This window comes from uncultured Dokdonia sp. (assembly GCF_947492815.1).
In the GTDB taxonomy this organism is placed as follows: domain Bacteria; phylum Bacteroidota; class Bacteroidia; order Flavobacteriales; family Flavobacteriaceae; genus Dokdonia.
The window spans coordinates 1-57,671 of sequence record NZ_CANLOB010000010.1; the positions used below are offsets into that span (position 1 = coordinate 1).

57 protein-coding genes (1 of these 57 running past the window's edge) are annotated in these 57,671 nt (G+C 34.3%); 40 read left to right on the forward strand and 17 right to left on the reverse strand.

Annotated elements, in window-relative coordinates; genetic code table 11:
- Positions 1 to 390: 390 nt before the first annotated feature.
- From leuC to Q1A01_RS11065, 5 genes are all read left to right on the forward strand, one after another.
- A complete protein-coding gene (gene leuC / locus Q1A01_RS11045; protein WP_299680680.1) occupies positions 391 to 1,803 on the forward strand; it encodes a 3-isopropylmalate dehydratase large subunit in 1,413 nt (470 codons plus the stop codon).
- A complete protein-coding gene (gene leuD, locus Q1A01_RS11050) occupies positions 1,803 to 2,393 on the forward strand; it encodes a 3-isopropylmalate dehydratase small subunit (RefSeq protein WP_299680347.1) in 591 nt (196 codons plus the stop codon). The genes leuC and leuD overlap by 1 nt, the downstream gene beginning before the upstream one ends.
- Positions 2,394 to 2,871: 478 nt before the next feature.
- Positions 2,872 to 3,987, forward strand: a complete 1,116-nt coding sequence (leuB, locus tag Q1A01_RS11055) for a 3-isopropylmalate dehydrogenase (protein WP_299680350.1) — start codon at positions 2,872 to 2,874, stop codon at positions 3,985 to 3,987.
- Positions 3,988 to 4,165: 178 nt separating this feature from the next.
- Positions 4,166 to 4,861, forward strand: a complete 696-nt coding sequence (locus Q1A01_RS11060) for a hypothetical protein (protein ID WP_299680353.1) — start codon at positions 4,166 to 4,168, stop codon at positions 4,859 to 4,861.
- Complete coding sequence (locus Q1A01_RS11065) at positions 4,854 to 5,612, forward strand: hypothetical protein (protein WP_299680356.1); 759 nt, start codon at positions 4,854 to 4,856, stop codon at positions 5,610 to 5,612. The genes Q1A01_RS11060 and Q1A01_RS11065 overlap by 8 nt, the downstream gene beginning before the upstream one ends.
- A gap of 656 nt (positions 5,613 to 6,268) precedes the next feature.
- Here Q1A01_RS11065 and Q1A01_RS11070 read toward each other — a convergent pair.
- On the reverse strand, positions 6,269 to 7,480 hold the full coding sequence (locus tag Q1A01_RS11070) for a hypothetical protein (protein ID WP_299680359.1): 1,212 nt from the start codon (positions 7,478 to 7,480) through the stop codon (positions 6,269 to 6,271).
- A gap of 265 nt (positions 7,481 to 7,745) precedes the next feature.
- Between Q1A01_RS11070 and Q1A01_RS11075 the strand changes: the two genes are divergently transcribed.
- The 6 genes from Q1A01_RS11075 to Q1A01_RS11100 all read left to right on the forward strand — a co-directional run bounded on the left by Q1A01_RS11075 (position 7,746) and on the right by Q1A01_RS11100 (position 12,498).
- Entirely contained in the window at positions 7,746 to 8,135 is a 390-nt protein-coding gene (locus Q1A01_RS11075) for a hypothetical protein (protein ID WP_299680362.1), read from the forward strand.
- Positions 8,136 to 8,162: 27 nt separating this feature from the next.
- The gene (locus Q1A01_RS11080) at positions 8,163 to 9,317 is read left to right on the forward strand and encodes a DUF4419 domain-containing protein (protein WP_299680364.1); all 1,155 of its coding nucleotides are present in this window, start codon (positions 8,163 to 8,165) and stop codon (positions 9,315 to 9,317) included.
- Positions 9,318 to 9,323: 6 nt separating this feature from the next.
- A complete protein-coding gene (locus tag Q1A01_RS11085) occupies positions 9,324 to 9,971 on the forward strand; it encodes a hypothetical protein (RefSeq protein ID WP_299680367.1) in 648 nt (215 codons plus the stop codon).
- A 129-nt stretch (positions 9,972 to 10,100) separates the two neighbouring features.
- Positions 10,101 to 10,520 carry a hypothetical protein gene (locus Q1A01_RS11090; protein ID WP_299680370.1) on the forward strand — a complete coding sequence of 140 codons (420 nt, stop codon included), beginning with the start codon at positions 10,101 to 10,103 and terminating at the stop codon, positions 10,518 to 10,520.
- Positions 10,521 to 10,692: 172 nt separating this feature from the next.
- On the forward strand, positions 10,693 to 11,976 hold the full coding sequence (locus Q1A01_RS11095) for a Zn-dependent hydrolase (protein WP_299680373.1): 1,284 nt from the start codon (positions 10,693 to 10,695) through the stop codon (positions 11,974 to 11,976).
- A gap of 81 nt (positions 11,977 to 12,057) precedes the next feature.
- Positions 12,058 to 12,498, forward strand: a complete 441-nt coding sequence (locus Q1A01_RS11100; RefSeq protein WP_299680376.1) for a hypothetical protein — start codon at positions 12,058 to 12,060, stop codon at positions 12,496 to 12,498.
- Between the two features lie 231 nt (positions 12,499 to 12,729).
- Here the strand turns inward: Q1A01_RS11100 and Q1A01_RS11105 are convergent, their stop codons facing one another.
- The 5 genes from Q1A01_RS11105 to Q1A01_RS11125 all read right to left on the reverse strand — a co-directional run bounded on the left by Q1A01_RS11105 (position 12,730) and on the right by Q1A01_RS11125 (position 21,817).
- Positions 12,730 to 16,410, reverse strand: a complete 3,681-nt coding sequence (locus Q1A01_RS11105; RefSeq protein WP_299680379.1) for a M1 family aminopeptidase — start codon at positions 16,408 to 16,410, stop codon at positions 12,730 to 12,732.
- A 5-nt stretch (positions 16,411 to 16,415) separates the two neighbouring features.
- Positions 16,416 to 17,306: an ABC transporter ATP-binding protein gene (locus tag Q1A01_RS11110; RefSeq protein ID WP_299680382.1), complete on the reverse strand. Its 891-nt coding sequence runs from the start codon at positions 17,304 to 17,306 to the stop codon at positions 16,416 to 16,418.
- A 299-nt stretch (positions 17,307 to 17,605) separates the two neighbouring features.
- Positions 17,606 to 19,804, reverse strand: coding sequence for a catalase/peroxidase HPI (katG, locus tag Q1A01_RS11115; protein ID WP_299680385.1), 2,199 nt, complete (start codon positions 19,802 to 19,804; stop codon positions 17,606 to 17,608).
- Between the two features lie 226 nt (positions 19,805 to 20,030).
- A complete protein-coding gene (locus Q1A01_RS11120; protein ID WP_299680388.1) occupies positions 20,031 to 20,735 on the reverse strand; it encodes a LytTR family DNA-binding domain-containing protein in 705 nt (234 codons plus the stop codon).
- Positions 20,735 to 21,817, reverse strand: a complete 1,083-nt coding sequence (locus tag Q1A01_RS11125) for a sensor histidine kinase (RefSeq protein ID WP_299680390.1) — start codon at positions 21,815 to 21,817, stop codon at positions 20,735 to 20,737. Before Q1A01_RS11125 ends, Q1A01_RS11120 begins: the two co-directional genes overlap by 1 nt.
- 212 nt (positions 21,818 to 22,029) lie before the next feature.
- Between Q1A01_RS11125 and Q1A01_RS11130 the strand changes: the two genes are divergently transcribed.
- The 4 genes from Q1A01_RS11130 (at position 22,030) to Q1A01_RS11145 (ending at position 26,745) form a co-directional block, all read left to right on the forward strand.
- Positions 22,030 to 22,998, forward strand: coding sequence for an ankyrin repeat domain-containing protein (locus tag Q1A01_RS11130; protein WP_299680392.1), 969 nt, complete (start codon positions 22,030 to 22,032; stop codon positions 22,996 to 22,998).
- Positions 22,999 to 23,024: 26 nt separating this feature from the next.
- Positions 23,025 to 24,407, forward strand: coding sequence for a serine hydrolase domain-containing protein (locus Q1A01_RS11135; RefSeq protein ID WP_299680395.1), 1,383 nt, complete (start codon positions 23,025 to 23,027; stop codon positions 24,405 to 24,407).
- 218 nt (positions 24,408 to 24,625) lie between these two features.
- The gene (locus tag Q1A01_RS11140; protein ID WP_299680398.1) at positions 24,626 to 25,768 is read left to right on the forward strand and encodes a serine hydrolase domain-containing protein; all 1,143 of its coding nucleotides are present in this window, start codon (positions 24,626 to 24,628) and stop codon (positions 25,766 to 25,768) included.
- 83 nt (positions 25,769 to 25,851) lie between these two features.
- Positions 25,852 to 26,745, forward strand: a complete 894-nt coding sequence (locus Q1A01_RS11145; RefSeq protein WP_299680401.1) for a hypothetical protein — start codon at positions 25,852 to 25,854, stop codon at positions 26,743 to 26,745.
- Between the two features lie 80 nt (positions 26,746 to 26,825).
- Here the strand turns inward: Q1A01_RS11145 and Q1A01_RS11150 are convergent, their stop codons facing one another.
- From Q1A01_RS11150 to Q1A01_RS11165, 4 genes are all read right to left on the reverse strand, one after another.
- Positions 26,826 to 27,152, reverse strand: coding sequence for a hypothetical protein (locus tag Q1A01_RS11150; RefSeq protein ID WP_299680404.1), 327 nt, complete (start codon positions 27,150 to 27,152; stop codon positions 26,826 to 26,828).
- 85 nt (positions 27,153 to 27,237) lie between these two features.
- On the reverse strand, positions 27,238 to 27,708 hold the full coding sequence (locus Q1A01_RS11155) for a hypothetical protein (protein ID WP_299680407.1): 471 nt from the start codon (positions 27,706 to 27,708) through the stop codon (positions 27,238 to 27,240).
- 49 nt (positions 27,709 to 27,757) lie between these two features.
- Positions 27,758 to 28,474 (reverse strand): bacillithiol biosynthesis deacetylase BshB1, encoded by a 717-nt coding sequence (bshB1, locus tag Q1A01_RS11160; RefSeq protein WP_299680410.1) that lies wholly within the window; start codon positions 28,472 to 28,474, stop codon positions 27,758 to 27,760.
- 46 nt (positions 28,475 to 28,520) lie between these two features.
- Positions 28,521 to 29,696, reverse strand: a complete 1,176-nt coding sequence (locus Q1A01_RS11165) for an aminotransferase class I/II-fold pyridoxal phosphate-dependent enzyme (RefSeq protein WP_299680413.1) — start codon at positions 29,694 to 29,696, stop codon at positions 28,521 to 28,523.
- A 264-nt stretch (positions 29,697 to 29,960) separates the two neighbouring features.
- Between Q1A01_RS11165 and hutI the strand changes: the two genes are divergently transcribed.
- The 10 genes from hutI to Q1A01_RS11215 all read left to right on the forward strand — a co-directional run bounded on the left by hutI (position 29,961) and on the right by Q1A01_RS11215 (position 37,271).
- On the forward strand, positions 29,961 to 31,190 hold the full coding sequence (gene hutI / locus Q1A01_RS11170) for an imidazolonepropionase (RefSeq protein ID WP_299680416.1): 1,230 nt from the start codon (positions 29,961 to 29,963) through the stop codon (positions 31,188 to 31,190).
- A complete protein-coding gene (locus Q1A01_RS11175; RefSeq protein WP_299680419.1) occupies positions 31,187 to 31,756 on the forward strand; it encodes a hypothetical protein in 570 nt (189 codons plus the stop codon). Before hutI ends, Q1A01_RS11175 begins: the two co-directional genes overlap by 4 nt.
- A gap of 5 nt (positions 31,757 to 31,761) precedes the next feature.
- Positions 31,762 to 32,766, forward strand: a complete 1,005-nt coding sequence (locus Q1A01_RS11180; protein ID WP_299680421.1) for a formimidoylglutamase — start codon at positions 31,762 to 31,764, stop codon at positions 32,764 to 32,766.
- Positions 32,756 to 33,223: a GNAT family N-acetyltransferase gene (locus tag Q1A01_RS11185; protein WP_299680423.1), complete on the forward strand. Its 468-nt coding sequence runs from the start codon at positions 32,756 to 32,758 to the stop codon at positions 33,221 to 33,223. The genes Q1A01_RS11180 and Q1A01_RS11185 overlap by 11 nt, the downstream gene beginning before the upstream one ends.
- Positions 33,224 to 33,226: 3 nt before the next feature.
- Positions 33,227 to 34,018: an MBL fold metallo-hydrolase gene (locus Q1A01_RS11190; RefSeq protein WP_299680425.1), complete on the forward strand. Its 792-nt coding sequence runs from the start codon at positions 33,227 to 33,229 to the stop codon at positions 34,016 to 34,018.
- 3 nt (positions 34,019 to 34,021) lie between these two features.
- The gene (locus tag Q1A01_RS11195; RefSeq protein WP_299680428.1) at positions 34,022 to 34,465 is read left to right on the forward strand and encodes a DUF4440 domain-containing protein; all 444 of its coding nucleotides are present in this window, start codon (positions 34,022 to 34,024) and stop codon (positions 34,463 to 34,465) included.
- 62 nt (positions 34,466 to 34,527) lie between these two features.
- Positions 34,528 to 35,031: a hypothetical protein gene (locus tag Q1A01_RS11200; RefSeq protein WP_299680431.1), complete on the forward strand. Its 504-nt coding sequence runs from the start codon at positions 34,528 to 34,530 to the stop codon at positions 35,029 to 35,031.
- 364 nt (positions 35,032 to 35,395) lie between these two features.
- A complete protein-coding gene (locus tag Q1A01_RS11205) occupies positions 35,396 to 35,767 on the forward strand; it encodes a dihydrofolate reductase family protein (RefSeq protein ID WP_299680434.1) in 372 nt (123 codons plus the stop codon).
- A 149-nt stretch (positions 35,768 to 35,916) separates the two neighbouring features.
- A complete protein-coding gene (locus Q1A01_RS11210) occupies positions 35,917 to 36,876 on the forward strand; it encodes a hypothetical protein (RefSeq protein ID WP_299680436.1) in 960 nt (319 codons plus the stop codon).
- A gap of 74 nt (positions 36,877 to 36,950) precedes the next feature.
- Complete coding sequence (locus tag Q1A01_RS11215; protein ID WP_299680438.1) at positions 36,951 to 37,271, forward strand: hypothetical protein; 321 nt, start codon at positions 36,951 to 36,953, stop codon at positions 37,269 to 37,271.
- A gap of 517 nt (positions 37,272 to 37,788) precedes the next feature.
- Here Q1A01_RS11215 and Q1A01_RS11220 read toward each other — a convergent pair.
- The 3 genes from Q1A01_RS11220 to Q1A01_RS11230 form a co-directional block, all read right to left on the reverse strand.
- Positions 37,789 to 39,669: a T9SS type B sorting domain-containing protein gene (locus Q1A01_RS11220; protein ID WP_299680441.1), complete on the reverse strand. Its 1,881-nt coding sequence runs from the start codon at positions 39,667 to 39,669 to the stop codon at positions 37,789 to 37,791.
- A 162-nt stretch (positions 39,670 to 39,831) separates the two neighbouring features.
- On the reverse strand, positions 39,832 to 40,713 hold the full coding sequence (locus tag Q1A01_RS11225) for a hypothetical protein (RefSeq protein ID WP_299680443.1): 882 nt from the start codon (positions 40,711 to 40,713) through the stop codon (positions 39,832 to 39,834).
- A gap of 130 nt (positions 40,714 to 40,843) precedes the next feature.
- On the reverse strand, positions 40,844 to 42,868 hold the full coding sequence (locus Q1A01_RS11230; RefSeq protein ID WP_299680445.1) for a S9 family peptidase: 2,025 nt from the start codon (positions 42,866 to 42,868) through the stop codon (positions 40,844 to 40,846).
- Positions 42,869 to 43,236: 368 nt separating this feature from the next.
- On the opposite strand from Q1A01_RS11230, the gene Q1A01_RS11235 reads away from it, so the two are divergent.
- A complete protein-coding gene (locus tag Q1A01_RS11235; protein WP_299680448.1) occupies positions 43,237 to 43,788 on the forward strand; it encodes a hypothetical protein in 552 nt (183 codons plus the stop codon).
- 56 nt (positions 43,789 to 43,844) lie between these two features.
- Here Q1A01_RS11235 and Q1A01_RS11240 read toward each other — a convergent pair whose 3' ends face one another.
- Positions 43,845 to 44,288, reverse strand: coding sequence for an Lrp/AsnC family transcriptional regulator (locus Q1A01_RS11240; protein ID WP_299680451.1), 444 nt, complete (start codon positions 44,286 to 44,288; stop codon positions 43,845 to 43,847).
- A 114-nt stretch (positions 44,289 to 44,402) separates the two neighbouring features.
- Here Q1A01_RS11240 and Q1A01_RS11245 point away from each other — a divergent pair, with 114 nt between their 5' ends.
- The 9 genes from Q1A01_RS11245 (at position 44,403) to Q1A01_RS11285 (ending at position 51,362) form a co-directional block, all read left to right on the forward strand.
- Positions 44,403 to 44,828 carry a hypothetical protein gene (locus tag Q1A01_RS11245; RefSeq protein WP_299680454.1) on the forward strand — a complete coding sequence of 142 codons (426 nt, stop codon included), beginning with the start codon at positions 44,403 to 44,405 and terminating at the stop codon, positions 44,826 to 44,828.
- A 208-nt stretch (positions 44,829 to 45,036) separates the two neighbouring features.
- The gene (locus tag Q1A01_RS11250) at positions 45,037 to 45,879 is read left to right on the forward strand and encodes a helix-turn-helix domain-containing protein (RefSeq protein WP_299680457.1); all 843 of its coding nucleotides are present in this window, start codon (positions 45,037 to 45,039) and stop codon (positions 45,877 to 45,879) included.
- Between the two features lie 68 nt (positions 45,880 to 45,947).
- On the forward strand, positions 45,948 to 46,841 hold the full coding sequence (locus Q1A01_RS11255; RefSeq protein WP_299680459.1) for a pirin family protein: 894 nt from the start codon (positions 45,948 to 45,950) through the stop codon (positions 46,839 to 46,841).
- 48 nt (positions 46,842 to 46,889) lie between these two features.
- A complete protein-coding gene (locus Q1A01_RS11260; protein ID WP_299680462.1) occupies positions 46,890 to 47,738 on the forward strand; it encodes a phosphatase PAP2 family protein in 849 nt (282 codons plus the stop codon).
- Positions 47,739 to 47,750: 12 nt separating this feature from the next.
- Positions 47,751 to 48,104 carry a hypothetical protein gene (locus tag Q1A01_RS11265; RefSeq protein WP_299680465.1) on the forward strand — a complete coding sequence of 118 codons (354 nt, stop codon included), beginning with the start codon at positions 47,751 to 47,753 and terminating at the stop codon, positions 48,102 to 48,104.
- 520 nt (positions 48,105 to 48,624) lie between these two features.
- Positions 48,625 to 49,173, forward strand: coding sequence for a carboxymuconolactone decarboxylase family protein (locus Q1A01_RS11270; protein WP_299680468.1), 549 nt, complete (start codon positions 48,625 to 48,627; stop codon positions 49,171 to 49,173).
- Between the two features lie 38 nt (positions 49,174 to 49,211).
- Entirely contained in the window at positions 49,212 to 49,601 is a 390-nt protein-coding gene (locus Q1A01_RS11275; protein WP_299680470.1) for a cupredoxin domain-containing protein, read from the forward strand.
- 115 nt (positions 49,602 to 49,716) lie between these two features.
- Positions 49,717 to 50,427 carry a hypothetical protein gene (locus Q1A01_RS11280; RefSeq protein WP_299680472.1) on the forward strand — a complete coding sequence of 237 codons (711 nt, stop codon included), beginning with the start codon at positions 49,717 to 49,719 and terminating at the stop codon, positions 50,425 to 50,427.
- Between the two features lie 44 nt (positions 50,428 to 50,471).
- A complete protein-coding gene (locus Q1A01_RS11285) occupies positions 50,472 to 51,362 on the forward strand; it encodes a hypothetical protein (protein WP_299680474.1) in 891 nt (296 codons plus the stop codon).
- A 29-nt stretch (positions 51,363 to 51,391) separates the two neighbouring features.
- Here Q1A01_RS11285 and Q1A01_RS11290 read toward each other — a convergent pair whose 3' ends face one another.
- Entirely contained in the window at positions 51,392 to 51,886 is a 495-nt protein-coding gene (locus Q1A01_RS11290) for a Rid family detoxifying hydrolase (RefSeq protein WP_299680477.1), read from the reverse strand.
- A 136-nt stretch (positions 51,887 to 52,022) separates the two neighbouring features.
- Between Q1A01_RS11290 and Q1A01_RS11295 the strand changes: the two genes are divergently transcribed.
- From Q1A01_RS11295 to Q1A01_RS11315, 5 genes are read left to right on the forward strand one after another with little or no spacing between them, the layout of a single operon-like run.
- Positions 52,023 to 53,567, forward strand: coding sequence for a helicase HerA-like domain-containing protein (locus tag Q1A01_RS11295; RefSeq protein ID WP_299680479.1), 1,545 nt, complete (start codon positions 52,023 to 52,025; stop codon positions 53,565 to 53,567).
- 25 nt (positions 53,568 to 53,592) lie between these two features.
- Positions 53,593 to 54,126: a hypothetical protein gene (locus tag Q1A01_RS11300; protein WP_299680482.1), complete on the forward strand. Its 534-nt coding sequence runs from the start codon at positions 53,593 to 53,595 to the stop codon at positions 54,124 to 54,126.
- A 41-nt stretch (positions 54,127 to 54,167) separates the two neighbouring features.
- Entirely contained in the window at positions 54,168 to 54,533 is a 366-nt protein-coding gene (locus Q1A01_RS11305) for a cupin domain-containing protein (RefSeq protein ID WP_299680485.1), read from the forward strand.
- 2 nt (positions 54,534 to 54,535) lie between these two features.
- Entirely contained in the window at positions 54,536 to 55,375 is an 840-nt protein-coding gene (locus Q1A01_RS11310) for an alpha/beta hydrolase (RefSeq protein ID WP_299680488.1), read from the forward strand.
- A 5-nt stretch (positions 55,376 to 55,380) separates the two neighbouring features.
- Positions 55,381 to 55,803 (forward strand): VOC family protein, encoded by a 423-nt coding sequence (locus tag Q1A01_RS11315; RefSeq protein ID WP_299680491.1) that lies wholly within the window; start codon positions 55,381 to 55,383, stop codon positions 55,801 to 55,803.
- Positions 55,804 to 55,831: 28 nt separating this feature from the next.
- On the opposite strand, the gene Q1A01_RS11320 is transcribed toward Q1A01_RS11315, so the two are convergent.
- Positions 55,832 to 56,002 (reverse strand): hypothetical protein, encoded by a 171-nt coding sequence (locus tag Q1A01_RS11320; protein ID WP_299680494.1) that lies wholly within the window; start codon positions 56,000 to 56,002, stop codon positions 55,832 to 55,834.
- A gap of 123 nt (positions 56,003 to 56,125) precedes the next feature.
- Positions 56,126 to 57,671, reverse strand: partial view of a CHRD domain-containing protein gene (locus Q1A01_RS11325; RefSeq protein WP_299680498.1) — the end only. It continues 4,994 nt past the right edge of the window; 1,546 of the gene's 6,540 nt are visible here — the last part of the coding sequence; its start codon lies off the right edge, out of view; the stop codon is at positions 56,126 to 56,128.

Genomic DNA, 57,671 nt, shown 5'->3' on the forward strand with positions numbered 1-57,671 from the left:
AGACCACATCAAAGCTTAGACGGGTTAGCACCTAATAAATTTAATCAAAACTGTCAACGAATTAGGTAACCTTTACAATTTCGACAGAACGAGGAACGAGTGACGAGAAATCGCATAACAGTAAGTATAACGTTGTGTTACCTGTATAATCTCTCCTCCTATCGATATGATTAAATGATTATGGTAATTAGAATGAGATTCCCGTCTTCACGGGAATCAAAATTCAGTCATTTCAGTATAAAGAATTAAAAAATAATTAGATAGCTATAAGAAACAGCTAATTTTACATACATATAAAGTCAAATTTTAATCCGAATGATGAATTAGAACCTCGTAATAGATTTTCTAATACATCATACGGATATAACACCAGCCTTAATGGGCGTACACATGGGAAAAACATTATTTGATAAAGTTTGGGATGCACACGTGGTAGATACCATACCCGATGGGCCTCAGATTTTATATATCGACAAACATTTAATACACGAGGTCACGAGTCCGCAGGCATTTAATGAGCTGGAAGCAAGAGGGATTCCTATTGCACGTCCAGATCAGATTGTAGCCACGGCAGATCATAATACACCTACCGTAAATCAGCATTTGCCTGTTCAGGATCCGCTTTCGCGAAATCAACTCGAGCAACTCACTAAAAATTGTGAGAAGCATGGAATTACCTTATACGGATTAGGACATCAATACAATGGGATTGTGCACGTAATGGCTCCAGAATTAGGCATCACACAACCCGGCATGACCATGGTATGTGGTGATAGCCATACCAGTACACATGGTGCTTTTGGAAGTATCGCTTTTGGTATTGGCACCAGCCAAGTAGCACAAGTATTTGCGAGCCAAAGTCTTTTACTTAAAAAACCAAAAAGTCTCCGCGTTAGCGTCAATGGAACCTTAGCGCCTGGTGTATTACCTAAAGATGTGATCTTATATATAATCTCGCAAATAGGCACCAATGCCGGTACAGGTTATTTCTGCGAATATGCAGGAAATGTCTTTGAAGAAATGTCTATGGAAGGCCGTATGACCGTTTGTAATATGAGTATCGAAATGGGGGCTCGTGGCGGCATGATTGCACCAGACCAAACAACATTTGATTATATAGAAGGAAAGAAATTTGCTCCTAGAAATGATGATGCTACTTCGACTTCGCTCAGCACAAGTTTCGCGAAAGCGGTATCCTACTGGAAAACACTTCCTACCGATGCAGATGCTACGTTTGATAAAGAATATCACTTTGATGCCGCAGCTATTGCACCGATGCTTACCTATGGAACCAATCCCGGTATGGGCATCAAAATAAATGAGCATATCCCAGAAACAGGCGATATGACCTTTGAAAAAGCCTTAGAATACATGGATTTTAAAGGCGGGTCTCAATTACTAGACACCACAATTAATTATGTGTTTATAGGAAGTTGTACCAATTCTCGTATTGAAGATTTTAGAGTCGCAGCCAGCTATGTAAAAGGAAAACAAAAAGCATCCAATGTAAACGCTTGGTTGGTACCAGGATCGCAACAAGTTGTAAAACAACTAGAAGAAGAAGGTCTTGATGAGGTGTTTAAAAATGCAGGATTTACATTAAGAGAGCCGGGATGTTCTGCATGTCTAGCGATGAATGACGATAAAATTCCTGCAGGGGAGTATTGTGTCTCTACGTCCAACAGAAACTTTGAAGGACGTCAAGGACAAGGATCTCGTACCATACTGGCAAGTCCGCTGGTAGCAGCAGCTACTGCCATAGAAGGAAAAATAGTAGATATCACTAAAACTATACTTACGTAATGGAAAAATTTACAACATTAACAACAACAGCCATTCCGTTACCTATTGAAAACATAGATACCGATCAGATTATTCCTGCGCGTTTCTTAAAAGCAACCGATAAGAAGGGATTTGGTGATAATGTATTTAGAGATTGGCGCTATGATAGTGATGGAAATCTCAATATGGATTTCCCATTAAACGCACCGCAATACAAAGGGGCACAAATCCTCGTTGCTGGTGACAATTTTGGTTGTGGTTCGAGTCGTGAGCACGCCGCATGGGCGATTGCTGGATACGGTTTAAAGGTGGTGATTTCAAGCTTTTTTGCCGATATCTTTAAAGGAAATGCACTTAATAATGGACTGCTTCCTATTCAGGTATCTCCCGATTTTTTAAAACAATTACTTACGACTGTTCAAGAAAATCCAGCAACAAAAATCACAGTCGATTTGGAAAATCAGGTGGTGGAGACCTCTTTCGCGAAAGCGGAATTTGAGATAGACCCGTACAAGAAAGTGTGTCTGATCAATGGGTATGATGATATTGACTTTTTAGTGAGTAAAAAAGATACGATTGAGGCATTTGAGAAAGAACGAATGGTATTTTGAAATACGAAATACAAAAATCAAAATAGAGTACTACTCTAAAATAGAGTGTTACTCTATTTGAAATGAAAGGTGATTGAGTGATTTTAAAACGTAACAAAGTGAAGTTTAAAATCGTATCGAAATCACCGAATCGTATACTAATGAGATTCTCGCCGGAGTTTATCCTGAGCGATAGACGAAGGGCGGGAATGAAATGAAAATTCTCTCCTAGAAAGGTGTCACACTGAGTACTTCGACAAGCTCAGCATAACACCTGTCGAAGTGAGGGATTGAAGAACAGGAATATAAATAAAAATAAAGGACATTGAGTGATTTTAGTATGTAGCGACTAGCGAAATACCAAAATAGTATCGAAATGACCGACTCGTATACTAATGATAAGATTCCCGCCTTCGCGGGAATAAAATAAAATAACCCTTATTAAAAGGAAGTATAAAACGAATTAAAAAGATCCTCGTACATAGACGAGGCATATATTATGAACTACAACATTGCAGTAATCCCTGGAGATGGGATAGGACCCGAAGTAACAGCACAGGCTCAAAAAGCGCTTGATGCTATTGCAGATATGTTTGATCATCACTTCACCTATACACCTGCATTAATGGGTGCGTGTGCTATAGATGCAACAGGAAATCCATTACCTGAAGAAACGATTGATATTTGTGAAGCTGCCGATGCTATTTTATTTGGTGCGATTGGGCATCCAAAATATGATAATGATCCAAATGCAAAGGTACGTCCTGAGCAAGGGTTATTACGACTTCGTAAATCACTTGGACTTTTCTGTAATATCAGACCTGTAAAGGCCTACAATCAACTTATTGAACGTTCGCCTTTGAAAAAAGAGCGTATTGTGGGAACCGATATTTCTATTTATCGCGAACTCACAGGTGGGATTTATTTTGGAGAAAAACACTTAAGTGACGATGGTCAAATAGCTTCCGATGGATGTTCCTATTCGGTAGAAGAGATTAGTCGTATTGCGCATTTGGCGTTTAAAGAAGCGCTTTCGCGAAAGCGTAAACTCACCCTTGTCGATAAGGCAAATGTGTTGGAAACATCGCGTTTATGGCGTAAAACCGTGACAGAAATAGCAAAAGAGTATCCAGATGTAGCACTTGATTTTCTATTTGTAGATAATGCGGCCATGCAAATGATCCTCAACCCAAAGCAATTTGATGTGATTCTAACAGAGAATTTATTTGGTGATATTATCTCTGATGAAGCAAGCGTAATAGGCGGTTCGATAGGATTATTAGCTTCGGCATCTATTGGGACAGACAATGCATTATTTGAGCCTATTCATGGGAGTTTTCCACAAGCGACCGGGAAGGATATTGCCAATCCGTTAGCAAGTATTTTAAGTGCCGCGATGTTATTACGTCACTTGAATTTACACAAAGAAGCAGCACTGGTAGAAGAAGCCGTTGAAAAATCATTAGAACTTGGGTTTACCACAGAAGATTTGAATGCCGAAAATCCATTTGGCACCTCAAAAGTAGGTGATTTTATTGCCGATTTTATCATGAATCCAGAAGATCCTAATCGCAATTTTGAAAACATATTTGTGGGACAAAGCACGATTATCTAAAAATAGTTTTAGCCATAGCAGCAATGCTAGGTTTCTTGAAAAGTCAGACATATGTGTACGTGTCTGGCTTTTTTTGTTTGGGTAGTTGAATTTATAATATTCGATTAGATTTGTACTATAAATAATGGAACATATATCTTATATATTTGTTATAAGGAGTTATGAATATCCAAAACAAATGAACGACAATCTAATAGCAATATTAATAATTCTTATATATTTCTCACCTGTTTTTTATCAATTAAGCGTGGTGATAAAAGAGCATAGAAAAGGGAATAAAATTCCTTTAAGGAAATTCAAAAAAATTCTAATATATAGTTTAGCCATAATAACACCTGTAATCATAGGGTTTGCAATCTTAAGCCATAACAATTATTTGAATTATGAAAAGCCTATGACTTTTGATAAATACAATCAGATAACCTTTGAGAATTTTAGAGGGTTAGAGTTTTTTAAAAAATCACTTTATGGAAGCAAAAGATTTGCATATGTTGTTACATCAATAGAGAGTGACATTGACAACAATTCTGTAACTGTTCAATCTCTTTTTTATCCATCGCGTTCATTTGTTTACAAAAAGAGCACCAACAGCAAAGAGCTCTTAACACATGAAAAATATCATATAAAAATTACTGAATTGTTTTCAAGAAAAGCAAAAGAAAAAATATCAAAACTTAATAAATTTGACAAAAATAAGATTGAGAAAATAATTCAACAAACAGAAAAAGAAGAAAGAATATTTCAAAAAGAATATGACTACAACACTTTCCATAGTTATGTTTTAAGTGAACAAAAAAGATACGAGAAAGAAATTGACAGTTTACTAAATATATTGATCGAGTATAAAAAAATAAAAATCGAATTTAATGAATAGAGTTAGGATTATATTTTTTGCTTTAATAAGCATAACACTTATAAATTGTAAAACAGAAAAACATGAATTTCCAACTGATAAACGCTATTGGGATTTAAACGACTATGATAAAGTAGTTTTTGAACTAAACTATGGGTATGAGACTGATGAAAAACTACCAGCTTTTGACGACCCGCAAACTAGAATTATTATAGAAAAACTGACTGATCAACAGAATTTTAAAATTGTTCTTGATGATAATGAGTTAGGGCTTAAACACAGGAATGAAGTTGCAGAAAAATTCTTTGAAGAGTGGAAAAATATGAATAAAATCTATAGTGCACTTGACAGAAAAGATCAATATTTATATGATATAGAAATGCTTACAGTTTGGCATTTTGGTTTATCACTTCAACTAAAATACTTCAAACTAGGAAACGATCAAATAAAAGAAAATGCGGATGACCCTAATTCTTTAAGAGTTAAAAATAATATTAAGTCAAACATTAATACTTTAATTAGTAATTACCTGATTTATTTAGACGAGATAAATAACGAAAAAGCTTTTACGGAAGAAGGTAAAGCAAAACTTGCTGAAGGAATCAACAAATATTTTATTGAATTAATCGAGCTTTATCCGAATGCGAAGTATAGCGGAATGAAAAATAAAGCAGAGCTAATGCATAAAAAAAGTAAATCGGATAAAATAAAGTCCTCGTTGAATGTAATAATTAAACTTATTGATTCAAAAAAAGAAACTGAAAATAAATAACCTATATAATTAATTGTTAGCTTGTATATACTATTATTAAGAAGCTTTCCTTTAGTTCATTTTCTTTTAATAACTCAGTCTTTCAATTCTATTATATAGAAACACACTAGTATTTCTATATAACAACAATTTGCTAATAATAAACCTCATCCTCACATATGGTATTGGAGGGTACTCTTTATTAATAAGGGTACATTACCTACAAGTACTAACATCATAGACCCAAAAATGAAACATGAAGGTATGTCTGGAGCCTTTATTTGGGAAGATGAAGGATTATGGGAGGTTAGGAGCCGTCATCTAATAGATGCATTAAACACGTAATTCATCATCGCATGACGTTAGTTGCGGGACCTGAAAATGATGTCGGAGTGATGCGTTCTAAAAAATTTGATAACGTATTTTTGAAATGGCTAAAAAATATTTCCCCAACTGGATAGGATTTGATGAGTCTAGATGCTCCTACAACCCTGAAATAGCAGACAGAATGATCCGCATTCGAAAAGTGGCAGATTGGCGATTTCAGAGATTATTGGATGAAGAGTATTAAACCCTCATTACGAAGTTCTATTGCATAATCCGGGTTAAAAAAATATCACACACTACTTTTCACAAACCAACGCACTTATATTCTTACATCAAACATAACTGTCATTTTAATCAAAATAGGTGATAGTATGTCTTATATCAAAAAGCACTTCTCCATCTGAGTTTATGGTCTTTTCATGAACTAAGTTATTCATATGGTCGTAAGCATAGGTAGTAACCTCAGAGGTTTCGTCTTGGTTTGCTTGGATATCTGTTTGTATCTTTTTTATTACATTTCCTTTTACATCTTTAAAGTATTCAAACCTTCTGTTAATACTTTGTGTGATTAAAGTCGTCATTCTTCCATCTTCATTTGAGTCTCTTGAAAGAAGTTTCTCGCCTAACGTATTAGTTTCTTCATTAACATCAAACACCGTAGCAGATCTTATCCTGTTTTTATTATTCGTATCATAAACATAAACTTCTCGAAAAGTAGATGTGAATGCTTGATTTCCTGTTTCAATGAGATCATTGTAATTAATCGTTGTTCTGTCTATAACACGACCTAATTCATCATAGGTTGTAATGCACTTTTCTATAGAAGGGTACTTTATATTATAATCTTCAGAGATTTCAATATTATCAGCAACCATAAGTCTTTTAATGGACATTAGTTTATTATTGTTATCGAACAAACTATCAACCTCAGAAAAAAACTTATTACAGCCTTTAAACGGATAGTAATACTTATAACTCGGTCTACCGTTATAAGACCGTTCTGTTTTCCATCGTTTGCCTAGAATGTATGTTATTTTTTTACCAGAGTTTATGGTATCTAAATCACCATTACTCTTTTTTTCTATTTTTTGTTCTTTAACTTCTACAAGTAACCCTTTGATATTATATATGTTTTGAACCCTTATGGTTATAAAGTCAGTAAACCCTTTGAAATTACGTGTCTCACGTGAGTATTCTTCCACCATATTTTCACCTTCATACATAAACTCATAATCAAAAGTTACCTCTTGATTTTTATCATTTTGATATTTACGAAATGAGAGTGTGTCCCCAGTTTTATAATATTCATACCTATTTTCCCAATCACCTCCATTAGTAGGGAATCTAATTCCTTTATCATATATCAAAAATCCTTTTTCATTAAATGTAAGTTCCTGTTTTCTTGGAATATCAACATACATAGAGTAATGAATCCATTTTCCATGATTAAGACTATCAATAGCAACAGAACCACGTACTCGTTTTGGTTTGACTACATGCTCTTTGATATAATGCTTCACATTTCCTTTTAAATGATAAGACGCATTGGTTTTAATATCCATACTTTGAGACTGTAGCAAAGAGGAATAAATAACTAAAAGGAGAAAACAACATCTCATACAAAGTGATTTTATAAGCAAAATACAGAGTTTATATAACTATTGCAACGATCGTTAATAATACCTATAACACATTAGTGAAATTTAGTTAACTTTAAACGCAGGTATAGAAAATTTAATAGCCTTAGATGTATACAAATCCTAATTGAAAACTAGGATAATTACTTCATAACAAATCATACGCTAAACTATTCTAACGTGGTAGAAAATGAAATCAACAAAAGAAATAATAGCTAAAATAGCGTCTTTTACACCTGTAGATGGAAATTGGTTTAGATTGGACGAGCTTGTAGAGGAGCTTTGGAAAAGTGAAAACCCGGAACTTGCCATTAAATCGCTTTTTGAAGTTTTTGAACGATATCCAAATGATGATGGAGCTGGTGTTTTCTGGACAGTTTTACACGGATTAGAAACTCTTAGGTATGAAGCATTCTTGTATGATTCCTTACTACGTAAACCTTCTCACATGGGAATTATAATGCTAAACCGAATTGAAAATAACGGTTCTAAATACATCGCTGGAAAATCAATTATTGAGTTAAAAGAAAATATTAAAAATAACCCTAAAGTTAACTCAGAATTGATATCTGAATTATAGCAGAATTTCTAAAATACAATATCATTAATGAACAGTATAGAAGACAAAAGTATAATTATAAAAGTAGCAGATGTTACAATAAATACAGAAGCGCTAGCTACTGTTGACGGAAATTCGATGCTCACATCTATTGTACCTAATATACCCGAAGGATCTTCGATAGCTAAAAATGCATCCTATATTGAACTCCATAAGGAAAAAATAAATGCAAATCATTTTTTATTGATGCTTCAGTTTGCTTTCAACCAACACAAACCTATATCTATAACTCCTGATGATATTTGGTTATTAATCTGTCAAGGTTTTGCTGAACATATCAAACTTTATTCGGAGGATTTTAAAGATATGTTAGGAGTAAACGAAAAGCAGACCATTCAGGTGAGAAGGGATGATTTTGTCATTGGAGGAGATAATCCTTGGGAAGAAGTATTTCCTGAGTTCACAAAAAAAATCGCACAAATACTACAAGACGATGTATATCATAATGTTATTTTAGAATTTTCTACATCAACAAAAAAAGAAATAAATGCTTTCGAAATTGCATTTATGGATGCCATGTCAAACTATTTTGATTATGAATTTATCTCTTTATGTGGTATTCCTGAAATAGAAATTAGAGGAACTGTTGAGGATTATAACAAAATGATAACGGCTTTAGAAGCATTAAAAAAATATCAATTAGACTGGTGGATTGACCCTATTATTTTAAACATTAATAAAATTATTCAAACGTTGGAAGGCGTATCTAACACTGACTTTTGGAATTCGATATACAAAGAAAACAATGAATCTGGCGGTCCTTTCATTACGGGTTGGATCGCTGATTTCTTCCCATATACAAAAACAAATATAATAGAAGAGCATGGTCATATTGACTATAGTAAAAGCACTGTTACAAAAGAACAGATCTTAAAAACTATTCGAATTGAAGATGTAAGTTTTGACGATTATAACATTAAGATTCATAAAGTAGTTATTAGGAATCCTAGATTTGTAAATGCTAATGATATGATGCTAAAAATAGATGATTTTCCATCAGGACTATCTACTGTTCCATTTAAATGGAAATTTTTTGATACAGAAATTGATATGAATTTCATTTCTGGTTTTATAGGAATCAAAGAGTCTAAAACACATAATACCTTACAAACTGATATTAATTGGATCGTAAATAGAAAATAAGAACATATGGTCATTTCAACAAAAAACATACATCAAGCAATCGCCTTGATAGTACTCCTCTTTTTATCCTTCAATAGCTATGCACAATCAGATAAAGAATTAGTCTTAAAATCATTTGACAATTATAAAAATGCAATCCTTACGGATAAAGGAAAAGTAGCATCAGATTTTGTTGATAGTCGAACTATCAATTATTATTCGACAATTTTAAATGAAGTAAAAACAGCCGATTCTTCAAAAGTAAATGCGATGGGGATTGTAGATAAGCTTACGGTATTAACGATGAGACATCGAATAGCCAAAAAAGATTTACTCAGTTTTAGTGGGAAAGATTTATTTATCTATGCGATAGATAATGGAATGATTGGAAAAAGCAGTGTCGTAAATGCTACATTGGGAGATGTCGTTACAGAAGGTAATTTTTCAAAAGCAGTGTTTGTTGTGAGTGGTCAAGAAACTCCTTTTTTCTTCCACTTCTATCGTGAGGATGATGTATGGAAAATTGATATCACGCACTTGTTTTCGTTAGGAACCATAGGTTTCAAACAAATGGTTGAAGATAGCGGAGAAGAAGAAAACGATTTTATCATGAATATCCTTGAAACCTTAACTGGAAAGAAACCAACAAAAGCTATTTGGGAACCTATACAATAAAAATTGTTTACTCTTACCGTTAATAAAAGTGCTAATTTAATGCTGTAAAGATCATTTTACGTTATTTACAACATCTATATTGTATGCTTTTTTTATACGCTTTCGCGAAAGCGTATAAAGTTTCACCCCATGAGTACAATAAACTTTTACTTATATAGCAAGAAAATCATGTCGCAACTCTTTAAGAAATACGCTCCCATTTTAATAGCTATTTTGATGATTATCTATTATAGTTCAGATATAAAAAAGAGCTTTCAAAAAGTAAAATTTGAAACCAAAAGCAGCAATGGAAACGAGCTAAAAATATTTACAAACTGGTTTGAAATTCAAGATGGGGTTCATAATAAGATTCAAGTTATAAGAACACCAAACAAAATTTCTTCTGGAATCGTGTTCAGAACTTATTTTTCCGGTAACAATAGGAATGAACGAATTGATAGTGTTATAAATGTTCGATGGCTTAGAAATGACAGCCTGGTTATCTTACACACGAAATTAAAAAACAATCAAGAAAAAATGGATAGTCTATTTTGGTTAAAAGAATTCTAACAACTGCATCCGCCTATTCTATAAAAGCATTATTGATAACAGCTTAAAATAAAGCGTCAACTTCCCTACTACATTCATAATACCATAGACAGGTACAAGTAAAACCATTTTTTATCGTACCTTTTTCTTCATAACACAATAACGATCGTAGTTATAACAAACCAACCATCTTATGAAGACAACACTCTCTTTTCTAACCTTCTTTTTAATTCTATCCATTACGTATGCACAAATGCCAAAAGTCAATCAAGACCGTTTGGAGAAATCTATTTTTGAGCTGGCAGAGTTTGGAAAAAAGGAAAATGGAGAAACCAGTCGTGTAGCGTTTAGTCAGGCAGATATTGAGAGTAGAACGCATCTTATTTCTTTAATGAAAGATGCTGGGCTTGAAGTGAGCATTGATTATGCAGGGAATATTATTGGTAGAAAAGCAGGATCAGACCCATCCAAAAAACCCATTGCCTTTGGCTCACACACCGATACAGTTCCTGATGGTGGGAATTATGATGGTTGTGTTGGGTCTATGGCGGCTATTGAGGTGGTGAAGACCTTACAAGAAAACAATATCACGACACAACATCCTTTAGAATTGATTATTTTTTCTAATGAAGAAGGCGGTGTAATGGGGAGTCGTGCCTTAGCAGGAGAGTTACCAGCAGATGCTTTGACTATTGTCAATAGTACAGGAATATCTATGGGAGATGGGATCAAAGTGTTAGGAGGAGATCCTACAAAACTTAAAGAGGTAATTCGTACAAAAGGATCACTTGCTGCTTTTTTAGAATTACATATTGAACAAGGTGGCATTCTGGATCAAGAGCAAATTGATATTGGAGTCGTTGAAGGAATTGTAGGTTTAAACTGGTGGGATGTCACGATAGAAGGGTTTGCCAATCATGCAGGCACAACCCCAATGAATGCGCGTCAAGATGCACTTTTAACTGCGGCTCAATTTATTATTGCAGTAAATGAAGTCACAACAAGTTTTGAAGGGAAGCAAGTCGGCACGGTAGGTCGTATCCAAGCAGCACCTGGCGCTCCCAATGTAATTCCTGGAAAAGTAACCTTGAGTTTAGAAATACGTGACCTTTCGGCGAAAAAAATTAAAGAGGTATATGCTGCTATTGAAAAGAGAGGACAAGAAATCGTCAAAGAAACGAATACCAAAATCACTTTTACAGCACTTTCTACCACTGGAAAACCAGCGCTTACAGATACGCGCATTCAACAACAAATTGCAAAAGCCACAAAAACTTTAGGGTTATCACAAATACAAATGCAAAGTGGTGCAGGACATGATGCACAGGATATGGCACTCATCGCACCTACGGGAATGATTTTTATTCCTAGTAAAAATGGAATTAGCCATTCTCCAAAAGAGTATACTTCTGCTGAAGACATGGCAAATGGCGCCAATGTGCTATTACAAACTATTCTTCTCCTAGATCAAGAATAATTTTACAGAGAACACTTTCTTAACATCACATAGCGCAACCTAATCATTGTTTTAGAATCTATTAATAAAACAATAAATTGTATGAAGTATCTATCTAAACAAGCTTTTCTTTTTTTACTATTGTCTTTATCCTTTGCTCAACTATCCTGTAATAATGATGATGATACTAATGATAACAGTGAATGTGATGAGATATTCTGCACATTGGAACTTAGATCCATTACGGTGTTTATACAAGATGCAGATGGAAATCCTGTGGCATTAGATGCCTATGAGATCATTAATTTAGAAAATGGAGAAAACCTCCCTACGTTCTCTTCTGATGAAGAATTTGAAGCAGCACAACAAACAGGAGTATATCCCATAGCTGGTGATGGTACATTTTCAATAAACCAAGAAGCTGAACTTCAAATAAGAGGTTTTATCAATGATGTAGAAGTTATCACTAGTAATTATATGGTAGCTACAGATTGCTGTCATATTAATTTGGTTTCAGGAGCTACTGAATTAATTCTTGAGTAAGCTTTCGCGAAAGCGGACTTTATAAGGTTCACGACACAAGAGAGCGCATAGTGTTAATATGTATAAAAAAGATCCCGCTGAAAAAGTAGGGTTAGCCTGCCTGTCGGCAGAGGCAGGTTCAACGATCTATTTTGTATGCATCTTACAGACTTCACAAAACAGTGTTTCACTAATAAAAAACACTCTAATACCTATAGGTACTAGAGTGTTTATATGAATTTAAGATCAAAACTATTCTGACGAATCTGAAGCCTCAGAGACTTTCTTTCTATTATCTCTAGCGCGACGATCAATTAGTTTACTAAATGGATCTATACCTGCTTCTACAGGTTTTTCATCTACGATAATATCAAAGCTATTATGAATCTCATTTACTTTCAATTTCTTAAGGAATAATACATTTTCGTTGCCCGATTCCTTATCCTTCTCTCCAAAAACTCCTATTTCAATATAGTCTGCAAGAGGCATAGATACTATAGCATCTTCTTTTCCTTCTGGTGTATAGGTCAAACTATCTCCTTGTGCTGACTTATAGTCTTTCTTCCCTTTTTCATAGGATCTATACTTACTTACAACAGCTTTTACGTTTACTGCATACTTCCCATTTGGCAACGCTGTATATGTTGCATCATCTACCTTATTATCATACAAGGTAATGGTCTCAAACATGTCTGTAATCAAGTACTGTAAAGAGTCTGGAGTTACTTTTCTAATATCGTCTACAAACTCGGTAGCTACTGGATATGGGTTTCCTTTAAATTGATACTTTTCTGCAAAGTTCTTAGCCACTTTATTAAAGTTCTCTTCTCCGATATAATCACTAATTGCATATAGTACTAGTGAGCCTTTTTGATAATGAATATATTGTTGGTTTTCATTATACATTAACGGTTGCTCTTTAATACTCTCATTAGTTCTTCCTGTTAAATACCCATTCATTGCATCTTTTAAAAATCTACGCATCTGATTTTTTCCATATACACTTTCAAGTACTTTTAACGAACTATACTCCGACATACTCTCTGACAGAAGTGTTGCTCCTTTGGCCTGTGCTCCTATCACTTGGTGTGCCCACCACTGGTGTGCTAATTCATGTGCGGTAATAGCAAGTGGATAATCTACGGCATCTTGATCTTCATCATCTACATCTGCCACAAAACCTACGCCTTCACTAAAAGGGATGGTATTTGCAAATGCTTGCGCAAAGCTTCCTTTCTGTTTAGGAAATTCAATGATACGTACTTGTCTATGTTGATATGGTGTATAATTTGCATTAAAATAATCAAGCCCTTCTTTCATTCCTTTCATCATACGGTCTAGATTATATGTATGATCTGGGTGATGGTAAATTTCAAGATTAATGCCTTTATATTCTTCTCTCATGACTTCATATTCACCACTTAAGAAAGAATAAAAATTTAACATTTTTGAATCCATCTTATAATGAAAATACCTACGTCCATCTTCGTTCCATTCTTTAATAAGATATCCTGGTGCGATAGCGATCTGGTCTGATGAAGTACTTAAGGTTGCTTCAAAATCAATCCAGTCACTATATTCTCCTAAATAATTACGGTCTCTTGAGCCTGGAGTACCTACATCTGGTAATCTATCTTTTGGAGGAAGATTATACTTCTCTCTTACTTGTGTATTTCTAATTTCAAAACCATCATTATATCCTATAGAAGGAAATAATTCAAAAGAATTTACAAACGTTCCATTTGTAGATACAGGAGAATTATTATCTAAAAATATATTTGGTTTATTTTCTGTTGTAAATTTAAAGATCAACGTATCTCCTGGAAGCATAGGTTTTTCAAACTGATACATCCTATAGTCATAATCTTCATTTTCGTATACTATTTTTGCCTTTCTATCTAGCGTAATTTCAGTTGGGTATTCTCTTAAAGTTACATGCAGTGTATCTATAGCAACACTATCTTGATTTACCATAGTAAAAGTAGCGCCCGCTTTAAAATTACGCTCTTCTGTATACATATCCATAAATGTATTTACAGCAATAAGTTTGGGTTGCGGTATTCCTGCAAACTTTCCTAGTTCACGCTCTCCATTTACACGTAATTCTTCGGTTTCTTTACCAGAAAGACGTTCATTCTCTACATTATTGATATACCATGAGTAGCTTCCTATTCCTAAAAAGATGACCAAACTAACAGCAGCAATCGAAATAATAGGTGCATTTAATCTCGCTTTCGCGAAAGCTAAACGATGCTTCACACTCATTCCTGTACCACGTCTATAAAATACAATAGCGATCATTAAAAGAATGATTCCAAACGAAATCCAATACACTCTAAACGTGTAAAACCTAGCTAAACTTGTTCCATATCCATTAAAGTCTGAAGGGCTTGGTGTACCTCCTGAATTAAAATCATAAATAGCTTGCTCTACTCCTATAGCTCCTTGTAATAGAGGAACAGCAATAGCAATAATTAATAACGTAACAAGACCTACCCATTTATTTTTAATTAAGGTATGCACCAATAAGGCTAAAAGAATCCATGGCACATAACGAAATACGTTGATAAAAAAGGTTTGAAATAGGTATAAATCAATTTGATAATCATAAAAACCTTTTATGGTTTGAAAAATAAGTCCACAAAAGATTAATATAGCCTGTAAAAAGGCTGTCATAATAAATAATGACACTCCTTTTGAAACTAGAAAAATCCAATTTTTTGTAGGTGTCACATCTACAATTTGATTCAAATGTGCCATTCGTGCACGATCCATTAAAAACCCTGAATACAAATGAATTAACAAAAAAGAGAATAAAACCATATACGTAGATGGTTCTGCTAGCATGGTCCACGTTTTTGGTAAAATAGCTGTATTAAATATAAGTTGAGAAAAACTCATCATCACAAACGTTAATACAATAGCTAAAAACGTAATAATAATAAATGGCCAACCAGTAATGATGTAGCGTGTATCATTTTTAATAAGATGCCAGAGTGTCTTTAACTTTCCTGAAAAAGAAAAATCTGTAGCTACTTCGGGGATAATTACACGTTCTACTTTACTAAAATTCTTTTTAACAGCTTTTACTACTTTCTTTTTAGAGAAGCTAAAAGACATTGCATTTTGAGCAAAATTAAAACGCTTTATGATTAAGAATAAAATACTTAAAGAGATTCCACACCAGAGTAATCTATTATATAAAAGCACTCCAGTCATTGGAATTGTAAGCTTATTCTGTTCTATTGGTGTCCAATACTCTGTTATTTCTTGGAGTGCTACAGACGCCATAGGATCAAATAATGAATAATAAAACGTATCATCTACATTACCTGAAGAGGTCACTGCAATTTGTTGGATAATAATCATCGCTAGGATGACCATAAACCCAATATTCATATTTCTAGTAAATACGATAATAGCAAATACAATAGCACTGTAAAAAAGCACATTAGGAAAAATGATAAAAGCAAATGGCTGAATATAATTCCAAAGTTGAAATGGTCCTAATAAAGACTCATTCACACCCGGTAAAACAGATCCAATTAGAAGTCCTAAAATTATAGCAATCGCAATACCTAAGTTTATAGTAATTCCCGCTGCAAACTTAGCTAACAGGTATTTAAATTTTGTCAGAGGGTATGAATACAATACATTATGCATATTGTTTTTAAAATCTCGATGTATGGTACCTCCAGTAATAGAAGGAATTAACATATATGAGAGAAGAGAAAGCTGTGACAGAATCCCTGTAATAGCTAATGGACTATTAAGATATACATTACTTGTAACGGTGACATTATCGCTACTAAAAACGCCTAATCCTATCGCCATAATAAGCACTCCGAGTAAAAACATAATGGAGGCAAATATGTAAAACAATGGTTTCTTAAACCATGTTTTTATTTCGTGTAAATAGATGGTACTAAACATAGTGATTAAAGAGTCTCTGCGTGATTATTTTGATTAAGAGTCGTAAAGTATACGTCTTCTAGTGTTGGAGACACCGATCGAAATGCCGCTCCAGGAGATACCTCTCCATATACTCTTACATCAAGATCATTTGCATCATTGAAACTTGAAGAAATCACATTATGTGTAGCTTGCAACGTATCAATCTCATCTCGACTTGTACTCGTTTTCCAGATTTTACCTTCCAAGTTACTCACTAATTCTTTAGGGGTACTTTGAGCGAGTATAGTTCCTCCATTAAGAATAGCCATATCTGTACATAGCTCTTTTACATCATCTACAATATGTGTAGAGAAAATGACAATATGATTCGTCCCTATTTCTCGTAATACATTTAAGAATCGATGACGCTCTGCTGGATCAAGGCCCGCTGTAGGTTCATCTACAATAATCAATTTAGGATTATTAAGTAGTAATTGTGCTATACCAAAGCGTTGCTTCATACCACCAGAATACCCAGCTACATGTTTGTTGCGTACGTCACTAAGGTTTGTTACTTCTAAAGCTTTGTCTACTATAATTTTACGTTCACTCTTATTAGTGATCCCTTTTAGACTGGCAAAATAATGTAATAAATCGCTGGCGCTCATTTTAGGATATACGCCAAACTCTTGAGGAAGATAACCTAATTGTTTTCTGAATTCATTTTTATTAGCGAGTATATCTAATCCATTAAAATCTATATGACCTGTATCTGGAGTTTGTAATGTTGCTATAGTTCGCATTAAAGAAGATTTTCCAGCTCCATTAGGGCCTAGTAGACCAAACATTCCTGCTTTAATATCAATAGTTACATCATCTAGAGCTTTCACCCCATTATTATATGTTTTTGAAACATTTTTTAAACTGAGAATCATATAAATTACTTTTTATGTTGTTGCATTAGTCTATTATAATTTCACCTTGTTACATTTTTAAAGTAAATAATTGTATTTACCTTAAAAGTAGTAATATATTAAAATAGTTTCTAGATGTTTATGGTTTTAAAGTCATCTATAGGATGTCTATATACTCAACACATTTACGAAGTATACTCCCTCTATAAACTAAACATGCTATCTTGTGTCTATATACAGACAGGAAAGTATATAAAAAAACACCCTAACTAAAAAACAGTTAGGGTGCTTCCTATAAAACCATAGGGGGGATTTATATATTATGCGATATCAAAGCGATCTGCATTCATCACTTTTACGAATGCATTTACAAAATCGTTTACAAAACGAGTTTCTCCATCATTGGCAGCATATACTTCAGATACAGCTCTTAATTCTGTATTAGAACCGAAGATAAGATCTGCACGTGATCCTGTAAATGTCATATTTCCTGTACGACGATCTGTTCCTGAGAATAAGGTATCATCAGATGAAAGTGCACTCCACGTATATGTAAAGTCAAGAAGATTTACGAAGAAATCATTTGTTAATTGTCCTGCTCTATCTGTAAACACACCTACTTTAGCTCCGTTGTAATTAGCTCCTAATACACGAAGTCCGCCTACCAATGCTGTCATTTCTGGAATAGAAAGATCTAATAACTGAGCTCTATCTATTAATAATTCTTCAGCAGCAGCTGTTTGATTACTTTTTGCAAAGTTTCTAAACCCATCTGCTTGTGGCTCTAAGAATTTAAAGGATTCTACTTCTGTCTGTTCTTGTGAAGCATCTCCTCGACCACTTGTAAAAGGAACGGTAATATCGTGACCAGCACTTTTGGCTGCTGTCTCCACACCTACACTACCTCCTAATACAATAAGGTCTGCTATAGAAACGGTACCTGTAAAATCACCTTGAATCTTTTCATAAGCAGCTAGTACTTTTGTTAATTCTTCAGGATTATTTACTTCCCAGCTTCTCTGTGGCTCTAAACGGATACGTGCTCCATTTGCACCACCTCTTTTATCAGTATGTCTAAATGTAGATGCCGAAGCCCAAGCAGTAGATACCAATTGAGATACGGTAAGTCCTGAAGTTGTAATGGCACTTTTAAGCGTTGCTACCTCAGCATCACTTAATGTATTTCCTGCAGGAACTCCATCTTGCCAGATTAATTCTTCACTTGGCACCTCTGGTCCTAAGTAACGTGATATAGGTCCCATATCACGGTGTGTAAGTTTATACCAAGCACGTGCAAATGCATCTTCAAATGCGTCTGGATTTGCTTTAAAATGCTCAGATATTTTTAGAAACTCTGGATCTACTTTTAATGCCATATCAGCATCGGTCATCATCAGTGCTTGTCTTTTACTCGCATCTCCAGCGGTAGGTGCTGTAGGCGCTCCAGAATCGACTTTAGGAGTCCATTGATTTGCTCCAGCAGGACTCTTTGTCAATTCCCATTCGTAATCTAAAAGCACTTTGAAATAGTCATGATCCCACTTGTCTGGATTTGGCGTCCATGCCCCTTCTAATCCACTTGTAATGGTGTCATCTAATACACCTGTAGCATACGTATTTTTCCAACCTGTACTCATTTGCTCAATAGGAGCTCCGTGTGGTTCTACTCCTACATACTCATCTGGATTTGCAGCACCGTGTGCTTTACCAAAAGTATGTCCTCCAGCTGTAAGTGCTACAATCTCTTCATCATTCATTGCCATACGACCAAAAGTAATTCTCATATCATATGCAGATCCTAATGGATTTGGTGTTCCGTCTGGTCCTTCAGGATTTACATAAATAAGTCCCATATGCACAGCTCCTAATGGTGCTTCCAATGTATCTCGTCCTTCAGAAAAACGTGCATCATTTCCTAACCATTCTTTTTCTGATCCCCAATAGATATCTTGTTCTGGTTCCCATACATCTTCTCTACCTGCTCCAAAACCAAAAGTTTTAAGCCCCATAGATTCAATAGCAACATTTCCTGCTAAGATCATAAGATCTGCCCAAGAAATTTTATTTCCATATTTCTTTTTGATAGGCCATAATAATAAACGTGCCTTATCGAGGTTTCCGTTATCTGGCCAGCTATTTAATGGTGCAAAGCGCAATGTTCCTGAGCTAGCTCCTCCTCTACCATCACCTGCACGATACGTACCTGCACTGTGCCATGCCATACGTATAATCAATCCTCCGTAATGTCCATAATCTGCAGGCCACCAATCTTGTGACTCTGTCATAAAATTTGTCAAGTCCTTCTTTAACTCAGCATAATCAATACTATTAAATGCAGCTGCATAATCAAAATCTTCCCCTACTGGGTTTGATTTTGCTGCATTTTGTCTTAGTATATTTAGCTTTAATTCGTTAGGCCACCAATCTCTATTGGTTGTACCATTTCCAGCGGTTTTCTTATGAGCGCCTCCCATTACTGGGCATTGACTGATGTCGCCTCCTTGATGATGATTATCCATTATATATATGCTTTTTTAAGTTTATAAAGTATGTGTACGTAAAATTACCATTATCATACATAAAACTAGTATAAAGTTTATCTATTTGATTTATCAACGCATTGATAAAGCTTATAGTTCTACGTACATCTTATTGTTAAGTGCTATACGCTTTCGCGAAATCGAGCCTGCGAGATTCACGACCAAAGGGAGAGCGTAGCGTTAAAGCGTACAAAAAAGAAAAGAATTATTGTTTTAAAAATGCAAGTACGTGCTCTTTATAACTAGCGCCTATTGGAATTTCTTTGGTTGCTATTTCTACATCTACTGCTGTAAAAGCTGTAATTTTTGAGGTATTTACAATATAAGAGCGATGTATTCTCAGAAACAACGCAGGAAGTTTTGCTTCAAAGTCACTAAGGGTATCTTTCGTTATCACACGCTCCTCAGCAGTGTGAATACGTATATAATCTTTGACACTCTCTACATATAGTATATCTGCAAATAAAACTTTTATATACTTCTTATTTGCATTTACATAGATATGATCATTTACAAATTCCTTTTTTTCAGGAATATCTACCACTGGAGAAAGATTTGATAACGATTTATACTTATTTATTGCTTTAAAAAAACGAGTAAAGGAGATCGGTTTTAATAAATAATCTACCACATCAAGTTCATAACTCTCTATAGCATAATTACGATAGGCCGTTGTAAAAATAATTTTAGGTGTTCCCTGTAGCTCTTTTGCGAAGTCTATTCCTGTAAGCAGTGGCATTTCGATATCCAAAAAAATAAGGGCTATTGTTTCTTTTTTAAGTAACTCAAATGCTGCTACAGGATTTTGAAATGTAGCTATAAGTTGCAAGTCTGGTATTTGTGCTACATGGCTTTGTATTACTTGAATAGCAAGGGGCTCATCGTCTATAATAATACAAGGTATCTTCATTAGTTATTTGTTAAATCTATCGTAAGTTGCACTTCATAACTTGTCTCAGTGTCCTCAATTTTTAAAGTGTGTGCGTTGGGGTAATGCAATTCTAATTGACGACTTACATTAGTAATCCCTATTCCTTTAGACTGTTCTGAGGTTACGTCACTTTTGACAGAGATTTTGGTATTGTATACACGTAAATATACCTGTGACTCCTTTTCTTGAAGCTGTATATGTATTTTAGGGTTTATAGGGTTTTTACTTGCTCCATGCTTAAAGGCATTTTCTATAAATCCTAATAATATGAGAGGAGCTATGGGTCTTTGTTTATCTGACAGCTCATGTATAAACTCTAAATCTAGTTGATCTCCATATCGTATTTTTTCTAAATCAATATACCCTTGAATAAGTGTAATTTCCTTGTGAAGCGCAATGGTAGGTTCATTACATTGATATAATATATAGTCCAGCATCTCAGAGAGTTTTAAAACTACTTCTGGAGCAGCATCAGACTTAGTAAGGGTTAATGCATAAATACTATTAAGGGTATTAAATAAAAAATGTGGATGGATTTGTGCTTTTAAAAATTGTAATTCGGTAGTTGCTTTTTCTTTTTGCAATACTTCTAATTGGTGTTTTTCTTCAAAACCTCTCTTAATACTTTTGATCGCCATCATTAAAAAGACAATCACATATACAGCTGGGAAGTAGACATAAAACAAATAAAAAGGATCGGCTAAAATCTCTAAGAATGTTTCTTTTTCAAACATTCCTTCTCTGGTTAATGGCTCTGCGATATGAACTGTACATATTCTGGCAAAGACTACAAATACATAGCCTGACACTAAAAAGGAAATCACAAAATGCACATATCGTTTCTTTAAAAACAATGTAGGAATCTGGTAATAGTTTAGAAAATAAGCCGCTGCTAATTGTGAAGGTAATAATGCCAAATAATTAATTAAATGACTTGAAAAAGATCCTGAGTTAAGAGACCCTAACAAGGTAAATATGAGTAAAAATGAACACCAAAACAATATATGTGATAACACACTGTTTTGGACAATTCTATCTACAAATGGAAAGTTAGTACTCATAATTCGAATCTAAAATACATAATATCTATTCGTTTCTTTCTTCAAGTAGACGAATCTCATATACCAACATCTCAACATCTATTTCCTACCTACAAAATAGAAACTCACATACAAACCTCCTTCTGTCTTCCACAAACCTATGCTGGTCTATATTTTACAGATTGCTTCCTTCTTGCCCATACTTTTGAGTCAAATTTAAAATTCATCACATCATGAAAAAACGAATCTTTTTACTAGTTATGCTATGTGTTTCCGCTTTCGCGAAAGCGCAATCAACCTCATGCGAAGCTTTATTACAAGCTATTAAAAACGAACAAGTAACTACGGTTACGCAACTCTTAAAAAACACAAATCCTAATTGTTCTTATCGAGGCAATGGCGAACCACGATCTCCATTAGGTGTTGCGTCTTATGTAGGAAATCTAGAAATCGTTCAATTGTTATTTGTTGCTGGCGTTCGAGTAAATTACAAAAGTCGTGGCGATGCCAGTGCTTTAATGATTGCTGCACAACAAGGGCATCTTGATGTTGCTACCTATCTTATCGAAAAAGGAGCCGATATCAATGCAGCAATTGATGGCGACGGAACACCGCTTATGGCAGCCATACAAGGCGGAGACTTACGTATTATAAAATTATTATTAGAAAAAGGAGCACATCCTAATACCAATGTAAAAGGAGATGGGAATGCAATGATTATGGCTGGAAAATCTGGAAATCCAGCGATACTACAACTATTGCTACAATACAATCCTACTATGGATAAGGAATCTTTAGGTGATGGCACAGGACTCATTCAAGCAGTATCTAGAGGAAATTTAGCGATGGTCAAAGCTATGGTTCAAGCTGGAGCCGATGTTAATAAAAGTAGTCGTGGAGATGGGAACCCATTAATTGCAGCATCTAAAATAGGAAGTCTCCCGATTGTTCAATTTCTTGTGGAATCTGGCGCTGATGTAAATACGCATGTAAAAGGCGATGAAACGCCGCTAATACAAGCTTCTTGGAATGGGCATCTTGATATCGTCACATATTTAGTGGGTCAAGGAGCTGAGGTTAATAAAACTGTTCGCGATGGGTATTACCTCTCTTCCGAAAAACGAAATGCCCTCAAAATGGCTATAAGAGGTCAGCACACTGACGTCGTAGCTTATCTTAAAAGTATAGGCGCAAAAGAATAATCACTGTATACATTAATACTTCTGTTATGAAATCAATAATAGCTTTCCATATATTCCTCATACTTCTTATAAGCAGTACAACTACCCTAGAAGCGCAACAAGCATATCCGCTGCTAGATACTATAGTTACTTCTTTTTTAGAAACGGCAAACCTTCCTGGCATCTCTATAGCTGTGAGCCAAGACGAGCAACTTATCTATGCTAAAGGATATGGGTATGCCGATCTTGAAAATAAGATCCCCATGACACCGCATATGCAATTGCGTACTGCATCTGTTGCCAAAGTGATTACAACTACTGCTTTAGGAAAATTACTTTCCGAAGGCAAAATAAAGCTGGATGTTCCTATTAAAACTTATGTTCCTTATATAGATACACAATACGAGCATCTCACCTTACGGCAACTTACAGGCCATACTTCTGGTATGGCGCATCGTCCTAAAGGAAATGCGTATAAGAAAAAGCAATACACAAGTATTAAAGAGAGTACACAATTATTAAAAGCGCCTTTACTTTTTGAGCCTGATACTCAATATCAATACTCTACACATGCTTTTAATTTGGTAGCTGCTGCCATAGAAGGTGCTTCTGGACAATCTTTTGAAACATATTTAAGAGGTCATGTTTTTAAACCTCTAGGAATGCAACAAACGGTTCCTGAAAATATCAAACAACTTTCTGAGAAAGATGTGCAATTATATTACCATAAAAAGGGAACGCTCACAAAAGAAAAACTCACCAATGCAAGCTATAAACTAGCAGGTGCAGGGTTTAGAAGTACACCTACAGATCTTATCAAGATGATGCATGGATATACCAATGGATTTATCACAGCCGAAGCAAGAGAAACAATGTTTAGAAGTCACCAACTCAAAGATGGAACTACCACACAAGTGGGTATTACCTGGCGATCTTCTATCGACGCTTTTGGTCACAATGTAATAGAACATGCTGGGAGTTGGCGAGGCACACGAACGGTTGTGGTGCATTACCCAAAAGATAATTTGAATATTGCCATTATGATTAATGCAGATAGCTCGATTCTTATTGAAGAAACTGCACATATACTAGCATATTTAATTCGGAATCACAATACCTCAACAGATTTGTCTCTTGATGTACATAAAAAAGTTTCAGTGACATCAAGACTCAATAATGAGGTGACGCAACACTCAGCCCAATTTGACTTTCAAAATAATCAAGGAATGTTAACTGTAGATACCATTCGTTTTATTTCGTCTGCTCCCATCTATTATATAGGAAACCAACATTATGTAGCAATCACTAAAGCCGGAATTCTATATCTTCAGATGACAGATATAGAAAACGCTCGAGGAGACCTATTTATATACCATACTATGCATAAAACAGCTCCGTTAGAACAAACACCTCTAATTAGTTTTCAATAGGTTTCTTGCTCTATACGCTCCTGCCTGCCGGCAGGCAGGTTCGCGAAATCGAACTTATGAGATTCACGACCGGAGGGAGAATGAAATGGTAAATTGAGCCTGCGAGATTCACGACCAAAGGGAGAGCGTAGCGTTAAAGCATATAAAGAATAGTTCACAAAAGAGGACCTGCTTGTTATTTACATGGCATTAAAAAATTAAATATCTTGCAGGTACTTATGAAGAATACATTGCTTAAAATTATAGGTATAGTTGTCATCGCTGGGCTACTCATCTGGGGAATACTTAAAATAGTAGTTGCAACAAAAACGGCTGTTCCTGATCTTGAGATGACAACTAGCATTACTTCAAACGAAGGAAAAGAAGCACTAGACACTTGGCTCTCAAAACTTGAAAATGAAGATAAATTTAATGGAGGGGTTTTACTCATAAAGGAAGGGAAACCTGTTTTTATGAAAACGTATGGATATACAGATCATACATGTACAAAACGCCTTACTACGCAATCTTCATTTAGGCTTGCTTCTGTTTCAAAACAATTCACCGCCATGGGAATTATGCTATTGGAAAACAAAGGTCTTTTAGGCTACGATACTCCAGTAACAACTTACATTACTTCATTCCCATATGATGGCGTGACCGTACGGCATTTACTCAATATGACTTCAGGGATTCCTGATGGCTACCTACAACTCGCCGAAAAACATAAAGCCGAATTAGGAACTGAATTAAGTATTCAAGAAGCGGTTACTTTACTTTGTGAGTATCCATCTAAAGCGGCACCTGCCAATAGTTGGTATAATTACTCAAATTCTAACTATATCTTATTAGCAGGTATTATTGAGAATGTATCTGGCCAGTCTTTTGAAAACTATATGCAAGAAGCCATTTTTGATCCTTTAGACATGAAAAATACACGTGTATGGAATTTACTTTCAGCAACAAAAAGCTTTCCGAACAAAACACTTGGTTTTGAAAAACAAGGAGATCAATATATCCCTATGTACCCTACCTTTATAGATGGAGTTTCTGGAGATGGTGGTGTCTTTGCCAGTTTAGAAGATTTTGTGATTTGGGATGCTGCTTGGTATGGTACTGGTACGACCCTACTGTCACAGGAAAAAATACAAGAAGCCTTTAAAGCACCAATGCTTACAAATAACACCTTGTCTGAGTATGGCTTTGGTTGGTCATTACAAGGAGATGTGATGCAGCATTCTGGAGGTTGGCTCGCAGCACGTACCTATATATACAGAAACACAGCTTCAAAAACCTGTTTAGTGATTTTGGATAACAGCGCTAATCATTGGCATTTTACAAGTATACAGGAAAAACTTATCAAAACAATAGAAAGTCTTTAATGAACAAGAGTTTATTTAACACTTCTATAGGAACACTTCTATAGTGTATTTGCTATTTTTAATATTCATTAATCAACCACACTATGAAAACTTTATTTTCCCTACTCTTCTTGAGTATTTTATGTATTTCTTGTAATACAAAAAAAGAAGACACTGCTAAAAAAGAAACTGTTGTTGCTGAGGTTGTCAAAACACCTACGCTATCCAAAGCAACATTTATAACAGAGACACTAGAACTAACGCATTGTGAGTCTGCTGTCTATGATAAAGATACTGATGTGATCTATGCCTCTTTAATTGGAGATAGAGAACCAGGCGATGGATCTATTGCAACCGTAGGAGTAGATGGAAAATTGATAAATGCACAGTTCGTTTCAGGGCTTAATGACCCTAAAGGAATTGCCATTACAAAAGATAAGTTATATGTATCTGACGTTACTGAACTTGTAGAAGCTGATCTTAAAACAGGGAAAATTCTTAATAAGTATACTGCCGAAGGTATCGAGTTTTTAAATGATGTAGCGATTGCTCCAGACGGAGCTATTTATGTGTCAGATACGCGTACTTCAAAAATTTATAGACTAGATCAGAAAGGCACTTTTGATTTTTGGCTCTCCGACCCAAAACTAGATAACCCTAATGGGTTGTTAATTCAAGGAGATACTATGTATGTTGCTTCTTGGGGAGGTGCTCCAGAAGGAGGACGAGTTTCAAAATTAGATATCAATAACAAGAAAATTATAGCAGTTACTGATATCATTGGAAATCTAGATGGAATTCGCCCATATGATAAAAACCATCTCATCATTTCTGATTGGCGTAGCGGAAAAGTACATCTTATGAATTTTGACGGCACAACAAAAGAGGTTGTTACTGTTGGGCAAAGTGTAGGTGATATTGCTTATATCAAAGAAAAAAATCTACTATTATTACCTATGAATAAACAAAGTCGCTTACTGTTTTATGAGTTAAAGTGATTTCGATACGATTTGCTTCCAGCAAATTACTCAATTACCCTAGTTACTATCTAGTATTAGTAATTTTGTATAATAGTATGTTAATCTTCTTTTACTGGATATATCTTTAAGTAATAGGTAGTGGTCGTATCAATAGGAAGTTCAGGCATAAGTGATAGCCCTTTGGGGCCTTCATAAATTGGCATATTAAGTATAACTACTAGTTTTTTATCATCCTTTGAACGATTCCTTAAGTCAAATAGTGATAAACTATCTATTTTTTCACGTAAGAATTCTTTTTTTCTTTCTTCTTGTTTTGCAAACCAACTAAAGTAGTCAGAGCTAGAAGCTTCTTCGTCTTTAGCATTCTCCTGTGCAAAAAGAGTTGTACAAAAACATAATAGTAAAAGAGTTAGTGTCGTTTTCATAAATCTAAAGATAGAAGGTTGTTGCTTATGATACTGTTAAAGGAATGTTTTTTAACAGTTTATATAAAAGTACTTTTAAAGTTTTTTATATAGTATTATCTGGCACTTTACTTCTTAAGAATTTAACTAACTGAGTCAAATCGTCATTAATTTCTTCATTAATATTCCAATTCATTTTTTTATTATCAAACTCAAGCTGGCAAAATAATCCATCTAGAACTATTCCTTTGTAATTAGTAAGACTAAGCTCAGTATTTAATAATTTATTAATTGTCTCTGATTCCTGCACGTTTAATTCAATTTTGCTATCAGTTATAGCTAATCTACTAAGATTAAAAATCTCTTTATCAAATCTCTTATTATCATATTCAGCATTCCAAATTTTCAGGATTAATTCTTTAGAATTCTTTTCTATTTGGGTAATAGAAAATCCATGAGAAAAAAGCTGCCCCATTTCAAGATACTGAAATCTAAAATTTTCAAAATCATTTATTTCCAATAACTCTATTTTTATTTGATCCCAATAATGATCTCTATTGTTTGAAAACTTCTCCATTTTCATACTCGCTTATATCTTTATAATAAAGTCACTTAATCTATCAGGATCAAATCAAATCAAAAAGACTATCAACAGCTGGATATCGCTCCACATTAAAACCTTCGGCATAGTCTGTACCTATTAAACGCCCTAAGTCTCTTGCTCTATAGCTGATACTTTCTTTAAATGTTAAACTAGAAATAGGTGTGCTTCCCTCATCAGAATTTGGGTCATGAAATTGTGTTTTATAAGCAAACACTGCTTCGCACTTCTTCTCTATAAAACCACTTACGTCTACCACAACATCAGGCTTCATATGTACCCATTGTTCATAATGATAGACTGTTTTAGGGCGCCATTTCTCTTGAATTACCCCATCTCTTTGGGTTTCAATTTTTACAAGACCACTTAAGAAACAAGCATCACTTGCGAGTTTACTTCCTTTACCATGATCAATATGTCTATCTTCTATCGCATTACATAATACCATTTCTGGTTGATATGCACGTATGACTTCGATAATCTTTAATTGACTTTCTTTATCATTTTGAAAGAAACCATCGGCGAGCCCTATATTTTCACGTACGCTCACTCCTAGTATTTTAGCTGCATTTGCAGCTTCTTCTTTTCTAGTTTCAGCTGTACCTCGGGTTCCTAATTCTCCTCTAGTTAAGTCTAGGATTCCAACTTTTTTACCTCTGGCAATTTCTTTAGCGATGGTCGCACCGCATCCTAATTCTACATCATCTGGATGTGCGCCTATAGCAAGTATGTCTAATTTCATTAATGATTTTTTAGTCGTTGCGTTCTATGTCGCAATAATTGTTGTTTTATAACACGGGAACTTTTACTCTAGCAGTAACTACTTGTAATGCTTGTTCTATATCTGCAATGATATCTTTTTTATCTTCAATACCCACAGAAAAACGAATCAATCCTTCGGCGATTCCTTGACGTGCTCTTTCTTCCTCACCTAAAAGAAAATGAGATGTTTGCGCTGGTGAAAGCATCGTACTTTCTACACCAGCAAGACTCATCGATGGTTTTATAAGCTGTAATGACTTTTGAAAAAGTTCAGGATCTAATCCTTTGGCAAGTTCAAAAGAAAGCATGCCTCCATATCCTTTCATCTGAGCTGTTGCGAGTGTATAATCAGGATGTGATTTTAACCCTGGATAATACACACGATTCACATGCTCATTTTTATCTAGCCACTTGGCAAGTTTCTTAGCATTTTTGTTTTGTGCTTTTACGCGTATTGCCATGGTCTTCATACTACGTTCTAATAACCACACCGTCATATCACTCAAACTCCCACCAAGGTTTTTTCCTAAATTCCAAATACGATCTATATGCTCTTCGCTTCCAGCAACAGCACCTGCACATATATCACTATGCCCGCCCATATATTTGGTCGCACTATGAATCATAATATCTATTCCAAAATTTAATGGATTTTGATTGATCGGAGATGCAAATGTATTATCAATCATGGTCACAATTCCTTTCTCTTTTGCTAAATCTGCAACCATTTGCATATCAGTGATGGTCATTAAAGGATTGGAAGGTGTTTCTATATAAAGTACTTTTGTTTTAGGTGTAATCGCTTTCGCGAAAGCGTGCTTATCTAAACCATCTGTAAACGTATAATCAATACCGTATTTCTCAAACTCCTCTACAACTAAGTTATACGTTCCTCCATATAAGGTTTTTTGAAGCACAATATGATCACCATGCCTTAAAAAAGCAAGTAATGTAGTACTTACAGCAGCCATCCCACTACCAAAAATCATAGCAGCTTCCGTGCCTTCAAGGGCTGCAATCTTCTTACATAATGCCTCTTGGTTTGGGGTATTAAAATATCTTGGATATCGTTTTATATCTACATCCATAAAGGCATATGATGAAGACATATAAATAGGAGACACTGCCCCCTGAAACTGTTCGTCTTTCACTTCACCTACATGCGTGCAGATTGTATTTACTCCTTTCTTCTGATGATTCATTTTGCCATTTTTTTATCACATAAAAATACAAAAAACAATTCCTTATTTTTAGAATAAGAATGATTTTGAAATTATAATGCTATGTTTTTGTATTCTAACCCTTAAAGGTTGCAAAACATAGCATATGGTTACTCTTTAAAACAGATTAGACTTGTAGAAGCGTTTAACCCTCTAAATAATCAAGATAGACAGCCTAATTTTAATCTAAAAAACAATTCCTTATGTTATTATATAAGCAATAAAGTAACTACCTTTATTTTTTCAATGAAACTCATTACCAACATACACCAATTACTTGTTACTGGTGAATATAATGCTCCAGTACGTGGGAAAGCCATGTCCCAAATGCCACATATCGATAATGCGTATCTTCTTATTAAAGAAGACCGTATTCATGACTATGGGTCTATGCAAGATATCCCTACAATTCCTGATGCAGAAATTATTGATGCCGCTGGTAAAATTGTATTACCAATGTGGTGTGATTCACACACGCATCTTGTATACGCCACGGGTCGAGAAGATGAATTTGTAGATCGTATCAATGGATTGTCTTATGAAGAGATCGCAAATCGTGGAGGCGGTATTTTAAATTCCGTTGCACGTTTACGCTCAATGAGTGAAGATGCCTTATTTGAAGATGCTTGCAAACGCTTAGAACATCTTATTTCATTGGGAACAGGTGCCATCGAAATTAAAAGTGGTTACGGACTTTCTGTTGAAGCAGAAAAGAAAATGCTTTCTGTAATTGCGCGTCTTAAAGCTCATTTTGATATTCCTATGAAGGCTACTTTATTAGGTGCTCATGCTATTCCATCTGAATATAAAGATGATCGAGACGCATATATAGAACTGATTATAAAAGAAATGATTCCCGCTTTCGCGAAAGACAACTTATGTGACTTTATAGATGTATTTTGTGAGTCGGGTTATTTTACTGTTTCAGAAATGGAAGCCATTCTTGAAGCTGGTAAAGTACATGGTTTACGGCCTAAAGTTCACGTAAACCAGTTTAATGCCATTGGAGGTATTGCCGCTGCCGTAAAGTATGATGCACTCTCAGTAGATCACTTAGAAGAATTAGTAGCAGAAGATATTGAAGCTCTTAAAGGCAGTAATACCATTTCTGTAGCATTACCTGGATGCTCCTTCTTTTTGAGTATTCCTTATACGCCTGCACGACAACTTATAGATGCAGGACTTCCCCTAGCTATTGCGACAGATTACAATCCTGGATCTGCTCCTAGCGGTAATATGAATTTTATCGTGGCTCAAGCCTGTATACAACTAGGCATGACGCCAGAAGAAGCCATAATAGCAGCCACCATTAATGGTGCATTTGCAATGGATGTTGCTTCAGAGACAGGAAGTATTACCAAAGGGAAAAAAGCAAATCTCATCATTACAACACCTCAGAAATCATATAATACCATTCCATATAGGTTTGGACACCATCAAATAGAACAACTCATCTTAAACGGAAAAAGATTATGAGTTTACCCAACTTTAATTTAACAGGAGGAAAACCCGTATCTGATCAATTTTTAATTAAAAAGATCAAGACATTTCACGATGCTGTACGCTATATCCATAATTTACCCTATGGACGTAATAAAAACCCTCGCAATATTGCGAGTATTATACGAGAAGGTGTAGGTACTTGTTCTACAAAAAATGCATGTTTAAAAACACTTGCTGAAGAAAACGAGATTCACAGCATAAGTCTTAACCTCTGTATTTTCTCTATGACAGAACAAAATACACCTGGTGTAGGAGAGGTACTCAATGCTTATGCTCTTCCTTATATTCTAGAAGCACATACCTTCTTGAGTTATGATCAAGAACGATATGATTTTACATTTCCTGGTAATTCTAAAAAATTATGGGAGCCAGATATTCTTATAGAGACTACTATTGATCCTGACCAAATTATTGATTACAAAATTTCTTATCATAAATCTATTCTTAAAGATTGGATACAACGAGATAATATCCCCTACACACTTGATAAAATGTGGAACATTCGGGAAGCTTGTATTCAGGCTTTAGCAAAAAAATAAATCCGATGATTCAGCTTCATATCCAATCGCAAGAAACGTTAGAAGAAATCATTTCAAAAAGAGATGGTGAAACAAAAATTGGAGAAAAATTACAGTATTGTCATAGTTTAGAAGCCATTGAGAAATGTACAGCCAAGTATATCATTTTTGGAATTGCTGAAGATTATGGGGTGCGTGCAAATTATGGAAAACGAGGCACTGCAAATGCTTGGGATGCATTCCTAAAGTCTTTTGTTAATATCCAAGAAAATGACTACAATAAAGGCACAGACATCTTACTGCTAGGCTATATCTCTGTCACTCCAGATGACATCCAGTATACGACACCCAAACCTATTTTGGGAGATGTGGTAAAACGTATTGATAAAAAGGTAGCATATATTGTTCAGACTATTGTAGCTACAGGTAAAATTCCTATTATTATTGGAGGTGGACATAACAATGCATATGGAAATATTTCAGGAGCAAGTCAGGCTTTAGGACATGCTATTAATGTGATGAATATAGATGCTCATACAGACCTACGTACTACAGATTACAGACATAGTGGCAATGGGTTCTCATATGCCCTCTCTATAAATGCATCTAAAGAAACAACATTAGATAAATACACCGTTTTTGGATTACATAAAAATTATACTCCTCAATATATTTTTGATCTTTTCAAAAAGCATAAAGACAGATTGCAATATCACTTTCTAGAAGATACTTGGACAACAGACACTTCTATTGCCCAGCAATATGCTACAGCATTACAATTTGTTTCTCAAGAAGCTTTTGGTTTAGAGTTAGATTGTGATGCTATTACTAATTTTCCTAGTAGTGCTCGTACTCCTAGCGGTTTGTATTTAAATGATGTTAGACAGTTTGTGATGCATACAGCTTCTCAAAAAAAATGTTGTTATTTTCATATTTGCGAGGCATCACCAGGAAGAAAAAAAGCAGGACAAGTAGGAAAGGCTATTAGTTATTTTGTTTCCGATTTTATACGCACCCATCATGCAAATTAGTACATACAAGCCTACATATGCTTCCGATTTTAAAACACTTAATATCGAGTGGCTAGAAACCTTCTTTTATGTAGAATCATATGATAATGAGGTATTAAGTAACCCTGAAAAATATATTGTTTCTAAAGGAGGGCATATCTTTTTTGCACTTATCGATGATACAGTAGTAGGAACTGTTGCCTTAATGCCTATGCAAGAACCTAATGTATATGAACTCACAAAAATGGCAGTAGATACGTCCATACGAGGGAAAGGAATTGGGCAAAAACTGATGGCGCATTGTATTGCTTTCGCGAAAGCGGAAAACACACCAAAACTTGTTTTATACTCCAATACTATTCTTGAAAACGCCATCTACATATATAAAAAATGGGGATTTGTAGAAATACCACTAGAAACAACATCAAATTACGACAGAGCTAATATAAAAATGGAATTAATCTTACATAAACATTAGGCTATGAAACATCTTGCTATTTTACTACTCATCTGTATTACTTTTATAAGTTGTAAAGAAAAACATATAGAAACTGCCACAACAACATCAGCTGTAAAAGAAGTTTCAACAGAAGTAATCACCAAAGAACTTCCTTTTAAAGTACACTCTATAAGCCATGCAACTATGGTTTTACAATGGGGAGAGACTACGATATATATTGACCCTGTAGGTGGTGCTGAGGTATTTGCAAATTATCCGCAACCAGATTTAATCTTAGTGACAGATATACACGGAGATCATTTAAATGTTGCAACCATCGAAGGACTTGATACTTCTAAGGCAAAAATCATGGTCCCTCAAGCTGTAGCCGATAAAATGCCTGAAGCTTTTGTACCTCAACTGGATGTTTTAAATAATGGAGATAGTAAAGAGCGTTTTGGTTTTTCTGTAGAGGCAATCCCTATGTATAACTTACGAGAAGAAGCACTAAAATTTCATACCAAAGGACGTGGGAATGGCTATGTCATTGAAAAAGAGGGAACACGTGTATATATTTCTGGAGATACAGAAGACATTCCTGAAATGCGTGCCCTTACAAATATAGATGCTGCTTTTGTATGTATGAATTTACCTTACACCATGACCGAAGTAAGCGCCGCCGATGCTGTAATTGCATTTGCTCCTAAAACCATCTACCCATATCACTACAGAGGCACTGGTGGATTAAGTGATGTCGCCAATTTTAAAAACCTTGTTAATAAAGGGAATCCTGCTATCAATGTAATACAATTGGATTGGTATGCTAAAAAGTAAGTTATGAAAACAGGTCTCTTTCTTCTGGTATTTACTTTCAGTATGATAGGATGTCAACATACTGACACGGCACAAAATATTGAAAAATGGGAAGCTGAGATTATAAATGTTGAAAAAGCATTCAATGATATGGTTCAGAAAGAAGGTCTTATCAAAGCCTTTGAATTTTATGCTGCTGAAAATGGTGTGATACGACGTGGCAAAAAAGTTATCAAAGGAAAAAAGGCTATTGCAGATTGGTATAAAAAAGATATCCGTCCTAATGAAACACTTACTTGGATACCTACATATGTTGAGGTAAGCACTGCAGGCGATATGGCTTTCACCTATGGTGATTATATATTTACATCCCTAGATTCATTAGGTACTAAAAAGGTAAATAAAGGTATTTTTCATACCGTATGGCGAAGACAAGCTGACGGCACTTGGCGATTTGTTTGGGATTGATCTTTTCAAAAACTAATTATTAAATAGACTGTATATTATACTTAAAATATCCCTGCAAAATTATGTGTAAAGAAGACTTTAAAATACATTTTTGTACCTGCTCTAATAAAGAAGTAGTAAACATTGATTTTGCAGATGAAGTTAAAAGTCTATTTGAAATAAAAAGAACGGAATCGCAATTAGCTTTTTTTGAAAATGATGGATCATATCATACTACTTATTTTAAATGGAAGTTAAGTTCATTTAAAGAAAAATCTAATGGTGTCATAGGTGTTATGATATACCCTAAAGATAAACTTGATGAGTATATAACTCTAGAAAATATTTTAAAAGAATTAAATACACTTATTTGCTTTGACTTTAAATATATACCTAAAGAAAAGGATTTATTAGAAATAGAAGAAAAATATAACTTTATAGAATTAAAAGAGCATCCAAGACCATACCTTGATAACTATATGTCTTTCAAATTTGAAAATAATAAATGGGTGTTTGGAAGATATCCTCTTAAGTATATTCATGAACGTGTTGAAATTGGAAAAGTAGAAATATTAAAAAACAACTAACGTTTAGTTATTTCGCGAAAGCGTATATCATTTTCATAAAGAGTATATCCAACAACTACAAGGTCATCTATCGTGATTTTATACGGTATGATGAAGACAAATTGATAGTACATGATGATTTGTTTGAGATGGAATCTTCTAAAGTAGTATCGTTTACGTATCTTACTTTTATAAAACACTTAATAAGTTAGTCTTCCTAAAATGAAAAAGATAGTGTACTACGTAGCGAGTTCTCTAGATGGTTATATTGCTGGAATCAATGACGATATAAGTACATTTATACCTGATGGAAAAGGTGTAGAAAAATATCTCTCCGATTTACAAAGTTTCAAAACTGTAATTATGGGTCTTAGAACATACGAGTTTGGATATCAATTTGGTCTTCAACCTGGACAACCTGCATATCCCCATATGCAACATTATATTTTTTTCAAATTCGTTACACATAGACAACACACATGATCTACTACATATTGAAAAGCTCAACATTAAACGCATACAAGAGATCAAAGAACATACAACAACAGATGTATACCTATGTGGTGGCGGACAGTTTGCAGGTTGGCTATTGGATCATGGGCAAATTGATATCCTAAAGCTAAAAGTAAATCCTATTATTCTTGGAGGTGGAATTCCTCTTTTTGGCAATTCCAACACTAATGCACGTATGAATCTAGTAAAAAACATTACATATGACAATGGATTACAAATTACTACGTATGAATTAATAAAATAAAACTATATTTCGGTTAAATTTTAGTGTTCATTAAAAAACACTAATAGATTCTCTGAAAGTATTTACTTGAAGATGAAAAAATTAGAACACCATTAAGTGAATTAACAATTCAAAATATAAACAGACTACTTAAAATTCAGAAACAAAATATGAACATACGCCTTTTAATTCTATTCTTAATTGCATCTATACAAACTCAAGCACAATCCACAAAAAATACAACTGATATCATACAAGATATCACTTCAGAAAAAACAGAAAAGCATATTCATATTCCTGGAACTCGTTTATTTATAATACCGCCTAGTGGTTTTGAACTCTCTAATAGTTTTGTTGGTTTAGAAAAAGAAGAAAGTGGTGCTATTCAAGTATATGATCTCATTGGAGGAGATTTTTATTCAAATGCTAAAACTTTCAACAAAGAAAACTTTGAAAGTAAAAGGGTTAAGATTTATGAGTATAATGAATTTAAACTCAATGAATATCCAAGCAAATATGCTTTACTACAAGGTGACCCAAATATGAAAGCAATTAATCTGGTGTTTGGAGACACTACTTTTTCTGCTATGATTATTGCCCTGTACGCACCTTTTGATAGTGCTACAGAAAAAGAACTTAAAGAAGCTATACGTTCTATTTATTATGACAAAACGCTCAAAATAGATCCTCTAGCAACAGCAAAATTTACCTTAGATGATAACGCTTCCATTTTCAAATATGCAAAATCTGCTTCAGGCCTCATTCTCTATTCTATTGACGGTATAGATAAACAATCTTACGAAAATGAACCTATGGTTATGATCACCACATTACCAGCAGATCCAAACTTAACATTAAAGAATATTTCTGAATTAATGCAGAATGGCCTCAAGAATAATGGGATGGTCATAGATGAATTAAAAAACATATCAACGACCGAACTAAATGGATCTCCTGCCTATCAAGTAGAAGTATATGGAACTATTAAAGGAGAAAAAAGTATACTGTATCAATTAATTGTTTCTGACAAAGAGAAAGTAGTGAGTTTTCAGGCTGTATTAAAATCTGAATTTGACAAAAACTTACTAGAAGTAAAAAAGCTTGCTCAAACACTCAAATTAAAACAATAATTATTAGCTAAGTTTATACTATTTATTTGCAATGATACGCTTTCGCGAAAGCGTATAAAACAGAATCTTAATTAATGAAAAAAATCTTATTCCTACTACTTATCACACTACCAACAATAAATTGTTCTTCAAAAAAGCAATTCATTACTAATGAAAATACACAAGGTGAACTATCGGCTGAAACAATACCACAACAAGAAAAAGCTAGTAAATCGTTAGCTGATAGTAAAGTGCTTTATTTTGTAGATGGAAAAGAATCTAATGCAAAAGCTATAAAAAAAATAAATCCTGACAATATAGAAACAGTTACTGTTATTAAGAATAAAGATGATATTGGAAAATACACCTCTGAAGAGTATGATGGGGTTATATTAATCGTAACTAAAAAAGGTTAAAATTTAATCACTAGTAACAATTAATAAATATCATATACATATATGATATTTATTAAAATTATGATCATTAATCAATCAATACAAAAGTATATAGGTTTTTGGGTGAATTTTCTTTTTGCAATAGCTAACATATTAGGTAATTTAGTTAGTCCAAATCAAACCCTTAGATTACATTTTTATATTAATCAATCATGGGTTTCGAATGCACTATTTTACACTCCCATCATCTATAGTATTTCTTATTTACTACTTTTTTCTTTACAAAAGAGAGAAACTAATCTATTCATTTCAAAAATTCATCTAACAATAATTGCGATTTGTGAAATCTTATATCGTTTTATTGAGTTTGATGTAAGAATTCTTCTATTTTTCACTGCAATCTCTATCATCATATTCTTCACAAATATTTATGTATCATTATCTAGTCAAAATGATAAAGAATAATTATTATACGCTTTAACGCTATGCTCTCCCTCTGGTCGTGAATCTCACAAGTTCGATTTCCCGAAAGCGTATATCAACGTAATAAAGAGATGTGACCTACTACCACACGATCATCTATGGTGATTTCGTACCAATAATCATCAGGAGGTAATGCTTCTCCATTATAAACCCCGTTCCATTGGAAAGAACGACCATTACCACTCGTTAGCAATTTTCCAAAGCGATCAAATACTCGGATAAAACTGGACGAAAAGAACGAAGCATCTGGAAGATTAAAAAAGTCGTTGACACCGTCACTATTAGGCGTAAAAAAAGTAGGAATATTAAAATGATAAAATTCTGTAAGTATAGGAGGACATCCACTGTCATTTCTAGCAAAAATAACTTTTAACCCACCTGGCACATTTCTAAACACAGGCGTAGTTCTATAAAAAATACCGTCTAATGAATATTCAAAATTTCCTTCATTTTCTGTTTCAATAACAATGCGCTCTCCGTCAGAGAAAACATTGGAAATTACTGGTGATACGAGTCCTTCTACCTGAAATGTTTTGATTGCACTACATCCTAAATTATTCGTTACTGTAACAGTATATACACCTCCTGTTTCTATTTGTATGCTAGGCGTAGTTTCTCCTGTAGACCACACGTATTCCACATTTGAAATCCCTGCGGAAAGTGTTTTTATTTCTTGTTCGTTACAAATTTCTAAACCTATGATAGGATTTGCAAAGAATGGTGCTTCTAAAAAACTAAGTGTTACTGGAGTTCTGAGTGTACTACCGCAATCGGTTCCTGTAACAAATGCTTGTGCGTAAAATGTCCCTGCTGTTTCTGGGGTATAACTAGCTCCTATAGCGAGTACTTCAGTACTTGACTCACTAGCATACCAACGGATTTCTGTATCAGGAGAAGGCACTACAGTAAGTGCCGGAATTGCCTCATTATCACAAGACATACTATCGCCTTCACTAATGGGAGCATCAGGACCTTCTACAAATTCAATACGATAGGCATTAGAAAAGAAAGAGCAAAAAACATTTCCTAAGTTATCGGTATCTGTCGCAGTATTTACTCTATAAAAAGTGGAAGTAGTAATTCCTGGAGTCACATAAGTTATTGAAGTAGCTCCAGAAATATCATTCCAGTTTTCGCCGTCTGTACTCTCTTGCCATTGAATAAAAACATTTGGTGCTACAGTTACTGTAAGTGTTATATCTAATGCATTTTGATTATTACATACAATGACATCCTCTTCCCCAGAAATATCCGAACTTATTGTCGTAATATCTCCACAAGCTCGGAAGACAATATCATCTATTGCAAGATCATTCCCACAGCCACCATTTCCGTTATTAATCATTTTAAGAATCACTTCTGTCTGCCCTGCTCCTGTTTCAAAAACCAACCCATACTGAGTCCAAATAGGTGTGGATGTTCCATCAATATTACCGGTATCTCCAGAGGCTAATAACATCGTGTCTGTACTATCCCATATTTGGAATCGTACATTTACAGGAATCCCTGTATTAGGACATACGCCAGCATCAATATCATATAAATTTTGAAGAAAGGCTGAAAATTCATAGGACGTGTTTTCACAAAGTCCATCGATGGTCCTATTATAAAACTGATCTGCTGTAAAACTCGCATTAACAATAAATGCTCTTCCATTCACATCATCTGGTGTATTATCCAAACCTGCATGAAAAGCACCTAATTGTTGTAATTGTGATGATATGGTATAAAACCCATCTTCTGGACCACTTTCTACATAGGTATATGTCGTAACACTAGGGTCTAATGGAGGTCCATTTGTAGTTCCTGTTCCGAAATCTTCTGTAAAAATAGGGTCGCCTAAATCACCTTCACAAAAACTCAATTGACCATACACTGCATCAAAGGAAATGATACAGCATAAGATAATGAGTACTCTTTTTGTGATTCTAGCCATTTTATTTCAAAGATACATTAATACCACTTTATATATGTAACGTATCAGATCGAGCAGCTAGTGAAAAAAAATACCAAAATAACTTATGCTATAAACCAAAAAATTCTGCGAGAACTATACAGTCACATCGCAGAATCTTTCCTACTTAAAGTGTTTCTTTCTTTACTTGAGTGTAAAGCTGGTCTGAGCTATAAGCGCCGCTTGATCATACACATTTACTTTATATACACCTGCCTCAAAGCTATCGCCTATCGGAGCTATATTTTCACAAATGTCTAATGCGGTATTTTCATAGTAAAATTTAGAAATCTTACTATAGGTTATGGTTTCTTCTTCAAATGTAACGCGTTTATTAGCTCCTAAAATATTATTTGAAGGATCTACTACTTGTACATACAATACTCTATCACCAGCTTCAGCTAGTCTATTTTGTGGTACTGTAAAACAAGCTCTTACTTTATCAACTCTACGTGCACGTGCATTTTCTACTAGCTTTCCAGAAGAACGCTCAATAACACCTACTGCTTTTAATTTGTTAGCTGCAATTGCAGAGCCTAATTCTACACGTTCTGCTAGCTTATCATTTTCAAGAGATAATGAATCTCCTACCCCACGCTGTACTTCTAGTTCATAGCTTGTACTATCTACACGCATTGCTAACAATCTATTACTTCCTCGTAGAGAATCATTTTGAGCAAATAGGAAATCACGCTCTTTACGAAGCTTGAATACCTCTGCTCTATATTTTCCTAGACTTGCAATGGTTACTTCTTTCTCATTAATATTATCTATGAGTGTTTGAATTCTATCACGTGCATCATTCAATTCTGTATCCTTTAAATTATTTTCTTCGATAACGACATCGTACTTATCATTCATCTCTCTAAGATTAGCAATCACTAAGTTTTTTTCTTTAGTAAGTTCTGCTTTTGTCTCTTTCTCTTGGTTGTATAACTTAAAAGCAAATGCACCTGCAACTACTAATAATACAGCGAGAATTCCCGTAATGATTTTAATTCCGTTATTATTCTTCTCGTTTTCCATGGTTTTAAAATTTATAGTTAATGGTTATACGTATAACGACCGTATTTGGATTATGGTGTTTATTATTTTGCGAATGTAGCCACATTTAAAATACAATTAACATTCTTTCATAAAGTTTCCCTAAAAAGGATTATTTAGTAAACTTTTTAAACCACGCCAACGTATGATTCACTTTTGTAATAAGGTTACTAGGCCTCGCAGCAATACCATGGGATGCTTCTGGAATTTCTACCAACACCGTTTGTTTCTTTCTAATTTTTAAAGCATGATATAATTGTTTGGCTTCACTAGGAGGTGTGCGTAAGTCATTCATTCCTACCATGACCATGGTAGGAGTTTCTATATTACCTACTAATGATAAAGGTGAAAATTTCCAATAGCCTTCAAAATTTTCCCAAGGTTGTCCTGGATAACGAGAGTTTGCATATCCATAATAATTATCTGCTACTAATGTTTTTGAAATCCAGTTCATTACTGGTTTTGCAACTACCGCAGCTTCAAATCGATTGTTTTTTCCAATCATCCAAGCTGTCATAATACCTCCGGCGCTACCCCCTGTTACATATAATTGATCTTCTGAGGTGATTCCTTTGGCTAGGCATGCATCTACACCATCCATCACATCATTATAATCTTGCCCCGGATAGTTATTATAGAGTAGGTTTCCAAATTCTTCTCCATAACTAGTACTGCCTCTTGGATTCGGATAAAACACAACATATCCTGCGGCTGCATATAATTGTATTTCTGCCGAAAAACGATCTCCATAATTTAAGATAGGTCCTCCGTGATTTTCAACTAATAATGGATATTCTTTTCCTTTTTCATAAAATGGAGGGTATACAATCCAACCTTGTATATCACGTCCATCATACGATGATTTGTACCAGATTTCTTCTACGGTTCCTAGTGTACGATATCCCAAAAGGTCTTCATTCAATTGTGTGCGAATCTTTGGTTGTTTTTCTTTAGGAGACAAAACACCTACATCTGCAGGACGATCTGGTTGCGAATACGTAAAGGCAATCGTTCCGTTATCTGATACGCTATAACTCCCACTCGCATAAGGACGACCTAATGTAGTCCCTCCAAGATTGTCGGTTACCTTAGTTATTTTTCCCGAAAGGGAAACCTTAGCTATTTTAGAATTTCCTTTATCATCATATGTACAATACAGTGTTTTACCATCAGATGCCCACTGAACGTTTGATATACTACGATCTAAATTGGTTTTTATTTCTTTCTTGTTAGTCCCATCTATATTCATCATATATAAACGAGTCACTTGATAGGTTTGAACTTTATCATCAAACCCTAGATAAGCAATCTTTTTTCCATCGGGTGATACTATTGAGTTTCTATCAGGTCCATTACGATCTGTTAATGCTGTTATTGCTCCTGTTTGGGTATGCACGCTATATATTTCGCTATTGCGAAAATCATATTCCCAATCTTTATTTCGATTTCCTGAAAAATAGATGTGTTGTGCATCTTGAGACCAACTTAGTAAACCACCATGATTAAAGTTACCAGAAGTAATTTTACGAGCCGCCCCTCCTTCTGATGGAAGGACATAAATATGGCGATAGCCAGGTTTTAAATATCCTTGACCATCAGCTTCATGCTTGAAACGATCTGTAATTCTTGGAGCGGCAGCCCATTGAGCACCTTTTGGTTTTTTAGGCATTTTTGCGATCACTGGAGAGGCCACATATTCCATCGCACTAAAAGAAAGCCAGTTCCCGTCTGGGGACCAACTCAATCCTGAAGGGCTATTCTCTAATTGACTTAATTTAGCTGTTGTGCCTGACTCCATCCAATATATAAAGAGTTCGCTACCTTCTGAAGTACTTGCCACATACGCTATCTTTGTACCATCTGGAGACCAGCGTGCTTGAAACTCATTCCCTTCAAAAGAGGTTAGTTTATGATGGTTTGTACCATCTGTATGAATCATCCATAAATTACCTTTGCTGCGATCTTTCATGATGTCAAAACCTGTACGTCTATAAATAATAATAGTACCATCTGGTGATATTTGAGGATCTCCAGCATATTCCAATTCAAAAACATCTAAGGCTTCAAAAGCTTTGTGTTGTTGTGCAAAAATTGCCGTACTTATTAATAGTATAATACAGAGACTTACGTACTTCATAATTTTAGGATCTAATGATTACATCTTATAATAGGTCTAAAATAGTAAATCTTATAAGGTAATAACGACATTACAGTAATGAACTCTTACAAATTATAAGGTCATTAACAGAAATAGATACATTTTTAATAAAAACAATCATTTTTAACAAGTAACAGGAATCGTTTTCTGTAATGTTTTATCTACAGGCATAGCTTCGAATTTAAAAATTTAGTCCTAAAAAAGTCAAACATCGAGACTTTCTTATCACTCGTCGAATTTATTAAAATCATATACGTAAAATCTATGTGTACCGTTATAAATAGTATACTTTTATAACAAGCTATGCGCCCACATAGTTTTATAAAAAAGTAAAAACTCAACTTAATATGCATGATGATGATGATGATAACCATAACTATGATATAGATTCCTGGAGACAATTACCTGTCTTTATTCAGGCTGAGGTTATCTTAAAATTAGTAGAACATATTGTAGATTGCATTCCTAAAGAAGACAGTAATGCATCTTCTGCGTATGAATGTTCGCTATTTGATTACCATACGAGTAGTATGATGGAAAATGCACTTATAATTCCTGCCAAGATTGCCGGAATTCACGGAGTAGAGCTTTATGATATAAAAATGGAAAATGCAGTAATGATTCGTAAAGCTGCACAAGAAATAATCACAAACTTACGAGGACTCCAAATCGCTGGTTTTAAAGAAGTAGAGTACTTAGAATTACTACGTAGAGAGATTGAAGTACTACGTCCTTTATTTGCAGAGTGGGTAAAAACCTTTAATCCATATAATTACATTATAGATCGTTGGGGATTATTTAATCCTCCTGGAGTAGATTATAATGATGTAACGCCTGGTAATGATCTTCCATATGACAACAATTGTTCTTATGAAGATTTTGATAGTGATGAGGATTAGTCTTTACTAATTGTATTTTTCAGGTATACGCTTTCGCGAAAGCGTATAAAACCCACTTATTTATTTAATTTTAAAATAGGATTAAATCGTACTACCTGTGATAATACAATTTGTGTTTTAGATTCTCCATAACTTATAATTTGATCTATAAACTGCTCTAAGTGTTGTTGATTATTTAAGACTACCTCCATCACAATATTTTCATTCCCTGTAATACGATAACAATTAACCACTTCTTCTAAGGTTTTTACTTTTTCAAGAAAGGGTTTTAGTTTTCCCATAAAAGCACGCAGGGTAATAATTGCTTTAAATTGGTAACCCATTTCAAAAGGAGAAATAATCGCTTTAAAACCAGTAATCACTCCCGTATCTTCCATTTTTTTGATACGCTCTGAAACTGCTGGAGATGTAATTCCAACTTGTCTTCCTATTTCTGCATTGGATTGTCTCGCATTTTCTTGTAAACACTTTAAAATCTTAAGATTTAGCTCATCTACCATACATTTTAAACTTTATTTCCAAAAATACATTATTTTTAAAGAGAAACTTGATTTTTGCTTTAAAATCAAAAGTTAGGATATCCTTTTATGATTGTAACTTTGTCATTATAAGAAATGGCAAAAGCATCTAATTACATATCAAAACCTGAGATCTCTACAAAAGATACCTCACTATATAACAAGGCATTAGACATTTATACCTTATCTAGATCTATTACATCACACCTTACTGATAATAAGACGGTAAAGACATTGTATACTTCTGATAATGAGTCTGAGAATACCTTGGAAGAAATTGTGGTAAGTGCGGTTACTTTACCTTCAAAAATTGCGATCGCCCAAACAACAAAAAATATACGTCTTCGATTAGATTCTACAAATAGCATTATACATCATATTGATAAGATACGTGCTAACTGCCAAAAGCTTCGAAAAATTTCAAAGCGCAACAGAGATCATATGCGCGTACTATCTTCTGAAGTTTTAAAGTTTAAGAAGATGTATAGACAATGGAATATTGCTATTACTCAGCAAAATTAAGAATCCATTCTGCATTCTCAATCGTATATATATTACTACACAATAAGAATGTTGTATTGCATTATTTACGTGAAATATCTTTTTAGTAGGTATAAAAACACCTTATAAATAGGGAGGTCTTTTATCTCTTATATCATATTTAGAAATTTTATTATAAAAAATTAAGTTTTACTGTAAGTTATAGAAAGAAAAATAGACAATTGTTGTTATGAAGAAACAATTTTCAGAATTTACTACAAGCGCCGTCTTTTATTACGGTGATGAAGAAATCCTATTTCCTTACTCAGAATCTAAGCCTTTAACATTATTTACATTTATTTGGGCACAAAAAGACCCTGTTTCTTTAAAGCTTGATCAGGTTGACTTTACACTTGAACCCGGACAAATTATTGCGCTTACTCCATTACACCATTTACAGTATATCGAAGGAAATGCTGTAGTATATCAATTTAATAGAGAGTTTTACTGTATTAAAGATCATGATAAAGAAGTAGGATGTGTTGGAATTCTATTTTATGGAAATTCAGAATTACCTGTAGTAACTCTAGAAGAAGATCAAAAACATAAGCTTCAAATGTTACATGAGGTATTTCTAGAGGAATTAGAAACAAAAGATAGTATACAAGCAGAAATGCTACGTTTATTAATGGCTCGTTTTATCATTAAAATTACACGTCTTATAAAATCACAAGGGCATTATGGACAAGTACACGATGAGAAGCTAGAAATTATACGCATGTTTACATTTTTAGTTGAATGGCATTTTAGAAAAGAACATTCTGTTTCTTTTTATGCTGATCAATTAAATAAGTCACCTAAAACAATTTCAAATTATTTTTCAAAATTTGATAAGACTCCTCTACAGATCATTCATGATAGAATTGTGCTTGAAGCAAAAAGATTACTCACGTATACTGATAAATCTGCAAAAGAAATCGCTTTTGAGGTTGGTTTTAATGATGCATCACATTTAAGTAGACTCTTTAAAAAACAAACAGGTGAATCTCCATCTGCGTTTAAAAATAAATCAAAACAACTTACTGCTGTTTAGTTAATAAGTTACACTGTTTGGTATCGTATTTCTTTGTATTTTTCTAATACAAAGAAATACGTGTACATATGTCAAATACTAGGTTGATTATAGAGGAACGAAGTCGAGACATCGGTGACTTCCTAGTAGGACGTCTAATACCTTTTCGTAAAAAGAGAATGGTAGGACCTTTCATTTTTATAGATCACATGGGGCCCACGACATTAGGACCAGACCATTATATGGATGTAGATCAGCATCCACATATAGGTATTGCTACCTTAACCTATCTTCTTGAAGGTAAAATAACACACGAAGACAGCATAGGAACTCATCAAGTAATACAACCAGGTTCTGTAAACTGGATGGTTGCCGGTAAAGGATGTACACATACTGAACGTACTCCACAAAAAGCTAGAAAAAACAAAGAAGTTTTTACAATGCATGGGTATCAAATATGGGTTGCGCTTCCTAAAGATCTTGAAGACATCTCTCCTGAATTTCATCATATAGAAGCCGCTTCTCTTCCTCGCTGGTCTGAACAGGGAGCAACCTATACTCTTGTCGCTGGAAAAGCATTTCATAAAACATCACCTGTTCCTGTACATTCTGACTTGTTTATGATTGATATTACAACAACAACGACACATACATTTGCAGCAAAAAACAATGTAAAAGGTGAAATAGGCATCTGTATTGTAAGTGGTAGTATTACGGCTTGTGATCAAACAATAACAGCAGGCAATATGCTTGTGAGTAAAACCGAAGACGTTTGCACTATAGGTATTGCTGCTCATAGCCACATTCTCATCTTTGGCGGTCAACCTTTCCCTGAAGAACGTTATATTTTTTGGAACTTTGTAAGTCATTCTAAAGACAAAATTGAAAAAGCAAAAGAAAACTGGAGAGCAGGTTTATTTCCTAAAGTAACGAATGATATATCCTATGTACCATTACCAAAACCTCCAAGTTTTGGTAAATAATGTATATTGCAACAGCACTTTTATATAAAACATCAAACAGTAACGCTTTTGAAAAATCATATTCTCTTTATTGTATTTTGTTTCTTGACCCTCACTACTTATGGCCAGAGGCAATCATTAACTTCACAGGAACAAGACAGCCTAAATATATGGCAACTTGCTAAATACGATGCAACTTCTGTTGGAGGAGGCCTACTTCATGCATATAGCCGTCCTTTACATTGGGATGGTGATGATTGGGCTACTTTTGGATTTGTTGCTGGAGGAACTGCGTTATTATATTTTGTAGATGATGAAACTAGTGAGTTTTTCAGGAATCAAGAAGACAGTTCTCCTACTGTTTTAAAAGAATTTGGTGAACGTTTTGGGAGCCCGCAAGTAACATATGGTATTACTGGTTCCGTCTATTTATTTGGGTTGTTTACAAAAAACGAACCCGTAAGAGAGACCGGCGTATTACTTATTTCATCTGCAACCGCTGTAGGACTTATTCAAACTGTATTAAAAACCACCGTAGGGAGATCCAGACCTCAAAATAATGAAGGCAAATTTTCTTTTAAACCTTTTAGTGGTGAATCTGGTTTTAGATCCTTTCCTTCTGGACATACCATATTATCATTTACAACGGCCTATGCCATTGCAAAACAATTTGATAATCCATGGGTAAAAGCAGGTATTTATACCGTAGGAATGATTTCCCCCATATCACGTATTGTAAATGGTGCGCATTGGCTTACGGATGTTGCCTTGAGTATGGCCATAAGTATCGCAACTGTAGATGCTATAGATAATTACTTAAATGGAAAAAAACGATACCCTGGAGATCGTCACAACAAAGGAATTACTTGGAATATCAACTTCGGTATAGGAAGTATGGGAATTGTAGGTAGGTTTTAAAAAAGAAAAGCTATGCCTTTTGAATTTTTCATAGAATGGCTATACCCACTACCCCTAAGGCATAAAAAAATGTTTGGTATAGATGCATTTTATATAGATGAACGTATTGTATTTGCATTGTGTCAAAATAAAAAATACCAAGAAGATTATGGTATTTGGATTGCTACTAAAAAAGAACATCATCAAAAATTAAAACAACAACTTAAAAGTGTTAGACCTATCATATCTATAGGTATTAAAACATGGCTGGTCCTACCCGAAGATCATGATGCTTTTGAAGAAGATGTAAACACCCTAGTATCACTTTTAAAATCTGGAAGCCCTCTTGTAGGTAACATTCCTAAACCTAAAAAAAGAAAACCCTAGAAATAACTTCCTAGGGTTTCCCAGCATCAAATTGGGGGAAAGACATATTAAGAGCAATATGCTTTGTAGACTCTTATATATTTAACTTAACCATTTACTAGAAAGTCTACATACTATCATATACGTTCAGATGTAATTTTTGGATGTTATCTTCTCATATTTTTTCTTTTTCATACAAAAAAACAGCCGTTTTTAACTCAAATAGGAAATATTGACATTCACTTAGGAACATATGGCAACTCATTAGCTGTAAGACTATCGGTAAACCCTAGACCAAGTCATCAAACAAAACAACAATGGCAAAACAACATATATCCGTATTAAACCTTATAGAGGTTTTCAGAAAAGGGAAAGCAAAATTCATAGAATCAATAAATCCAAAAATGTATTGTTCACAAAAACATTTACACGATTACTACTGTGACCAAGAGGCTTCCCTCTAAATAATAAAAATCACGTACGCTGAGTACACCCACTATAAATTCAAAACAAAACATCAAACAAATAAAAAATAGAAATTATGAGCACATTCAATGTTCCAACAAAAGATCAAGTAAACGATACAAACAAAGCTATATTTGACAAACTAGAAGGAATGCTAGGATTTGTACCTAACTTATATGCAACCTATGCACATTCTGACAACGCATTATCAAACTATTTAACATTTGCAAATGCTCCTACTTCGCTTAAAGCGAAAGAAAAAGAAGTAGTAAACCTTGCTGTAAGTGAAGTAAATGCTTGTAACTATTGTCTTTCTGCTCACACTGCTATAGGAAAAATGAATGGTTTTACAGAGGATCAAATTCTAGAATTAAGAGCTGGAAATGCTTCTTTTGATGCTAAGCTTGATGCACTTGCAAAACTTGCAAAAAACATTACAGAAAATAGAGGTCGTGCAGAAGAAACTCTAGTAGACAACTTCTTAAATGCAGGATGGACTAATGAAAACTTAATAGACACCATCGTATTAGTAGGAGAAAAAACAATTTCAAACTATATCCATAACACAACTCAAGTGCCTATTGATTTTCCAGTAGCACAACCATTAAACAGCGTAGTAGCTTAATTCAAACTCAAATAAATAACACACTTAAAATTAAAAAAATGAAAAAAGTAATTGCATTATTCGTATTAGTATTCACAGTATCATTTGCAGCACAAGCACAAGACAAAATGATGAAAGACGCTCCAAAGAAAATAACATTAGAGCAAACTAAAGGTGAATTCACTCAAAAACAAATTACAGTATCTGCAGGAACGTATGTTTTTGAAATCGATAATAACAATGTAGGACATAAAGTAGGATTTGTATTAGTACAAAAAGGAAAAGATGTTTCTAATCCTGAAAACCATATCAAAACTGCTTATGTAACAGCTGCTGTAGAAAATAACACTACTGGGCGTTCTAACCCAACAACATTAGCAAAAGGAGAATATGTATACTTCTGTCCGCTTAACCCAACTTCGACAGATAATACACTTATCGTAAAGTAACAACACATATTGCTACTATACACTCTAAAAAGACCGCCTGTTTGGGCGGTCTTTTTGTATATACACACTACATATTTATGATAGTTTCAGTACTTTTGACAGAAAGTAACAAACTATGAAAACCATCTATTTAATTGCCTGTCTAACCTTTATATTTACTAGTTGTAAAAATGAAGCTTCACAAGAAAAAGAGGCTGAACTATCTAAAACAACTGTAGGCATTGAAACAGAAAAGAAAGAACTTACCGAGGCAGACAAAATTGCCATTGCAAGTGGGTTTGGAAATTGGGATGCTGTTTCTCAAATAGATTTTACATTTAATGTAAATCGTCAAGGTCAAAACGTAGCCAAACGTTCTTGGTCATGGAAACCTAAAACTGATGATGTTACCATGACACTTGGAGATCAAGTAATCTCATACAACAGAGCTTCTTTAGACAGTATTCCTCCAGGTACTGATGAAGGATTTATTAATGATAAATTTTGGTTATTAGCACCCTATCAATTGGTTTGGGACGAAGGGACAAACATCAGCGTTCAGGATACCGCTACAGCACCTATCTCTCAAAAGAAAACTAAAAAATTAACCATTGTATATGGTAATGAAGGTGGTTACACTCCTGGTGATGCTTATGACTTTTATTACGATGCCGATGATTACATTATAGATGAGTGGGTTTTTAGAAAAAGTAATGCTCCAGAGCCTTTTATGATGACTACATTTTCTGACTATCAAAGATTTGGAGGTCTCCATATTTCAAAATCACATACCGACAAACAAGGAGACTTAAAAATATACTTTACAGATATAAAAGTGGTGAAATAATTATCTCTTACTACTAATTATAAATTTATTATAAAGCTAACGATATGATAAAACTATTCACAGTTATTTTATTTTTTATCGTTACAGGATCATTTGCCCAAAATGATAACATATTTGATAGGCTTCAAGCAATTAATAGCGATGATGCAACCTTTTATAATATAGACGGATACACGATTACAAGTCAAACATTTAATTATTCGTTTACTGAAAAAAATCTTAAGAAGGTATACCGAAAGTATTCTGTAAAAAGCAAAGAGGTAAAAGTTAAAGACGAGCAATTATCTTACAATAACTACTACATTAACAATCAAGACCGTATCACGGACAGTATCGTTCAAAACAACGCCATTTATTTTGTAGAAGATCAAGAAAAGCGCATCACAATTATTCAATTTAGTGCTATTAACAAGAGCGACAAAAAATTTGAACGTGCCATCATAAAACCTATCATTGAGTATAAAATTCCAAAAGAAAATTTTGCATCAATTTCTATTGATAGTATCAATTTTGCAGGCAGAAAAATTAAAATAGAGTCATCTTGTGGATGGACAAATATAAATACTATTCAATGCCCTTATAATGGAGAAATGAATTGGTCTATTCATAAAGAGTTGGAAGATGCAAAGAATACTATTGGGCAACAATTTACAATAACAAAATCAAAGAAAAGTACAAAAGTACTATCAGAAGAAATAGTTGACATCGTATTTGAAGGAGCTAATACTAAAGCAAAAAAAGTAGTGTATGATTTAACTGGAGTAACATCACTCTTAGCGAGTATGTCTGGAGGAAAAACATTAACTACGTATTATGTAGCTACAGAAGTAAGAGGCAACTACATCAGTTGCGTGTTAAGTTTTTGGAATAACGACAACATAACAAAAAATGGACTTCCTTCTCTTTTAGAAAAAGTAATGGAGTTAAAAAAATAACTCCATTTGTTTTACTAGAAATAACAAAATCAACGTTTTACAGCAATCACTTCAATTTCAATCTTTGCCCCGGCAGCTAGTGCTTCTGCAGCAAATGTAGTACGCGCAGGTTTTTGAGGTAAGTATGTTTTATAAATAGCATTGAATGCAGCAAAGTCTCCGATATCATCTAGTACAACAAGAGACTTTACCACATGACTCATATCCATTCCGTGCTGTGCTAATACCGCTTTAATGTTTTCTAATGTTTGTTTGGTCTCTGCTTCGATTCCGCCTTCTACTAATGTTCTCGTACTTTGATCCATTCCTATTTGCCCAGATAAAAAATACAGATCCCCTACTTGTACAGCATCAGAAAATGGTGCATTTGCCTTTTTAGGTTCATGAGATGCGTGATAGGTGACTGTTGTTTGGGCTTTAGAAGTTGTTTTTTCATCGTCGGTTGCTACAGAAGTAGTCACTTTTGTTTCGCATGAAAAAAAGAAAACTGTAAGTAAAAGTGTAGATAAAAGGTTCGTTTTCATAGATACATTGTTTTTGATGAGATAAATGTAACAGATAATTATCGCTTTTTTAAGGGATTGTTTATTTTTATGCTTTCGCGAAAGCGTATACGTGCAAACACCTAATACAACACATACGCTTTACAACCAATATATTATGGATACTAAACAAGAATTTTTTGATTTTATAAATGCCGGTAATACGTTTAAAGGTGACTTTATTACGATGGGAGCAGCAATGCTAGAAGGAGAAACTATCACAAATGCGCATGTAAAAGTACCGTTAAAAACACTAAATCGCCACGGATTAATTGCTGGCGCCACAGGAACTGGAAAAACAAAAACACTACAAGTACTTGCAGAAAATCTATCTGATCAGGGTATCCCAGTGTTAATGATGGATATGAAAGGTGATCTTTCTGGTATTGCAAAAGCAAGTCCAGGACATCCTAAAATAGATGAACGTCACAAAAAGATTGGTGTCCCTTTTGAAGCTAAAGATTTTCCAGTAGAAATCCTGACACTTTCAGAACAAGATGGTGTACGCTTAAGAGCTACAGTAAGTGAATTTGGTCCTGTATTATTTTCTCGTATCATAGATGCTACAGTCGCACAAGCAGGAATTGTTTCTATTCTATTTAAATATAGTGATGATAATAAATTGCCTTTGCTAGACCTGAAAGATTTTAAAAAGATATTACAATATGCTACAAATGAAGGAAAGAAAGAAATAGAAACAGACTACGGACGTATTTCTCCTGCGTCATCCGGATCTATACTTCGTAAAATTGTAGAATTAGAACAACAAGGCGCAGATATTTTCTTTGGAGAAAAGTCATTTGACACAGAAGACTTAACTCGTATTACAAATGATGGGCGTGGCATCATTAATATTGTACGTCTTACAGATATACAAGATCGCCCAGGCTTATTCTCTACTTTTATGTTGAGTTTACTTGCTGAGATTTATTCTACATTTCCAGAACAAGGAGATAGCGATCGTCCAGAATTAGTGATCTTTTTAGATGAAGCGCATCTTATATTTAAAGAAGCTTCTAAAGCATTGCACAATCAAATAGAAAGTATTGTAAAGTTAATACGTTCTAAAGGAGTTGGGTTATACTTTGTAACTCAGAACCCTACAGATATTCCAGAAGGAGTCTTAAGTCAGTTGGGATTAAAAGTGCAACATGCCTTACGTGCGTTTACAGCTAAAGATCGTAAAGCTATAAAACTAACTGCCGAAAATTATCCTGACTCTCCTTATTACGATACTAAAACAGTATTAACTTCTTTAGGAATAGGAGAAGCACTTGTTTCTGCTCTAGATGAAAAAGGACGCCCTACACCACTTGCTGCCACTATGCTGAGAGCACCAATGTCGCGTATGGATATTCTAACACCACAAGAACTTGATGCTATTAATAAAGATTCAAAGCTTGTAAAAAAGTACAGCGAATCTGTAGATAGAGATAGTGCTTATGAACTACTAAATAAAAAAATAGAAAAGGCTAACGAAGAAGAAGCAAAGACCAAAGCAAAAGAAGAACGTGAAAAAGCTTCGAGATCTAGTTCATCTAGCAGAAGAAGTTCTTCTAGAAAACCTGCACAAAGTGCTACATCAAAAGCAATTATTAAAGTTCTTACAAGTGCTACAGTGATACGTGGTGTATTTGGAATTTTAGGAAAAATGCTTAAATAATTATATAAAAAACATACCCTTACTCATGAATCGTATTTATACCGTATTACTTATACTCATAGTTTGTCTCACCTCTTGTACCGCTGAAGACACTACTTTCTCTGTCACTAATGAAGCTGTAGGCCCTGTAACAAAAATTACAAAAACAAGCGATTTAGAAGCTTTATTTAAAGGACCAAATGATAGCCTTGTAAAAACAGATTCAGATAATTATGTGCTTTTTGAAAAAGGAGGGAATAAATTAATGAAACTCTCTGCAAAAAAAGAGGATAAAGAAATCATTGATCACATCCAGTTTTTTGATAATCGTTACACAACTGAAAATGGCATCTCATTAAAAAGTACTTTTAAAGATATTCAGACATCATATACTGTTAAAAAAATCAGTAATATGATAGATTTCATTATCGTCTCTGTAGAAGAGAGTGAAGTCTATTTTATTATAGATAAAAAACATTTATCATCAGAAGTACGTTTTAGTACAGCGAGTAGATTAGAGCCTATTCAAGTACCAGGAGAAGCACCTATCAAACACTTTATGTTTGCTTGGCCTTTGTAATAGACTTCGATTTTTTATAGAATCAATTTATATACTGCCAGATGAAAAAATCATATCACATACAAAATACACCCTTTGTAGTACCTACTACAGATGGAAAAGTTATTGAAGAACATTGGGGACGTGCTACTGATGGCAATTCAGAAATTAGTATTGCACATATGATCGCTCCTTCTGGATGGAGTGAACCTTTTCAAACACCAGAATTTGATGAATATACCTATATCATTAAAGGGAAGAAACAGTTTATTATTGATGGAGAAACAGTCATATTAGAAGCTGGACAATCTATCAAAATCAATAAAAACACAAGAATCCAATACAGTAATCCTTTTGATGAAGCTTGCGAATATATTGCTATTTGCACCCCTGCTTTTTCACCAGATACTGTTCATAGAGAAGCATAGGTTTGAAAAAGATCCTTATTAAATTATTACCTAAGATTATAGGCACTCAAATTAATGCCATGTCTTTATGGTCCAAAAAAGCTGCTGCTCGAAAAGCTTTTTTAGTTTTTTGCACACCAAGAGGAGGCCGTATTAAAGAGGACCAAAAGGAATTTTTAAATGCTGCCAAAGATGTGCAATTAAAAATCAATGAGACCGTAACTGTTCAAACCTACAAATGGAAAGGTACGGGCCCTACTGTTTTATTAATACATGGATGGGAGAGTAATGCTCATAGATGGTGGCGACTTATAGAAGTATTACAACAACACAAGTATAACATTATTAGTTTTGATGCACCTGCGCATGGAAACTCTACAGGTAACATTTTAAATGTTCCTTTATATACAGAAAGCCTAGAAATAGTAACAAATCATTATACCCCTGAATTCCATATTGGACATTCTGTTGGAGCATTAACAACCATTTTTCATTATTATAAACATCAACCAAAACATATTAAAAAATTAGTAAGTTTAGGTGCTCCTTCAGAGCTTTCTGAAATCATGAAAGACTACCAGAAAATCTTGAGTATGAACAATGCTGTTATGAGAGGTATAGATAGTCTCGTACAACAACGCTTTGGTTTTTCTATAGATGAATTTTCTGGGTATAATTTTGCACAATCCATAGATATTCCTGGACTTATTATACATGATGTGCATGATAAAATTACTCCCGTAGAAGCTTCTAGAGGGATTCACAAAAACTGGAAAGACAGTACTTATATAGAAACTTCAGGTCTTGGGCATTCTTTATATCAAGATGAAGTTAGAAATCATATTATTGAATTTATAAACTGAACCTCATGAGTAATTTAAGACCTTTTCATTTAGCAATCCCTGTAGATCATGTAGAAAAAGCTAGAATTTTTTATAGAGATATTTTACAACTTGAAGAAGGAAGGAGTAGTGATCATTGGGTTGATTTTAATTTCTTCGGTCATCAACTTGTGATTCATTATAAAGAAAAAAATATAACAGAAGAAAATCATCATAATGAAGTAGATGGGAAAGCAGTACCCGTACCTCATTTTGGAGTTGTTCTTGAATGGAATGATTTTCACGCTTTCGCGAAAGCGATAACACCCCACGTCAATTTTGTGATCGAACCTTACATCCGATTTGAAGGATTAGTGGGAGAGCAAGCGACTATGTTTTTTTATGATCCTTGCGGAAATGCATTAGAATTTAAAGCCTTTAAAGACGATAGTCAACTATTTGCTAAATAATCATTTACTTACAAACTGACGCTCTTTTTTAATATCCACTATCATAACCATCGGCAGTTCCGTCAGAAGCGCCATCTACGCTGCCGTCTCCCAAACCATTAATAACATTTTCTGCCGTTCCCTTATTTCCTCCTATAATTTTTATTAATTCTCTTTGTGATAATTGGTAAGCATCACTTTGTGGTCTATTCTTTTTCATTTAATACAGGTAAATTAATCAATTCTAATATACATATAAAAAGGTCGTCAATTTCTTGACGACCTTTTTCCCAACCAATCATAAACAAGAATTCATTACGAACCCTTATTACTTTTAAAATCGTTATCTCTTTATGAAACGCTTTACTGTTCTTGTATTTGATGTCTCATCAATTACTTCTAGTAAGTACATTCCATCACTTAATCTAGATACATCAAGTGTATTATCTTGAGCTGAGTATGTTTCACTCATTACAATCTGTCCTGTTACTGAATATACATTTACAGCATATCCATTATTTACACCACCTAATGAGATGTTTAAGAATGATGTTGTAGGGTTTGGATACATTGATAGTTCTAAACTAATTTGATTATCCTCTACAGCCAGTACATCTGTACGTATCACTTCGATAAAATCGTCTGAGATATCTGAACAATCTAAATCATCTAGTGCTGATAATGGCTCTCCGATTTGATCTAATCCATTTCCAGGAACACCTCTGTAAGACCATCCCCAGATTTCGCAAGTTCCTAATCCTGCTCCTTCAAGATCTATCGTATCTGTATTTACTACATTTAAAATCAATCCTGTGTCTGCATCAGTAATAACATATCTGTATGATAAGTTTGGAGATTCATTCTCATGTTGTACTACAATTGGATTTGCAATACCATCTCCTACTAAAATTGTTACAGCGTTATCTCCTGTAACGATTGTCGTGTTCTCTCCAATAGCGTCTGTAGCATCTATATCAATACTTACAGTACCTCCATCGGCAGTTTCTCTAATGACAGTAATTGCATTGTCTGAGATATCTGAACAATCTAAATCATCTAGCGCTGATAATGGCTCTCCAATTTGATCTAATCCATTTCCAGGAACACCTCTATAAGACCATCCCCAAATCTCACACGTTCCAGGACCTGCTGGGTCAAGACTAATTGAGTTTGTGTTTACAACATTAAGAATCAATCCTGTAGCTGCGTCTGTAATTACATAACGATAAGATAAGTTTGGTGAATCATTCTCGTGTACTACTACGATAGGATCCATCTGACCATCTACACAAATCACTGCTTCTGTATCTCCATTGAATGTTGTTGTTCCATTTGGATTTCCTGTTGCATCAAGATCAATAGCTACAGTACCTCCATCGGCAGTTTCTCTAATGACAGTAATTGCATTGTCTGAGATATCTGAACAATCTAAATCATCTAGCGCTGATAATGGCTCTCCGATTTGATCTAATCCATTTCCAGGAACACCTCTATAAGACCATCCCCAAATCTCACACGTTCCAGGACCTGCTGGGTCAAGGCTAATTGAGTTTGTGTTTACAACATTAAGAATCAATCCTGTAGCCGCATCTGTAATTACATAACGGTAAGATAAGTTTGGTGAATCATTCTCGTGTACGACTACGATAGGATCCATCTGACCATCTACACAAATCACTGCTTCTGTATCTCCATTGAATGTTGTTGTTCCATTTGGATTTCCTGTTGCATCAAGATCAATAGCTACAGTACCTCCATCGGCAACTTCTCTCAATACAAATACTGAATTTAATGAAAGAGCTAAACAACCGCTATCTACAAATTCAAAAATAGCATCAAACTCCTGACCTATAATATCCAGACCATCATTTGGTAATACTCCTGATAAT

Bases quoted from the DNA above. Each gene is read 5' to 3' on its own strand.
- leuC (WP_299680680.1), top strand. From the start codon at position 391: ATGGGAAAAACATTATTTGATAAAGTTTGGGATGCACACGTGGTAGAT.
- leuD (WP_299680347.1), top strand. From the start codon at position 1,803: ATGGAAAAATTTACAACATTAACAACAACAGCCATTCCGTTACCTATT.
- leuB (WP_299680350.1), top strand. From the start codon at position 2,872: ATGAACTACAACATTGCAGTAATCCCTGGAGATGGGATAGGACCCGAA.
- Q1A01_RS11060 (WP_299680353.1), top strand. From the start codon at position 4,166: ATGAACGACAATCTAATAGCAATATTAATAATTCTTATATATTTCTCA.
- Q1A01_RS11065 (WP_299680356.1), top strand. From the start codon at position 4,854: ATGAATAGAGTTAGGATTATATTTTTTGCTTTAATAAGCATAACACTT.
- Q1A01_RS11070 (WP_299680359.1), bottom strand. From the start codon at position 7,480: ATGGATATTAAAACCAATGCGTCTTATCATTTAAAAGGAAATGTGAAG.
- Q1A01_RS11075 (WP_299680362.1), top strand. From the start codon at position 7,746: ATGAAATCAACAAAAGAAATAATAGCTAAAATAGCGTCTTTTACACCT.
- Q1A01_RS11080 (WP_299680364.1), top strand. From the start codon at position 8,163: ATGAACAGTATAGAAGACAAAAGTATAATTATAAAAGTAGCAGATGTT.
- Q1A01_RS11085 (WP_299680367.1), top strand. From the start codon at position 9,324: ATGGTCATTTCAACAAAAAACATACATCAAGCAATCGCCTTGATAGTA.
- Q1A01_RS11090 (WP_299680370.1), top strand. From the start codon at position 10,101: ATGAGTACAATAAACTTTTACTTATATAGCAAGAAAATCATGTCGCAA.
- Q1A01_RS11095 (WP_299680373.1), top strand. From the start codon at position 10,693: ATGAAGACAACACTCTCTTTTCTAACCTTCTTTTTAATTCTATCCATT.
- Q1A01_RS11100 (WP_299680376.1), top strand. From the start codon at position 12,058: ATGAAGTATCTATCTAAACAAGCTTTTCTTTTTTTACTATTGTCTTTA.
- Q1A01_RS11105 (WP_299680379.1), bottom strand. From the start codon at position 16,410: ATGTTTAGTACCATCTATTTACACGAAATAAAAACATGGTTTAAGAAA.
- Q1A01_RS11110 (WP_299680382.1), bottom strand. From the start codon at position 17,306: ATGATTCTCAGTTTAAAAAATGTTTCAAAAACATATAATAATGGGGTG.
- katG (WP_299680385.1), bottom strand. From the start codon at position 19,804: ATGGATAATCATCATCAAGGAGGCGACATCAGTCAATGCCCAGTAATG.
- Q1A01_RS11120 (WP_299680388.1), bottom strand. From the start codon at position 20,735: ATGAAGATACCTTGTATTATTATAGACGATGAGCCCCTTGCTATTCAA.
- Q1A01_RS11125 (WP_299680390.1), bottom strand. From the start codon at position 21,817: ATGAGTACTAACTTTCCATTTGTAGATAGAATTGTCCAAAACAGTGTG.
- Q1A01_RS11130 (WP_299680392.1), top strand. From the start codon at position 22,030: ATGAAAAAACGAATCTTTTTACTAGTTATGCTATGTGTTTCCGCTTTC.
- Q1A01_RS11135 (WP_299680395.1), top strand. From the start codon at position 23,025: ATGAAATCAATAATAGCTTTCCATATATTCCTCATACTTCTTATAAGC.
- Q1A01_RS11140 (WP_299680398.1), top strand. From the start codon at position 24,626: ATGAAGAATACATTGCTTAAAATTATAGGTATAGTTGTCATCGCTGGG.
- Q1A01_RS11145 (WP_299680401.1), top strand. From the start codon at position 25,852: ATGAAAACTTTATTTTCCCTACTCTTCTTGAGTATTTTATGTATTTCT.
- Q1A01_RS11150 (WP_299680404.1), bottom strand. From the start codon at position 27,152: ATGAAAACGACACTAACTCTTTTACTATTATGTTTTTGTACAACTCTT.
- Q1A01_RS11155 (WP_299680407.1), bottom strand. From the start codon at position 27,708: ATGGAGAAGTTTTCAAACAATAGAGATCATTATTGGGATCAAATAAAA.
- bshB1 (WP_299680410.1), bottom strand. From the start codon at position 28,474: ATGAAATTAGACATACTTGCTATAGGCGCACATCCAGATGATGTAGAA.
- Q1A01_RS11165 (WP_299680413.1), bottom strand. From the start codon at position 29,696: ATGAATCATCAGAAGAAAGGAGTAAATACAATCTGCACGCATGTAGGT.
- hutI (WP_299680416.1), top strand. From the start codon at position 29,961: ATGAAACTCATTACCAACATACACCAATTACTTGTTACTGGTGAATAT.
- Q1A01_RS11175 (WP_299680419.1), top strand. From the start codon at position 31,187: ATGAGTTTACCCAACTTTAATTTAACAGGAGGAAAACCCGTATCTGAT.
- Q1A01_RS11180 (WP_299680421.1), top strand. From the start codon at position 31,762: ATGATTCAGCTTCATATCCAATCGCAAGAAACGTTAGAAGAAATCATT.
- Q1A01_RS11185 (WP_299680423.1), top strand. From the start codon at position 32,756: ATGCAAATTAGTACATACAAGCCTACATATGCTTCCGATTTTAAAACA.
- Q1A01_RS11190 (WP_299680425.1), top strand. From the start codon at position 33,227: ATGAAACATCTTGCTATTTTACTACTCATCTGTATTACTTTTATAAGT.
- Q1A01_RS11195 (WP_299680428.1), top strand. From the start codon at position 34,022: ATGAAAACAGGTCTCTTTCTTCTGGTATTTACTTTCAGTATGATAGGA.
- Q1A01_RS11200 (WP_299680431.1), top strand. From the start codon at position 34,528: ATGTGTAAAGAAGACTTTAAAATACATTTTTGTACCTGCTCTAATAAA.
- Q1A01_RS11210 (WP_299680436.1), top strand. From the start codon at position 35,917: ATGAACATACGCCTTTTAATTCTATTCTTAATTGCATCTATACAAACT.
- Q1A01_RS11215 (WP_299680438.1), top strand. From the start codon at position 36,951: ATGAAAAAAATCTTATTCCTACTACTTATCACACTACCAACAATAAAT.
- Q1A01_RS11220 (WP_299680441.1), bottom strand. From the start codon at position 39,669: ATGGCTAGAATCACAAAAAGAGTACTCATTATCTTATGCTGTATCATT.
- Q1A01_RS11225 (WP_299680443.1), bottom strand. From the start codon at position 40,713: ATGGAAAACGAGAAGAATAATAACGGAATTAAAATCATTACGGGAATT.
- Q1A01_RS11230 (WP_299680445.1), bottom strand. From the start codon at position 42,868: ATGAAGTACGTAAGTCTCTGTATTATACTATTAATAAGTACGGCAATT.
- Q1A01_RS11235 (WP_299680448.1), top strand. From the start codon at position 43,237: ATGCATGATGATGATGATGATAACCATAACTATGATATAGATTCCTGG.
- Q1A01_RS11240 (WP_299680451.1), bottom strand. From the start codon at position 44,288: ATGGTAGATGAGCTAAATCTTAAGATTTTAAAGTGTTTACAAGAAAAT.
- Q1A01_RS11245 (WP_299680454.1), top strand. From the start codon at position 44,403: ATGGCAAAAGCATCTAATTACATATCAAAACCTGAGATCTCTACAAAA.
- Q1A01_RS11250 (WP_299680457.1), top strand. From the start codon at position 45,037: ATGAAGAAACAATTTTCAGAATTTACTACAAGCGCCGTCTTTTATTAC.
- Q1A01_RS11255 (WP_299680459.1), top strand. From the start codon at position 45,948: ATGTCAAATACTAGGTTGATTATAGAGGAACGAAGTCGAGACATCGGT.
- Q1A01_RS11265 (WP_299680465.1), top strand. From the start codon at position 47,751: ATGCCTTTTGAATTTTTCATAGAATGGCTATACCCACTACCCCTAAGG.
- Q1A01_RS11270 (WP_299680468.1), top strand. From the start codon at position 48,625: ATGAGCACATTCAATGTTCCAACAAAAGATCAAGTAAACGATACAAAC.
- Q1A01_RS11275 (WP_299680470.1), top strand. From the start codon at position 49,212: ATGAAAAAAGTAATTGCATTATTCGTATTAGTATTCACAGTATCATTT.
- Q1A01_RS11280 (WP_299680472.1), top strand. From the start codon at position 49,717: ATGAAAACCATCTATTTAATTGCCTGTCTAACCTTTATATTTACTAGT.
- Q1A01_RS11285 (WP_299680474.1), top strand. From the start codon at position 50,472: ATGATAAAACTATTCACAGTTATTTTATTTTTTATCGTTACAGGATCA.
- Q1A01_RS11290 (WP_299680477.1), bottom strand. From the start codon at position 51,886: ATGAAAACGAACCTTTTATCTACACTTTTACTTACAGTTTTCTTTTTT.
- Q1A01_RS11295 (WP_299680479.1), top strand. From the start codon at position 52,023: ATGGATACTAAACAAGAATTTTTTGATTTTATAAATGCCGGTAATACG.
- Q1A01_RS11300 (WP_299680482.1), top strand. From the start codon at position 53,593: ATGAATCGTATTTATACCGTATTACTTATACTCATAGTTTGTCTCACC.
- Q1A01_RS11305 (WP_299680485.1), top strand. From the start codon at position 54,168: ATGAAAAAATCATATCACATACAAAATACACCCTTTGTAGTACCTACT.
- Q1A01_RS11315 (WP_299680491.1), top strand. From the start codon at position 55,381: ATGAGTAATTTAAGACCTTTTCATTTAGCAATCCCTGTAGATCATGTA.
- Q1A01_RS11320 (WP_299680494.1), bottom strand. From the start codon at position 56,002: ATGAAAAAGAATAGACCACAAAGTGATGCTTACCAATTATCACAAAGA.